Annotated in this window: 47 protein-coding genes, 1 tRNA gene, 1 other RNA gene and 1 riboswitch (1 of these 50 running past the window's edge); of the genes, 29 read left to right on the top strand and 20 right to left on the bottom strand. The window is 73.4% G+C overall.

From position 1 onward, the window contains the following. The first annotated feature begins 94 nt into the window (after window positions 1-94). Entirely contained in the window at window positions 95-778 is a 684-nt protein-coding gene (locus G6R13_RS06040) for a response regulator transcription factor (RefSeq protein WP_100056586.1), read from the top strand. An 11-nt stretch (window positions 779-789) separates the two neighbouring features. Here the strand turns inward: G6R13_RS06040 and G6R13_RS06035 are convergent, their stop codons facing one another. From G6R13_RS06035 to gcvP, 3 genes are all read right to left on the bottom strand, one after another. Continuing rightward, a complete protein-coding gene (locus tag G6R13_RS06035; protein WP_134415958.1) occupies window positions 790-1623 on the bottom strand; it encodes a nuclease in 834 nt (277 codons plus the stop codon). A 117-nt stretch (window positions 1624-1740) separates the two neighbouring features. After that, entirely contained in the window at window positions 1741-2907 is a 1167-nt protein-coding gene (gene gcvT, locus G6R13_RS06030; RefSeq protein WP_049146723.1) for a glycine cleavage system aminomethyltransferase GcvT, read from the bottom strand. Window positions 2908-2919: 12 nt separating this feature from the next. After that, window positions 2920-5856, bottom strand: coding sequence for an aminomethyl-transferring glycine dehydrogenase (gcvP, locus tag G6R13_RS06025; RefSeq protein WP_144826212.1), 2937 nt, complete (start codon window positions 5854-5856; stop codon window positions 2920-2922). Between the two features lie 162 nt (window positions 5857-6018). Continuing rightward, window positions 6019-6135: riboswitch (glycine riboswitch) on the bottom strand. 201 nt (window positions 6136-6336) lie between these two features. Between gcvP and G6R13_RS06020 the strand changes: the two genes are divergently transcribed. Next, window positions 6337-6708, top strand: coding sequence for an ectoine synthase (locus G6R13_RS06020; RefSeq protein WP_020624813.1), 372 nt, complete (start codon window positions 6337-6339; stop codon window positions 6706-6708). Between the two features lie 83 nt (window positions 6709-6791). Then, complete coding sequence (locus tag G6R13_RS06015) at window positions 6792-7532, top strand: YoaK family protein (protein WP_036338795.1); 741 nt, start codon at window positions 6792-6794, stop codon at window positions 7530-7532. On the opposite strand, the gene G6R13_RS06010 is transcribed toward G6R13_RS06015, so the two are convergent. Further along, the gene (locus G6R13_RS06010) at window positions 7507-8715 is read right to left on the bottom strand and encodes an acyl-CoA dehydrogenase family protein (RefSeq protein WP_061867538.1); all 1209 of its coding nucleotides are present in this window, start codon (window positions 8713-8715) and stop codon (window positions 7507-7509) included. The genes G6R13_RS06015 and G6R13_RS06010 overlap by 26 nt on opposite strands. A 150-nt stretch (window positions 8716-8865) precedes the next feature. Here G6R13_RS06010 and G6R13_RS06005 point away from each other — a divergent pair, with 150 nt between their 5' ends. After that, window positions 8866-10647, top strand: a complete 1782-nt coding sequence (locus tag G6R13_RS06005; protein ID WP_119217562.1) for an AMP-binding protein — start codon at window positions 8866-8868, stop codon at window positions 10645-10647. Window positions 10648-10725: 78 nt separating this feature from the next. Further along, window positions 10726-11283 (top strand): MarR family transcriptional regulator, encoded by a 558-nt coding sequence (locus tag G6R13_RS06000; RefSeq protein ID WP_036316148.1) that lies wholly within the window; start codon window positions 10726-10728, stop codon window positions 11281-11283. A gap of 29 nt (window positions 11284-11312) precedes the next feature. Here the strand turns inward: G6R13_RS06000 and G6R13_RS05995 are convergent, their stop codons facing one another. Further along, on the bottom strand, window positions 11313-12086 hold the full coding sequence (locus tag G6R13_RS05995; RefSeq protein WP_044658710.1) for an SDR family NAD(P)-dependent oxidoreductase: 774 nt from the start codon (window positions 12084-12086) through the stop codon (window positions 11313-11315). A gap of 178 nt (window positions 12087-12264) precedes the next feature. On the opposite strand from G6R13_RS05995, the gene G6R13_RS05990 reads away from it, so the two are divergent. Genes G6R13_RS05990 through G6R13_RS05975 form a run of 4 tightly spaced genes read left to right on the top strand, consistent with a single transcriptional unit; the run spans window position 12265 to window position 16721 of the window. Further along, on the top strand, window positions 12265-13791 hold the full coding sequence (locus G6R13_RS05990) for a CoA-acylating methylmalonate-semialdehyde dehydrogenase (protein ID WP_044658709.1): 1527 nt from the start codon (window positions 12265-12267) through the stop codon (window positions 13789-13791). A 34-nt stretch (window positions 13792-13825) separates the two neighbouring features. Beyond that, window positions 13826-14743: a 3-hydroxyisobutyrate dehydrogenase gene (gene mmsB / locus G6R13_RS05985; protein WP_044658708.1), complete on the top strand. Its 918-nt coding sequence runs from the start codon at window positions 13826-13828 to the stop codon at window positions 14741-14743. Further along, window positions 14740-15537, top strand: a complete 798-nt coding sequence (locus tag G6R13_RS05980) for an enoyl-CoA hydratase (RefSeq protein ID WP_061867543.1) — start codon at window positions 14740-14742, stop codon at window positions 15535-15537. Before mmsB ends, G6R13_RS05980 begins: the two co-directional genes overlap by 4 nt. Then, window positions 15534-16721, top strand: a complete 1188-nt coding sequence (locus tag G6R13_RS05975) for an enoyl-CoA hydratase/isomerase family protein (RefSeq protein WP_061867544.1) — start codon at window positions 15534-15536, stop codon at window positions 16719-16721. Before G6R13_RS05980 ends, G6R13_RS05975 begins: the two co-directional genes overlap by 4 nt. An 88-nt stretch (window positions 16722-16809) precedes the next feature. Here the strand turns inward: G6R13_RS05975 and G6R13_RS05970 are convergent, their stop codons facing one another. Continuing rightward, complete coding sequence (locus G6R13_RS05970) at window positions 16810-17943, bottom strand: acyl-CoA dehydrogenase family protein (RefSeq protein WP_163721212.1); 1134 nt, start codon at window positions 17941-17943, stop codon at window positions 16810-16812. A 165-nt stretch (window positions 17944-18108) separates the two neighbouring features. Here G6R13_RS05970 and G6R13_RS05965 point away from each other — a divergent pair, with 165 nt between their 5' ends. Beyond that, entirely contained in the window at window positions 18109-19053 is a 945-nt protein-coding gene (locus G6R13_RS05965; protein WP_061873266.1) for an acyl-CoA thioesterase domain-containing protein, read from the top strand. Between the two features lie 136 nt (window positions 19054-19189). Here the strand turns inward: G6R13_RS05965 and G6R13_RS05960 are convergent, their stop codons facing one another. Genes G6R13_RS05960 through G6R13_RS05950 form a run of 3 tightly spaced genes read right to left on the bottom strand, consistent with a single transcriptional unit; the run spans window position 19190 to window position 22735 of the window. Continuing rightward, complete coding sequence (locus G6R13_RS05960) at window positions 19190-20866, bottom strand: cytochrome b/b6 domain-containing protein (protein ID WP_240335710.1); 1677 nt, start codon at window positions 20864-20866, stop codon at window positions 19190-19192. 52 nt (window positions 20867-20918) lie between these two features. Then, complete coding sequence (locus tag G6R13_RS05955; protein ID WP_236557188.1) at window positions 20919-21929, bottom strand: electron transfer flavoprotein subunit alpha/FixB family protein; 1011 nt, start codon at window positions 21927-21929, stop codon at window positions 20919-20921. A 23-nt stretch (window positions 21930-21952) separates the two neighbouring features. Continuing rightward, complete coding sequence (locus G6R13_RS05950; RefSeq protein ID WP_144879293.1) at window positions 21953-22735, bottom strand: electron transfer flavoprotein subunit beta/FixA family protein; 783 nt, start codon at window positions 22733-22735, stop codon at window positions 21953-21955. 179 nt (window positions 22736-22914) lie between these two features. Between G6R13_RS05950 and G6R13_RS05945 the strand changes: the two genes are divergently transcribed. The 3 genes from G6R13_RS05945 to G6R13_RS05935 all read left to right on the top strand — a co-directional run bounded on the left by G6R13_RS05945 (window position 22915) and on the right by G6R13_RS05935 (window position 26637). Beyond that, window positions 22915-23829: an NUDIX hydrolase gene (locus G6R13_RS05945; RefSeq protein ID WP_144879296.1), complete on the top strand. Its 915-nt coding sequence runs from the start codon at window positions 22915-22917 to the stop codon at window positions 23827-23829. 184 nt (window positions 23830-24013) lie between these two features. Next, window positions 24014-25432, top strand: coding sequence for an L-serine ammonia-lyase (locus G6R13_RS05940; protein WP_061867550.1), 1419 nt, complete (start codon window positions 24014-24016; stop codon window positions 25430-25432). Window positions 25433-25539: 107 nt separating this feature from the next. Then, window positions 25540-26637, top strand: coding sequence for a YihY/virulence factor BrkB family protein (locus G6R13_RS05935; protein ID WP_227717929.1), 1098 nt, complete (start codon window positions 25540-25542; stop codon window positions 26635-26637). 93 nt (window positions 26638-26730) lie between these two features. Here the strand turns inward: G6R13_RS05935 and G6R13_RS05930 are convergent, their stop codons facing one another. Then, on the bottom strand, window positions 26731-27711 hold the full coding sequence (locus G6R13_RS05930; RefSeq protein WP_061867551.1) for a thermonuclease family protein: 981 nt from the start codon (window positions 27709-27711) through the stop codon (window positions 26731-26733). 150 nt (window positions 27712-27861) lie between these two features. Then, complete coding sequence (locus G6R13_RS05925) at window positions 27862-28794, bottom strand: TspO/MBR family protein (RefSeq protein WP_041102773.1); 933 nt, start codon at window positions 28792-28794, stop codon at window positions 27862-27864. Window positions 28795-28908: 114 nt separating this feature from the next. On the opposite strand from G6R13_RS05925, the gene G6R13_RS05920 reads away from it, so the two are divergent. After that, window positions 28909-29805, top strand: coding sequence for a haloacid dehalogenase (locus tag G6R13_RS05920; RefSeq protein WP_049146689.1), 897 nt, complete (start codon window positions 28909-28911; stop codon window positions 29803-29805). A gap of 130 nt (window positions 29806-29935) precedes the next feature. Next, entirely contained in the window at window positions 29936-31651 is a 1716-nt protein-coding gene (gene poxB / locus G6R13_RS05915) for a ubiquinone-dependent pyruvate dehydrogenase (RefSeq protein WP_049146688.1), read from the top strand. Between the two features lie 87 nt (window positions 31652-31738). On the opposite strand, the gene G6R13_RS05910 is transcribed toward poxB, so the two are convergent. Both G6R13_RS05910 and G6R13_RS05905 read right to left on the bottom strand, forming a co-directional pair. Further along, window positions 31739-33301, bottom strand: coding sequence for an alanine/glycine:cation symporter family protein (locus tag G6R13_RS05910; RefSeq protein ID WP_061867552.1), 1563 nt, complete (start codon window positions 33299-33301; stop codon window positions 31739-31741). A 217-nt stretch (window positions 33302-33518) separates the two neighbouring features. Then, window positions 33519-33604, bottom strand: a tRNA-Ser gene (locus G6R13_RS05905). 155 nt (window positions 33605-33759) lie between these two features. Between G6R13_RS05905 and ffs the strand changes: the two genes are divergently transcribed. Together ffs and gluQRS are read left to right on the top strand one after the other, a co-directional pair. Then, window positions 33760-33856, top strand: an RNA gene (gene ffs / locus G6R13_RS05900) — signal recognition particle sRNA small type. 16 nt (window positions 33857-33872) lie between these two features. After that, on the top strand, window positions 33873-34859 hold the full coding sequence (gene gluQRS / locus G6R13_RS05895) for a tRNA glutamyl-Q(34) synthetase GluQRS (protein WP_061867553.1): 987 nt from the start codon (window positions 33873-33875) through the stop codon (window positions 34857-34859). 39 nt (window positions 34860-34898) lie between these two features. Here gluQRS and G6R13_RS05890 read toward each other — a convergent pair whose 3' ends face one another. Next, complete coding sequence (locus G6R13_RS05890; RefSeq protein WP_049146682.1) at window positions 34899-35564, bottom strand: malonic semialdehyde reductase; 666 nt, start codon at window positions 35562-35564, stop codon at window positions 34899-34901. Window positions 35565-35642: 78 nt separating this feature from the next. Between G6R13_RS05890 and G6R13_RS05885 the strand changes: the two genes are divergently transcribed. Together G6R13_RS05885 and recR are read left to right on the top strand one after the other, a co-directional pair. Continuing rightward, window positions 35643-39110, top strand: coding sequence for a DNA polymerase III subunit gamma and tau (locus G6R13_RS05885; protein WP_061867554.1), 3468 nt, complete (start codon window positions 35643-35645; stop codon window positions 39108-39110). Window positions 39111-39225: 115 nt separating this feature from the next. Beyond that, window positions 39226-39825 carry a recombination mediator RecR gene (recR, locus tag G6R13_RS05880; RefSeq protein WP_041102761.1) on the top strand — a complete coding sequence of 200 codons (600 nt, stop codon included), beginning with the start codon at window positions 39226-39228 and terminating at the stop codon, window positions 39823-39825. Window positions 39826-39868: 43 nt separating this feature from the next. Here recR and G6R13_RS05875 read toward each other — a convergent pair whose 3' ends face one another. Beyond that, on the bottom strand, window positions 39869-41125 hold the full coding sequence (locus tag G6R13_RS05875) for an ABC transporter permease subunit (RefSeq protein WP_002856658.1): 1257 nt from the start codon (window positions 41123-41125) through the stop codon (window positions 39869-39871). Next, complete coding sequence (locus tag G6R13_RS05870) at window positions 41122-42135, bottom strand: ABC transporter ATP-binding protein (RefSeq protein WP_002856656.1); 1014 nt, start codon at window positions 42133-42135, stop codon at window positions 41122-41124. Before G6R13_RS05870 ends, G6R13_RS05875 begins: the two co-directional genes overlap by 4 nt. 227 nt (window positions 42136-42362) lie before the next feature. On the opposite strand from G6R13_RS05870, the gene G6R13_RS05865 reads away from it, so the two are divergent. Then, entirely contained in the window at window positions 42363-43649 is a 1287-nt protein-coding gene (locus tag G6R13_RS05865) for an aspartate kinase (protein ID WP_002856654.1), read from the top strand. Between the two features lie 125 nt (window positions 43650-43774). Here the strand turns inward: G6R13_RS05865 and G6R13_RS05860 are convergent, their stop codons facing one another. After that, complete coding sequence (locus G6R13_RS05860; protein ID WP_002856649.1) at window positions 43775-46759, bottom strand: S8 family serine peptidase; 2985 nt, start codon at window positions 46757-46759, stop codon at window positions 43775-43777. A gap of 266 nt (window positions 46760-47025) precedes the next feature. Here G6R13_RS05860 and G6R13_RS05855 point away from each other — a divergent pair, with 266 nt between their 5' ends. From G6R13_RS05855 to G6R13_RS05845, 3 genes are all read left to right on the top strand, one after another. Continuing rightward, a complete protein-coding gene (locus tag G6R13_RS05855; protein ID WP_002856647.1) occupies window positions 47026-48096 on the top strand; it encodes a hypothetical protein in 1071 nt (356 codons plus the stop codon). A 95-nt stretch (window positions 48097-48191) separates the two neighbouring features. Continuing rightward, window positions 48192-50057: an alpha/beta hydrolase gene (locus G6R13_RS05850; protein WP_002856645.1), complete on the top strand. Its 1866-nt coding sequence runs from the start codon at window positions 48192-48194 to the stop codon at window positions 50055-50057. A gap of 202 nt (window positions 50058-50259) precedes the next feature. Continuing rightward, window positions 50260-51252: a GNAT family N-acetyltransferase gene (locus G6R13_RS05845; protein ID WP_159833660.1), complete on the top strand. Its 993-nt coding sequence runs from the start codon at window positions 50260-50262 to the stop codon at window positions 51250-51252. 221 nt (window positions 51253-51473) lie between these two features. On the opposite strand, the gene G6R13_RS05840 is transcribed toward G6R13_RS05845, so the two are convergent. After that, window positions 51474-51836, bottom strand: a complete 363-nt coding sequence (locus G6R13_RS05840) for a VOC family protein (protein ID WP_020621445.1) — start codon at window positions 51834-51836, stop codon at window positions 51474-51476. 615 nt (window positions 51837-52451) lie between these two features. On the opposite strand from G6R13_RS05840, the gene G6R13_RS05835 reads away from it, so the two are divergent. From G6R13_RS05835 to G6R13_RS12220, 3 genes are all read left to right on the top strand, one after another. Next, a complete protein-coding gene (locus G6R13_RS05835; protein ID WP_233569922.1) occupies window positions 52452-52958 on the top strand; it encodes a hypothetical protein in 507 nt (168 codons plus the stop codon). Between the two features lie 3 nt (window positions 52959-52961). Beyond that, the gene (locus G6R13_RS05830; protein WP_002856639.1) at window positions 52962-53165 is read left to right on the top strand and encodes a helix-turn-helix transcriptional regulator; all 204 of its coding nucleotides are present in this window, start codon (window positions 52962-52964) and stop codon (window positions 53163-53165) included. Window positions 53166-53251: 86 nt separating this feature from the next. Next, the gene (locus G6R13_RS12220; RefSeq protein ID WP_010079551.1) at window positions 53252-53407 is read left to right on the top strand and encodes a hypothetical protein; all 156 of its coding nucleotides are present in this window, start codon (window positions 53252-53254) and stop codon (window positions 53405-53407) included. 33 nt (window positions 53408-53440) lie between these two features. Here the strand turns inward: G6R13_RS12220 and G6R13_RS05825 are convergent, their stop codons facing one another. Continuing rightward, the gene (locus G6R13_RS05825; protein ID WP_163721210.1) at window positions 53441-53887 is read right to left on the bottom strand and encodes a YchJ family metal-binding protein; all 447 of its coding nucleotides are present in this window, start codon (window positions 53885-53887) and stop codon (window positions 53441-53443) included. Next, on the bottom strand, window positions 53884-54048 hold the full coding sequence (locus G6R13_RS05820; RefSeq protein WP_155643109.1) for a hypothetical protein: 165 nt from the start codon (window positions 54046-54048) through the stop codon (window positions 53884-53886). The genes G6R13_RS05825 and G6R13_RS05820 overlap by 4 nt, the downstream gene beginning before the upstream one ends. 175 nt (window positions 54049-54223) lie before the next feature. On the opposite strand from G6R13_RS05820, the gene purS reads away from it, so the two are divergent. The 3 genes in view from purS to purL are tightly spaced (each overlapping or abutting the next) and all read left to right on the top strand, a layout consistent with a single transcriptional unit that may run on beyond the window. After that, the gene (purS, locus tag G6R13_RS05815) at window positions 54224-54490 is read left to right on the top strand and encodes a phosphoribosylformylglycinamidine synthase subunit PurS (protein ID WP_002856633.1); all 267 of its coding nucleotides are present in this window, start codon (window positions 54224-54226) and stop codon (window positions 54488-54490) included. Further along, entirely contained in the window at window positions 54487-55281 is a 795-nt protein-coding gene (gene purQ / locus G6R13_RS05810; protein WP_020621441.1) for a phosphoribosylformylglycinamidine synthase subunit PurQ, read from the top strand. Before purS ends, purQ begins: the two co-directional genes overlap by 4 nt. Further along, window positions 55278-56369: the start of a phosphoribosylformylglycinamidine synthase subunit PurL gene (gene purL, locus G6R13_RS05805; protein ID WP_020621440.1), read on the top strand. 1215 nt of this gene lie beyond the right edge of the window; the window shows 1092 of its 2307 coding nt (coding positions 1-1092); it begins with the start codon at window positions 55278-55280; the stop codon falls past the right edge of the window. The genes purQ and purL overlap by 4 nt, the downstream gene beginning before the upstream one ends.

The following is a 56369-nucleotide window of genomic DNA, read 5'->3' as shown; positions in this document are numbered from 1 at the left end:
GCGGCATGGCGCAGATGACGGCCGGCGGGCACCCCGGCCTCGCCCCGACGCCGACAAGGTGGCATGCGCCACAGCACCGGTTACGCTGACCTGCGTGTCCGAAGAGCTGCGCATCCTGATCGCCGACGACCAGCCGCTCATGAGCGGCGCGCTCCGCGTGCTCGTCGACTCTGCCCCCGGCATGACCTGCGTGGGTGTGGTCGCCAACGGCGTCGAAGCCGTGGAGGCGTGCGCCGCCATCGAGCCGGACGTGGTCCTGATGGACATGCAGATGCCCCTGATGGACGGGGTGGAGGCCACACGCCGGATCAAGGAGACCCACCCCGCGATCCGGGTCCTGGCGATCACCACGTTCACGTCCGAGGACTATCTCGTGCCGGCCCTGCGCGCCGGAGCGGGCGGCTACCTCCTCAAGGACGCGGAGCCGCCGGCCATCCTGGGCGCCATTCAGGCCGTCCATCGCGGCGAGTCCGTGCTCTCCCCCGCCGTGGCGACCAAGCTGCTCGCCTCGATCGAGCGGGACCGGCCGACGGTGGGCCCCACCTCGGTGCAGCCCGGCAGCCCCGACGGCTCCGACCTCACCGAGCGGGAGCTGGGCGTGCTGCGGCTGCTGGCCAGGGGTCAGTCGAACCCGGAGATCGCCGCGAACCTCTTCGTCTCCGAGTCCACGGTCAAGGCCAACCTCACGCGGATCATGGCCAAGCTGGAGGTCCGCGACCGCGTCCAGCTGATCATCCGGGCGGCCCAGCTCGGGCTCGTCACCCTCGCCCTGGACTGAGCGCGGCGGGGTCAGCCACGGGCCGCGATCTCGTTGCGCCGCGTGTTGAGGTCCTTCAGGACTTGCATCCCGTGCTCCACCACCGGGTCCGCCTCGGCCAGGAGCGACTCCTTGGCCGGCCCGTAGGCGAGGTCGGCGAACGTGCCGTTCTCCGGGTCGAGGGCCCGGATCTCCTGCTGCACCAGGCGCACCTGGTCCAGGCCGGCCGCGTACTCCACCGCTCGCTCGTCGATCTTCGTCAGGGACGCCTCCGCGTCCTCCGGGATCTGCTCCAGGGCGAACTGGGCCTCGTAGAGCCGGTTCTGGTACGTGCAGGGCTCCTCGATGTCGTAGAGCCCCACGCCGCGACCCACGGCCTCCTGATTGGCCTGGGCGATCTCCTCCGCCAGGCGCTTGCCGACGGCGACATCCGTGGGGGCGGCCATGCCGGCCTCCGCCATGGCCACGTTGACGGTGCCGCCGCCGATCGAGATGACCGCGCTCTCCATCCCTTCGGGCGCGCCCTCGTCCGAGGTGGTCATGCTCGCGGTCGCCCCCTGCGGGAGCCGATCACGCAGCCAGGAGTAGGACTCCTCCCCCATGCAGAGGTTGGGGCCGACCTTGAGGCCCTCCGGGTTGCGGCCCGCGCTCGTGACGCCGGCGAGGACCACGGTCCGCTCGGTGCCGCCTTGGTTCACCACCACGGTGTTGCCGTCCAGCACGGTGACGATGTCCACGCGGGCGGCGTCGGCGGCCACGCCGCGGAGGACGGTGACGATGCCCAGCAGGAGCAGGACGGCGGCGACGGCGAGGAAGACCAGCAGCCCCTTCAGGGGGACCCGGGCACGGGCGGCGACGTGAGTCATGCGGACTTCCTGCAGGTGGACGGCGGGACGGGGGGCCGCGACGACGGCCCGGAGCCCGAGTCTAGCGAAGGGCCCCGGGACCGCCGAGCGGCGGGCCGAGGGACGGCTGCGTCGGGCTCAGCGCTCCCGGCGGTAGAACGGCGTGGCCACCACGGTGAACGGCTCGCCGCGGCCGCGCAGGTCCACCTGCAGGGACGTGCCCTCGGCGGCCACGTCGCGGCGGACACGGGCCAGGGCGATGGGGTGTCCGAGGGTCGGGCTGGGGGCGCCCGAGGTCACCTCGCCCACCCGCTCGCCGGACTCGTCCAGCACGGCGTAACCGTGCCGGGCGGCACGCCGACCCGCGCCCTGCAGCCCCACGAGGACCTCCTCGACGTCGTCCCTGCCGACCAGCGCGGATCGTCCGACGAAGTCGGCCTCCTTGCTCGCGGGCACCGCGAAGCCGACGCCAGAGGCGTGCGGCTGGTGCCCGGTGTCCAACTCGTTGCCGTAGAGCGGCATGCCCGCCTCGAGGCGCAGCGAGTCCCGCGAGGCGAGCCCGCACAGCGTCAGCTCCACGCCCGCCTCGTCCGCGGCCGAGAGCATCGTGTTCCACACGGCGGAGCCGCGGTCGCCGGCCTCGGCGGTGGAGGCGGCGGGCAGGAACAGCTCGAAGCCGTCCTCACCGGTGTAGCCGGTGCGGGCGACGACGGCGATGACGTCACCGGCGTCCGTGGGCACGGTCAGGGTCAGGTGGCCGTAGTACTTCAGCTCGGACAGCTGCGCCGCGGCCTCCGGCATGGCCCGGGCGAGGATCCTCTCGGCCTGCGGGCCCTGCACGGCCACGAGGGCGGTGGTCGAGGACTCGTCCTCGACGACGGCGTCCCAGCCCGACGCCCGCTGGTTCAGGGCGGTGTGGACCGCGGCGATGTTGCCAGCGTTGGGCACCACCAGGTAGTCGGGCTCGGAGCCGGCCTCGCCGTCGTCCATCCGGTAGACGATCGTGTCGTCCAGGATGGTGCCGGCGTCCGTCAGGCACAGGGCGTACTTGGCGCGGCCGGGCTTCAACGTGGAGAGCACGCTCGAGAGGGCGTGGTCCAGCATGGCCCCGGCCTCCGGGCCGGTGACCCGGATCTCGCCCATGTGGGAGAGATCGAACAGGCCGGCGGAGGTGCGCACGGCCTTGTGCTCGGCCAGCTCGGAGCCGTACTTCAGGGGCATGTTCCAGCCGCCGAAGTCCGTGAACGTGGCGCCCGCGGCCTCGTGGACCGGGTGCAGCGGGGAGTTGCGCGTCGAATCGCTCATGGGGTGATCCTCTCAGTCCTCGTCGGCGGTGTCGGCCACGGCGTCCTCGAACGCCTCGGGCGGCGGGCACGAGCACACGAGGTTGCGATCGCCGTAAGCGCCGTCGATGCGGCCCACCGGCGGCAGGTACTTGTCCAGACGCAGGCTCGGCACCGGCGTGCCCGCCTGGGCGCGCGAGTAGGGGCGATCCCACTCGTCGGCCATCAGGACGTTGAGGGTGTGCGGGGCGCGACGCAGGACGGAGTCCGCCACGGTCTCCGGGGTGACGGCGGTGATCTCGGCGTGGATGGCCTCCATCGCCTCGATGAACCGCTCGATCTCCTCGAGGTCCTCGGACTCGGTGGGCTCCACCATGAGCGTGCCGGCCACGGGGAACGCCAGGGTGGGGGCGTGGAACCCGTAGTCGATGAGGCGCTTGCACACGTCCTCGGCGGTCACGCCCGTGCGGGCCGTGAGCTCGCGCAGGTCGAGGATGCACTCGTGCGCCACGAGGCCGTCGTTGCCCGTGTACAGCGTCGGGTAGAGGGGCGCGAGGCGGCGGGAGATGTAGTTGGCGCCCAGCAGCGCGTGCGCGGTGGCGGAGCGCAGGCCCTCGGCGCCCATCAGGTGGATGTAGGCCCAGGAGATGGGCAGCACGCCGGCCGAGCCGTGCGGGGCCGCGGTCATCAGGGCCTCGCGGGAGGGCAGGTACGGCACCAGGTGCTCGCCCACCGCCACGGGGCCCACGCCCGGGCCCCCGCCGCCGTGCGGGATGCAGAACGTCTTGTGCAGGTTCAGGTGGGAGACGTCTCCGCCGAACTCGCCCGGCTGGGCCAGGCCCACGAGCGCGTTGAGGTTGGCGCCGTCGATGTACACCTGGCCGCCCGCGGCGTGCACCGTGGCGCAGACCTCCTTGACGTCGGCGTCGTAGACGCCGTGCGTGGAGGGGTAGGTGATCATGATGGCCGCGATGCGGCCCTCGTTCGCCGCGATCTTGGCGTCCAGGTCGGCGGCGTCGATCGTGCCGTCGTCGGCGGTGGCGACGACGACGACCTTCAGCCCCGCCAGCACGGCCGAGGCCGCGTTGGTGCCGTGGGCGGAGGCCGGGATCAGGCAGATGTCCCGCTCACCCTCACCGCGGGCCAGGTGGTACTGGCGGATGGCCCACAGGCCCGCGAACTCGCCCTGCGAGCCGGCGTTCGGGGCCACCGAGACGCCCGCGTAGCCGGTGATCTCGGCGAGCTTGGCCTCCAGATCCGCGATCAGGAACCGCCAGCCCTCGGTCTGGTGGTCGGGCGCGAACGGGTGGATGGAGCAGAACTCGGGCCAGGAGATGGCCTCCATCTCCGCGGTGGCATTGAGCTTCATGGTGCACGAGCCCAGCGGGATCATGGTGCGGTCCAGCGCCAGGTCGTAGCCGGAGAGGCGGCGCAGGTAGCGCAGCATCTTCGTCTCCGAGTGGTGGGTGTTGAACACCGGGTGCATCATGAACGCGGAGGAGCGGCGCAGCGACTCCGGCACGGCCGGGGTGGCCACGGCGCCCTCGTGCGCAGAGGCCGGCAGGGAGCCCGCGTCCAGGCCGAACGCCGTCAGGACGGCCACGAGGTCGGCGTCGACGGTGGTCTCATCGGCTGCGATCCGCAGGGTGTCCGCGTCCACCAGGCGCAGGTTCACGCCGTTCTCCTCGGCGGCCTGCAGGACCTGCTCGGCCCGGCCGGGCACGCGGACGGTGATCGTGTCGAAGAAGTGCTCCTCGGCGACCTCGACGCCACCGGCCCGCAGCGCCTCCGCCAGGCGGACGGCCTGGGCGTGGGCGTGGCGGGCGATGCGGGCGATGCCCTGGGGGCCGTGGTAGACGGCGTACATCGAGGCGACGATCGCGAGCAGCGCCTGGGCGGTGCAGATGTTGGAGGTGGCCTTCTCGCGCCGGATGTGCTGTTCGCGCGTCTGGAGGGCGAGGCGGTAGGCGGGCTTGCCGGCGTCGTCGTGGGAGACGCCCACGAGGCGGCCCGGCATGCTGCGCTGCAGGCCCTCCTTCACGGCCATGTAGGCGGCGTGGGGGCCGCCGAAGAACAGGGGCACGCCGAAGCGCTGCGTGGAGCCGACGGCGATGTCCGCGCCCTGTTCCCCGGGCGGGGTGATCAGGGCGAGGGAGAGGATGTCCGCCGCGACGGTCACGAGGGCGCCGGCCTCCTTGGCCTGCGCGATGACGGCGGCGTGGTCGTGGATGCGGCCGGAGTCGCCGGGCTGCTGCAGCACGACGCCGCACAGGCCCTTCTCCTCGACCTCGGCGCGGACGTCCTCCGGGATGCCTGCGGAGAGGTCGGCCACGCGCACGTCGATGCCCACGGCCTCGGCACGCAGGCGCACCACGGAGAGGGTCTGCGGGAAGAGGTCCGCGTCGAGGAGGGTGACGCCGTCGGTCCTGCGACGGTTGGCGCGGTGCATGAGGAGCACGGCCTCGGCGGCGGCGGAGGCCTCGTCCAGCAGAGAGGCGTTGGCGATGTCCAGGCCGGTGAGGTCCTGGACCATCGTCTGGTAGTTCAGGAGGGCTTCGAGGCGGCCCTGGGAGATCTCCGGCTGGTACGGCGTGTAGGCCGTGTACCAGGCCGGGTTCTCCAGCACCTTGCGGAGGATGACGCCCGGGGTGACGGTGTCCGAGAAGCCCTGCCCGATCATCTGGGTCTTCATGACGTTGCGGCCGGCGATCTCGCGCAGCTGCTCCAGGACCGCGGACTCGGTCAGCGGGGCGGGCAGCTCGAGGGGCTTCGGCTGGCGGATGCCGGCGGGGACGGCGGTGTCCACGAGGGCCTCGAGCGAGTCGTAGCCCAGGGTCTGCAGCATGTGCTCGACGTCCGCGGGGCGCGGGCCGATGTGGCGGGCCACGAAGGGGGCCGAGGCGGTGTCCTTGGGCTCGACGCGCTCGTGGGGCAGCGCGGTCGTGCTCTCGGTGGTCTGGGGGCTGGTCACGGGGTACCTCCGGGGGGATCCTGCCGTGGTCACGGCGTGGCTCTGCTCCTCCCCGCTCTGTCATGGACCTGAGAGTTTCCGACGCCCGGGTGGGCGGCTTGCACCGTCGGTGGTCTCGGTCCGGACGCGGGCGCGGCGGAGTGAGACGCTTTCCAGAGCGCCTGACCCCACGCGGTACGGATGCCTGAGAGATTCCCGGGGAGGGTTTGCTCCTTCGGCGGCCTGCTCACGCGGCCGGCCGGGGCAGGACGCGCGCCGACGCTCTCCCGCGCGGGGCATGCGGCGTGCCGCCAGTATCCCACACGTGTACGCCGCGTCACAGGGCCGCCGGGAGGGGCCGGACGGGGCGTGTCGAAGGCTTTCGTTGATGAAACGGGCGCCCGGGAGGGGTTGAGTCGCCCCACGCGCCCGTGCCTACCGTGGCGAGGACGGGCGGGCGTGTTCCTCCGCCCCGGAGCCGACCGAGGGAGCGATCCACCCATGTACACCCGCAGCCGGAACGACGTCGAGAAGGTCGAGTGGGGCGGAGGCACCTCCGAACGCCTCATCACCGCGAAGGACGAGATGGGCTTCGCCGTCGCCCACACGATCGTGCGCGCCGGATCGTCCTCGAAGCTCCAGTACCGCAACCACCAGGAGGCCTGTTACTGCATCGCGGGCAACGGCTCCGTGGTGGAGCCGGACGGCACCGTCCACGAGATCACGCCGGGTGTCATCTACGTCCTGCCGGACCACGAGCCGCACGACCTGCGCGGCGGCACCGAGGACATGCACCTGATCTCGGTGTTCAACCCCGCCATCACCGGCGACGAGAAGCACACCCTGTCGGAGGACGGCTACTCCAGCTACTGAGCCCGGGCACGGTGACGGGAGGCGTCGACGACGGCGCCTCCCGCGTCGGCGCCGACGGCGGCGTCCGGTCGTAGGGTGGCGGGGTGCTCAACCTGTGCGCCCCCGAGCGCACCGTGCGCCGCAACACCCACCTGGCGCTGGTGCTGACCGCGATCGCGGGGATCCTCAACTCCGTGGGCTTCGTCGCCGTGGCCACGTACACGTCCCACATGACGGGGATCGTGGCGTCCATGGCGGACGCGGCGGTCCTCCACGCCCCGGGTCTGGTCGGCACGGGCCTGCTCGCGCTGGCCATGTTCATCCTGGGCGCGGTCGTCTGCGCGCTGGTGTTCAACTGGGGCCGGGTCAACGGCCTCCGGTCGCGGTACGCCAACATCCTCCTGCTCGAGGGCGTCGGCATGCTGGTGTTCGGCCTGCTCGCCGAGCACGTCCGCGATGCGCACCGGCCGCTGGTCGTGGTGGCCGTGCTGTGCTTCACCATGGGCCTGCAGAACGCCTTGATCACCCGCATCGGGGCGTGGCCGATCCGCACCACGCACGTGACGGGCATGGTCACGGACATCGGCGTCGAGCTCGGCAAGATCCTGTACCGCAACGGCCCCGGGGCCGCGGCCCCCGTCGTCGGGGAACCGCGGCGCGTGGGACTGCTGGCGCTGCTCGTGGCCCTGTTCTTCCTGGGCGGGGTGGCGGGCGCGGCCGGCTACCTCTGGCTGGGCTTCGAGGTGGTCATCCCGGTGGCCGGCGTGCTGCTGCTCATCGCCCACCGCCCGCTGATCCAGGACCTGCAGGACGCGTGGCTCACACGAAAGCCGAGACGCCGGTGAGGGCCCGTCCCACGATCAGGGTGTTCATGCCGTAGGAGCCCTCGTAGGAGTAGATGGCCTCCACGTCCCCCATGATCTTGGCGATCTCGTGCTCCGTGAGCAGGCCGTTGCCGCCGAGGGCGTCGCGGGCGAGCGCCGCCGAGGACCGGGCCAGCCGGGTCGAGGTGGCCTTGGCCATCGCCGCGTGCATCATCTCCATCCGCCCCTCCTGCCGCAGGGCGTCCACCTGGAGCATCATCCCGGCGGAGGCGGCCAGGTTGCCGGCGACCTCGGCGATCTGGGCCTGGATCAGCTGGAACGCGGCCAGTGGGCGGCCGAACTGCTCCCGCCGCAGCGCGTAGGAGCGCAGCACGTCCAGCACGCCCATCTGCGCGCCGACGCCCTGCCAGCCGACCCACATGCGCGAGTCGCGCAGCAGGGCGCGGGTGGCGGCGAAGGTGGTGGCGCCGGGCAGGATCGCGTCCGCGGGCAGACGCACGTCCAGGGTGATGTCCGCGTTCTGCATGATCCGCAGGCCCATCTTCCCGCTGATCTTCGTGGCCTCGTAGCCGGGGGTGTCGGTGGGCACCACGAAGCCCTTGATCTCGCCGTCGGCGGTGTCGCGCGCCCAGACGAGCGCGACGTCGGCGATCGTGCCGGCCCCGATCCAGCGCTTGGCGCCGCGGATGACCCACTCGTCGCCGTCGCGGGTGGCGGTGGTGGCGAGGCCGCCGGCGATGTCCGAGCCGTGGTCCGGTTCGGTGAGGCAGAACGCGCCCAGGGCGTCGAAGGATTCGAGGCGCCCCTGCCACGTGGCCTTCTGACGCTCTGAGCCCAGGCCGGCGATCATGCCGAGGTTGAGCTCGTTGTGGATGCCCACGAGGGCGGACAGGGACAGGTCCACACGGGCGATCTCCGCGTGCACGAGCTGCTGGAACAGCGAGGACGAGCCGTCCAGGACGAGGCGCCCCAGACCCAGCTCGGCCAGGCCCGGCAGCAGGTCGAACGCGAACTCCTCGGCGTCCCAGTAGCGGGTCAGGTGTGGCCGCACGCGGGTCTGCAGGTGGTCCTCGATCGCGTCGAGCCGGGCACGCTCGACCGGTTCGAGGCGGTCCCGCAGGCGCAGCAGGTCCACGTGGGGCAGGCCGGGGGGGACGGCGGGCGCGCCGGTGGCGGGGAGGGGGCGGTCGGCGAGGGCGGTCATGGCTCTCCTTCGGGGGCGGTCCGACGACGGCGGGCGGTTTCGCCGCGAATCCGACTGTAGGACTTCCAACTATCCAGGTCTGCCAGTAGTGTTCCAGATCACAGACCCCCGGCCAAGGATCCGTTCAGCAGCCATCCCGAGGAGGGACCCATGACCGTCCAGGACCCCACCGCCGTCGCCGCCCCGTCGCCGACGGAGGTGTTCCGCGCGGCCCGCGACCTGCTGGTCGAGTGCCAGACCGACTATGAGCGCGCCCGCGCCGAGTTCGAGTGGCCCCGCTTCGAGCACTTCAACTTCGGCTTCGACTGGTTCGACCGCCTGGCCCAGGACCCGGCCCGCGCGGACGTGCCGGCGCTGATCATCGCCGAGGACGACGGGCGCAGCACCGAACGCACCTTCGCCGAGCTCTCCGCGGCCTCCAGCCGGGTGGCGAACTGGCTCTCCGCGCAGGGCCTGCGCCGCGGCGACCGCCTCATCCTGATGCTGAACAACCAGGTGGAGCTGTGGGAGTTCATGCTCGCCTGCATCAAGCTGCGGGTGGTCATGGTGCCCACCACCACGCAGATGACCTCCGGGGACCTCGAGGACCGCGTGACGCGCGCCGGCGCCGCGTGGGCCGTGGCCGGCGCCGAGGACCTGGCCAAGTTCGCCGGAGTCGGCGAGGACCTGCACCTGGTGCACGTGCCGGGCGTCTTCGCGGAGGGCCCGGCGCGCCGCGCCCCCGAGGTCGCCGGCCACACCGTGCTCTCCTACGACGACGCCGACGACGCCGCCACCGAGCTGACCCCGGCCGAGCCGACCCCCGCCGACGAGACGCTGCTCTTCTACTTCACCTCGGGCACCACCTCGAAGCCGAAGCTCGTGGAGCACACCCACACCTCGTACCCGGTCGGCCACCTCACGACGCTCTACTGGATCGGTCTGGAGCCGGGCGACGTGCACCTCAACGTGGCCTCCCCGGGCTGGGCCAAGCACGCGTGGTCCAACTTCTTCGCCCCGTGGATCGCGGAGGCCACGATCTTCGTGCACAACGCCCGCAAGTTCGACCCCGCGGCCCTGATGGCCAACATGGAGCGCTACGGCGTCACGAGCTTCTGCGCCCCGCCCACCGTGTGGCGCATGCTCATCAAGGCGGACCTGGCGCAGCTGACGACCCCGCCGACCAAGACCATCTCCGCGGGCGAGCCGCTCAACGCCGAGGTGATCGACCAGGTGCACAAGGCGTGGGGAACCACGATCCGCGACGGCTTCGGGATGACCGAGACCACCCTGCAGATCGCCAACACCCCGGGCCAGAAGGTCGTCATCGGCTCCATGGGCCGCCCGCTGCCCGGCATGGACGTCACCCTGCTCGACCCGCTCACGGGCCAGGAGGCCGAGGAGGGCGAGATCTGCCTGCGCCTGGACCCGCGTCCGGTGGGCCTGCTGAAGTCCTACTACGGCAATCAGGAGAAGACGGACGAGGTGTTCCGCGACGGCGTGTTCCACACCGGTGACATCGCCCGCCGCGACGAGAACGGCGTGCTGACCTATGTGGGCCGCGCGGACGACGTCTTCAAGTCCTCGGACTACAAGGTGTCCCCGTTCGAGCTGGAGTCGGTGCTGGTCAAGCACCCGGCCGTGATGGAGGGCGCGATCGTCCCCACCCCGGACGAGCTGCGACTGGCCGTGCCGAAGGCCTTCGTCACCCTCGCCCCGGGCCATGAGCCCACCGCGGAGACCGCCCGGGCGATCCTGCAGTTCACGCTCACCCAGCTGCCCCCGTACAAGCGCATCCGCCGCATCGAGTTCCTCGAGCTGCCGAAGACCATCTCGGGCAAGATCCGCCGCGTGGAGCTGCGCAAGGCCGAGGTCGAGCGCGCCCAGACGGGCGCCGCCCCGGACGGCTACGGCACCGAGTTCCGGGAGGAGGACCTGGACCTGCAGCGCTGACCGGCCGTTCCCCGCCACCGCCCCGTCCGTGTCCGGCGGTGGCGGGGGACCCCCGGTGCGCCGCTAGTCTGGAGCGCCATGAAGAAGCCACCCCTCGCCCAGGACCCCATCCGGGAGGCCGCCCGGAACTGGGAGCGTCACGGATGGGGTGACGTCGCCCGCCCGATGGCCGCCATCACCTCGATCATGCGGGCCCAGCAGATCCTGCTGGGTCGGGCGCAGGCCGCGCTCAAGCCCTACGGGCTCACCTTCGCGCGGTACGAGCTGCTGGCGCTGCTGAACTTCTCGCGCGAGAAGCGGATGCGGATGTCCAAGGCGTCCGCGCTCCTGCAGGTCCACCCCACCTCGGTGACCAATGCGGTGGACCGGCTCGAGGCCGCCGGGCTGGTGGAGCGCACCCCCCACGAGTCGGACCGCCGCGCGCTCGTGCTCGCCCTCACGGACGAGGGCCGGCGCGTCGCCGTCGCCGCCACGGAGACGCTCAACGCCGAGGTCTTCGGCCGTTCCGGCTTCGGTCCGGCGGACGTGGACACCCTCATCGACGTCCTCGGCCGGTTCCGCGCCGAGGCCGGCGACTTCCAGGCCGACGGCCCCGACGCCGGCGCGCCCGCGACGGCGGAGCACACCTCCTCCTGACGCGCCCTCCGGCCTCCGGACCGTCCGACTCAGCGGGGCTCGAGGCGCACGGCGCCGTCGAGCCGGATGACCTCGCCGTTCAGGAACGGGTTGGACACGATCTGCTCGACGAGCAGCGCGTAGTCCTCGGGCCGGCCGAGGCGGGCCGGATGCGGGGTCTTGGTGGACAGCGCCTCGCGGGCGGCCTCGGGCAGGCCGGCCATCATGGGCGTCTCCATCAGACCGGGGGCGATCGTGACCACGCGGATCTGCGAGGAGGCGAGCTCGCGGGCCGCGGGCAGGGTCAGCGCGACCACGGCGCCCTTGGAGGCGGAGTACGCGATCTGGCCGATCTGCCCGTCGTAGGCCGCCACGGAGGCGGTGTTCACGATGACGCCGCGGTCCTCGCCGAGCGGCTCCTGCGCCTTCATCGCGGCGGCGGCCTGGGCCATCATCGACACGGTGCCGACCGTGTTGATCGCCAGGACCCGACTGAGCACCTCGGCGGACAGCGGCCCGTCGCGACCCACGAGCTTGCCCGGCGTCGCCACGCCGGCGCAGTTGACCAGCACCCGCAGCGGCCCGGCCTCCAGCGCGGCGGCCACGGCCTCCCGGGCGGTGTCCTCGGCGGTGACGTCGCCCGTCACGAAGCGTGCGCGGGGCCCGAGGGCGGCCACGGCGTCCGCGCGGACGGTCTCACCCTCGCGGTCCGGCAGGTCCACCACCACGACGGCGGCACCCGCGTCCGCCAGGCGGCGGGCGGTGGCGTGGCCGAGGCCCGAGGCCCCGCCGGTGACGATCGCGCTCTGGTTCGACAGGTCCATGGACGGACCCTCCCTTCCTCCTCGGGATACCCCCGAGTTCGATAGTTGCATGTCCTACGTTCTCATCCTAGATTAGCGGAAGAGTAACCCAGATCACACACACAGCCGGGCCCGTCACGCCCGCCGTGGGCGGCGCCGCCCGGCGTCCGCCTTCCGCCTGGACCCGCGAGGAGCCCCCATGTCCCAGAAGACCGCGCCCACCGAGACCGCCCCCGTGATCCCCCACTTCGTGCACGGCGAGCAGCGCGAGGGCGCCTCCGGCCGGCACAGCGACGTCTACCACCCGGCCACGGGCAGCGTGGCGGGCCGCGTGCCGCTGGCCTCCGCCGAGGAGATCGACGCCGCCCTGGCCTCCGCCGAGGAGGGCTTCGCCGCGTGGTCGACGCTGAATCCGCAGCGCCGCGGCCGCATCCTGCTGCGCTGGGTCGACCTGATCAACGAGAACATGGACGAGCTGGCCACCGTGCTCGCCCAGGAGCACGGCAAGACCGTCCCGGACGCCAAGGGCGACATCCAGCGCGGCATCGAGGTCGTGGAGTTCGCCGCGGGCGCCCCGCACCTGCTCAAGGGTGAGTTCACCGCCGACGCGGGCACCGGCATCGACGTGCACTCCATCCGCCAGCCGCTCGGCGTGGCCGTGGGCATCACGCCCTTCAACTTCCCGGCGATGATCCCGCTGTGGAAGGCCGGCATCGCCCTGGCAGCGGGCAACGCCTTCGTCCTCAAGCCCTCCGAGCGCGACCCCTCCGTGCCGGTTCGCCTGGCCGAGCTGGCCCTCGAGGCCGGCATGCCCGCCGGCGCCCTCAACGTGGTGCACGGCGACAAGACCGCCGTGGACGCGCTCATCGAGGACCCGCGCGTCAAGGCCGTCGGGTTCGTCGGCTCCACCCCGATCGCGCAGTCCATCTACGCGCACGCCGCCCGCATGGGCAAGCGCGCCCAGTGCTTCGGCGGGGCCAAGAACCACGCCGTGATCATGCCGGACGCGGACCTCGAGATGGCCGCCGACGCCCTGGTCGGCGCCGCCTTCGGCTCCGCCGGCGAGCGCTGCATGGCGATCTCCGTGGCCGTCCCGGTCGGCGAGGAGACCGCCGACCGCCTGATCGCGCTGCTCCGCGAGCGCGTGAAGGACCTCAGGGTCGGCCCGTCGCTCGAGGCGTCCTCGGACTTCGGCCCCGTCGTCTCGAAGGACGCGAAGGAGCGCATCGAGGGCTACATCGCGGCCGGCGTCGAGGCGGGCGCCGACCTGGTCGAGGACGGCCGGGGCGTCGTCGTCGAGGGCCACGAGGACGGCTTCTACGTGGGCGCCACCCTGTTCGACCGCGTCACCCCGGAGATGAGCATCTACCGCGAGGAGATCTTCGGCCCGGTGCTCTCCGTGGTCCGCGCGAAGGACTACGAGGAGGCGCTCACGCTCGTGAACGAGCACGAGTTCGGCAACGGCGTGGCCATCTTCACCCGCGACGGCGACGCCGCCCGCGACTTCTCCACCCGCGTGGACACCGGCATGGTCGGCGTGAACGTGCCGATCCCCGTGCCGATCGCCTACTACACCTTCGGCGGCTGGAAGGCCTCCGGCTTCGGCGACCTGAACCAGCACGGCACGGACGGGCTGAAGTTCTACACCAAGACGAAGACCGTCACCACGCGCTGGCCCTCCGGCGTGCGCGAGGGCGCCAGCTTCGTGATGCCGGCCGGCTCGTGACCGCCCCGCAGCCCGTCCCGACCAGGAGGACCCCATGACCACCGTTCTGTTCCTCGGCCTCGGCCACATGGGCGGCCCCATGGCCGCCAACCTCGCCGCCGCGGGCCACCGCGTGCTCGGCTTCGACCTCGTCCCCGAGGCCCTCGAGAAGGCCCGTGCGGCCGGCGTCGAGACCGTCACGGACACGGCCGCGGCGGCCGCGGAGGCCGACGTCGTGCTGACCATGCTCCCCCACGGACGCCTGGTGCTGGACGTCTACCGAGGGGAGGACGGCGACGGCGGCCTGCTCGCCGCCGCCCGCCCCGGCACCGTGTTCCTGGACTGCTCGACCATCGACGTCGCCGAGGCCCGCGAGGCGGCCGCGGCGGCGGAGGCGGCGGGCATGCGGGCGGCCGACGCGCCGGTCTCGGGCGGCCAGGTGGGCGCCGAGGCCGGCACCCTCGCCTTCATGGTGGGCGCCTCGGACGAGGTGTACACCGAGGTGCTGCCGCTGCTCGAGGTCATGGGCGCCCGGATCGTGCACTGCGGGGGCGCCGGGCTGGGCCAGGCCGCGAAGATCTGCAACAACATGGTGCTGGGGGTCACGCAGATCGCCGTCGCCGAGGCCTTCGTCCTGGGCGAGCGCCTGGGCCTGCAGCACCAGGCCCTGTACGACGTGATGAGCAAGGCCTCCGGGCAGTGCTGGTCCCTGACCACCAACTGCCCGGTGCCCGGCCCTGTCCCCGGCTCCCCCGCGAACCGGGACTTCCAGCCCGGCTTCGCCGGCGCCCTGATGGCCAAGGACCTCGGGCTCGCGCTCGCGGCCCTGGACGAGCAGGGCGTGGCGGCCGACCTGGGCCGCCTCGCGCAGGCCAAATACGCCGAGTACGCCGCCGGAGAAGGCGCCGCCCGCGACTTTTCCGGCATCATCGAGGACATCCGAGCATCACACACGGACAGGAGCGAGGCATGAGCGAGCAGACCACCCCGGACGGCGCCGAGTCGCCGATCATCGTGGAGCGGCAGGGCCGGGTCGGCCATATCCGCCTGAACCGGCCGAAGGCCCTGAATGCGCTGAACGAGGCGACGATGCGTGCCGTCGTCGCGGCGGTGCAGGAGCTGGACACCGACCTGGAGATCGGGGCGATCCTGCTCTCCGGCTCCCCCAAGGCGTTCGCCGCTGGCGCGGACATCAAGGAGATGGCCACCAAGGAGTTCTCCGAGATGTACGCGGCCGACTGGTTCGCCGGCTGGGACGGGCTCACCCGTGCCCGCACCCCCATCGTGGCGTGCGTGACCGGCTACGCCCTCGGGGGCGGCTGCGAGCTGGCCATGATGGCCGATGTGCTCGTGGCCGGCGAGGGCGCGAAGTTCGGCCAGCCCGAGATCAACCTCGGCGTCATCCCCGGCATGGGCGGCTCCCAGCGCCTGACCCGCGCCGTGGGCAAGGCGAAGGCCATGGACATGATCCTCACCGGCCGCATGATCGGGGCGGAGGAGGCCGAGCGCATCGGACTCGTCTCCCGCGTGGTGGCCGACGAGAATGCCCTCGAGGAGGCGCTGGAGGTGGCCGCGACCATCGCGTCCAAGTCCAAGCCGGCCTCCTGGATGGCCAAGGAGGCCGTCAACGCCGCGTTCGAGACCACGCTCGCCCAGGGCATCGCCTTCGAGCGCCGCGTGTTCCACGCCGCGTTCGCCACGGCGGACCAGAAGGAGGGCATGGACGCGTTCGCGGCGAAGCGCGAGGCGGGGTGGCAGCACCGATGAGCGACGCGCAGACCACCGCGACGACGGCCCCCGCGGCCGGGCAGGACGGCGCGGCGGACGAGGTGCTCCTCGAGGTCCGCGACGGCCTCGGCCGCATCACGCTGAACCGTCCGCGCGCCCTGAACGCGCTGACGCAGGACATGGTCCGGGCGATCGACGCGGCCCTGACCGACTGGGCCGCGGACCCCGCCGTGCGCGGCGTGCTGATCCGCGGCGCCGGGGAGAAGGGACTGTGCGCCGGCGGCGACGTCGTCTCCCTGCGCTCCTCGCTCCTGGCCGGGCGGTTCGCGGAGGCCGAGGAGTTCTTCCGCGACGAGTACGCGATGAACGAGCGCATCGCCACCTACCCCAAGCCGTACGTGGCCTTCATGGACGGCGTCGTCCTGGGCGGCGGCATGGGCGTGTCCGTGCACGGCTCGCACCGCGTGGCCACCGAGCGGACCCGCGCCGGCATGCCCGAGACGGCGATCGGGTTCACCCCCGACGTCGGCGGCTCCTTCCACCTCGCCCGCGCACCCTTCCAGGCGGGCCGGCACCTGGCCGCGACCTCGGCGCATGCCTCCGGGTCCGACGCGGTGGCCCTGGGCCTGGCGGACGTCTTCGTGGAGTCCGCCCGGCTGGACGAGCTCGAGCAGGCCCTCGCCGCGGCGTTCGGCGCCCTCGGCTCGGCCGCGGACGCGGGCGCGCGCGACGAGGCCGCCTTCGCCGCCGCCGACGAGGTGCTGGCCCGGTTCGCGGTGGCCGAGGACGCACAGCCCGCCTCCGCGCTGGTGGCCGGCCGGGAGTGGATCGAGGACGTCTACGACCGGGAGACGGCCGCCGAGGTCCTCGCCGCCCTGGACGAGCGCGCCGCCGCGGGCGGGGAGCACGCCGAGGCCGCGGGGCAGGCCGCCGAGGCCATCCGCACCAAGTCCCCGACCGCCGTCGCCGTGGCCCACGAGGCCCAGCGCCGGCTGGCCGCGCGCGGAGCGGACCTGACCGTGGCCGACGCACTGCGCCAGGAGTTCACGATCGCCACCCACCTGATGCGCGAGCCGGACATGGCCGAGGGCATCCGCGCGCTGCTCGTGGACAAGGACAAGGATCCGACGTGGAGCCCGGCCCGGCTCGAGGACGTCTCGACCGAGGACGTGGCCGGGCACTTCGAGCCCGTGTCCGGGGTGGACCCGCTGCAGCTCGGCTGAGCCCGCCCCGACGGACCGCGCCCCGTGGTCCCGTGTGGGGACCGCGGGGCGCCGTGCTGGGTGGGGCGACCGGGTGGGGCCCCGGACGTCAGGCGATCAGGCCGCGACCCACGATCATGCGCATGATCTCGTTGGAGCCCTCGAGGATCCGGTGCACGCGCAGGTCCCGGACGAGCTTCTCCACGCCGTACTCGTGCAGGTAGCCGTAGCCGCCGTGCAGCTGCAGGGCGGTGTCGGCGGCCTCGTAGCCGTGTTCGGTGGCCACGAGCTTGGCCATGGCGCACAGGCGCACGGTGTCCGGGTCGTTGCGGTCCAGGGCGTCCGCGGCGCGCATGAGCATCGTGTGGGCGGTCTCCAGCTTCACGGACATGTCCGCGAGCTCGAAGACGAGGGCCTGCTTGGTGGTGAGCGGCTCGCCGAACGCGCTGCGCGCCTTGAGGTAGCGGGTGGCCTTGTCCAGGGCGGCCAGGCCGCCGCCGATCGAGCAGGCGCCGATGTTCAGGCGGCCGCCGTTGAGGCCCTTCATGGCGATGCGGAAGCCGTCGCCCTCCTCGCCGAGGCGGTCGGCCACGGGCACGCGGACGTCCTCGAAGATCACCTGGCGCGTGGGCTGGGTGTGCCAGCCCATCTTCTTCTCGTTGGGGCCGAAGGACAGGCCGGGGGTGTCCTTGTGGACCACGACGGCGGAGATCCCCCGGGCGCCCGTGTCCGCGGTGCGGCACATCACCACGTAGCAGTCGGACGCGCCGGCGCCGGAGATGAACTGCTTGACGCCGTTGAGGACGTAGTGGTCGCCGTCGCGGACGGCGCGAGTCTTCAGCGCGGCCGCGTCCGAGCCGGCGCCGGGCTCGGTGAGGCAGTAGCTGGCCAGGTGCTCCATGCCCGCGAGGTCGGGGATCCAGCGGGCGCGCTGCTCGTCGCTGCCGAAGGAGTCGATCATCCAGGCGACCATGTTGTGGATGGAGATGTAGGCGGCGAAGGCCGGGTCCGCCTTGGCGAGCTCCTCGAAGATCAGGATCGCGTCCGTGCGCTCCAGGCCGGTGCCGCCGTGCTCCTCCCCCACGTAGATGCCGCCCAGGCCGAGCTCGCCCGCCTCGGCGAGGACGTCCACCGGGAAGTGCTTCTCGGCGTCCCAGTCGAGGGCGTGCGGGGCGACGCGCTGCTCGGCGAAGTCGCGGACGGCGTCGACCAGGGCCTTCTGGTCGTCGGTGATGGGGAACATGGGTTCGTCCTCCTGGGGCTCGGGCCGGCCGCGCGGGCGGTCCACGACGGGGTGGTGCGGGGGTGACACCGCGGGCGGCGACAGGGTGTGACTGTCGTCACCACGATAATAGGACATCCAATGATCAGCCGTGTCGCCGCCGGGCCGTGGGCTAGCGTGCTCCCCGTGCAGACCACCACCAGCCCCACCGCGGACTCGCCCACCGGCCCCCGCTCCCACCCCTCCGGCCGCACGGAACAGCTGTTCGGCATCCGCCGCCATGCGCTGATGACCGAGCGGAACGGCGCCCTCAACCCGGCCGCGTTCGAGGTCGGCCCGTGGTGCCTCGACCTGGACGGCCGGCCCACCGGCGCGGCGGCCACCGTGATCATGGACAACGCCACCGCGGTGGCCGTGCACCACGCGGCCCGAGACATCGAGACCGTGGTCACCACCGAGCTGCAGGTCAACGTGCTCGGCCCGCTGCCCGCCTTCGACGCGGCGGTCGCGGCCGGGGACGAGGACGGCCCGCTGCTGGAGTGCTGGACCCGCCCGCTGGCCTGGGATGCCGCCGGCGGCGTGGCCCGCGCGTGGCTCGAGGACGCGGACGGGCGTCGCGTGGTCGAGGCGACCGGCTGGTTCCAGTCGGTGCCGGCCGGAGCGCCGGAGCGGATGGCCGCGTTCGTCGCGGCCGGGCGGCTGCCCCGCAGGGCCGAGACCCGCGTGCCCATGCCGGGGCTGCTGGCCGCCCGCCCCGAGTCGCTGCCGACGGCCGATCCGGACGTGCGCCCCGCCGTCGCTGCCGCGGCGAGCGCGGGCGCCCGCTTCGCCCCGAAGCCGGAGCTGGCCAACCCGTCGGGCGCGGTCCACGGCGGGGCCATGACGCTGCGGGCGGTCACCGCCGCGCAGGCGGCCATGCCGGACCGCGAGCGCTACGACGTCCAGGCCGTGCGCGTGGTGTTCGTGCGCCCGGGCCACGGCGAGATGGTCGCCCTCACGCGGGTGCGGCACGCGGGCCGGTCCCTGCGCCTCGTGGACGTGGACCTCGTGCCGGTCGGCGCCGACGGCGTCCCCGTGGCCGACAAGCCGATGGTCCAGGTGCAGGTCACCTTCCGAGCTGCCCGGAGCTGACGCCCCGCACGCCCGAGCACCCGAGCGCTTTCGAACGTGAGAAAGGGCCTATCTCACGTTCGAAAGCGCTCATTCCCCCGAGATCACGTTCGAAAGTCCCGGGTGGAGGAGGAGGGGCCGTCGTCGTGCGGCCGGCTCAGCGGCCCACGGTGCCGAACCGGGAGGCCACGGGGGCCGTGAAGGCGGGCTTCAGGAAGAACCACGCGGCGGCGGTGACCGCCACGCTCACGAGGAACACCACGAGGCCCCACGCGTCGGTGGCACCGCCCCGCGAGGTGTACATGTGGTTCAAGTTCGTCAGCAGGCCCGTGAAGGCCACGAGGAACACGTGCACCACGATGAACGCCACGAAGAAGACCATCACCGGGAAGTGCACCTTGCGGGCCACCTCCATGGGGAACGCCTTGTTCAGTCCCTTGGCCTCCGTGGGGAACCACGAGGACATGCGCCAGCCCGTGAGGGCGGCGAGCGGGGCGGCCACGAACACCACCAGCGCGTAGGAGAGCATCTGCAACGCGTTGTAGTGCACCCAGCCGTTCTCCGTGGGCCAGTCCAGGGACAGGTACTGGATGCCGGCGGACAGGGCGTGCTGGAACACGTGCGGGTCCGTGGGCACGATCCGCGCCCAGTGGCCGGTGACGATCAGCAGCACCACGAAGATCACGCCGTTGAGCAGCCACAGCGCGTCGAGGGCCTGGTGCGTCCAGATGGTGAGCGAGAACTTCTTCGGGGTGTTGCCCCGCGCGGAGAACAGGCCGTCCTTCGTCGGAGTGAAGTTGGCCGGCGGCCGCGTCTCGTGACGGATCTGCAGGCCCGTCCGGATGATCAGCACCATCAGGAACATGTTCAGGAAGTGCTGCCAGCCCATCCACCAGGGCATCCCCTCGGGGGTGCCCTCGGGCAGGACCGGGTGCCCGTCGTAGGTCGCGATGAAGTCCGCCACCGGGTCGAGGCTCCGCAGCCAGCGTCCGGCCAGCACTGCGAGCAGCGCCAGCACGACGACGCCGGCCACCGCCGGCAGCGCCTTGCGCAGGCGGGACGGGGCGGCGGATTCGGCGGCGTCCGTCTCCGCGGCCCGAGCGGGCGTGCCGGTGGCGGCCCCGGGGGCGGCCCGGGGCGGCTGCGCGGTGGAGGCCGGCGGGGCCGAACGGGTGTCCGGCGCGGTGGGAGCCGGCTCCGCAGCCGGCGCCGCGGCCACGGGGGCGGCGACGGCCGGTTCCGCATCGGCCGGCTCCGCGGCGGCGGGCTCGGCGGTGGCCTGCTCCGGTGCGTCGACCTCCTGCGCCACCGTCTCCGGCGCGGTGGGGGCGCCCACGGCGGCCAGCTCGGTGAACCACTCCCCCTCCCGGGCGAACGGCACGTACCCGGCCATGCGTCGCCGCTCCGCGAGCGGCACGAGGTCGGACTCCACGGGCGCGCCCACCCCGGACGCGGCGGGCGCACCGGCCGCGGCGGCCGCGACGGCGGCCGCCACGTCCGGCACGACGGGCTCGGTCTCCGCGGGTGCGGGGGCCCGCGTCGGGGACGCTGAGGCGGCAATCGGCTCGGGGGCGGCGGCCGGGGTCGATCCCACGGCCGGGGCGGGGGCGCCGCCGAGCCACTCGGCCTCGCGGGCGAACGGGACGTACCCGGCCATGCGGCGTCGCGCGGACAGGGGCGTCGGGGCCGACGCCGGCGCGGACGGCGCCACCGGCACGGCGGGCGCGACCACCGGGGCCGCCGTCGTGGTGTCCTGCGCCGGGGCGGGGGCGGGCTCGTTCTCGGCCGGGGCGCCCCTCAGGGGGACGTAGCCGGCCATTCGCTGCTTGGGCATGCTTCTCCTCGTCCGAGGGGCGCGGTCCGCTGCGGACCGCGCCCGCACCGGTTCAGCCGCGGCGGGTGCGCAGCTGCTCGATGACCTGCGGGACCACCTGGAAGATGTCCCCGACCACGCCGAAGTCGGCGTGCTCGAAGATCTCGGCGTCCTCGTTCTTGTCGATCGCCACGATGGTCTTGGCGGTCTTCATGCCGGCCAGGTGCTGGATGGCGCCGGAGATGCCCAGGGCGATGTACAGGTTCGGGGACACGATCACGCCGGTCTGGCCCACCTGGCGCTCGGCCGCGGTGTAGCCGGAGTCGACGGCGGCACGCGAGGCGCCCACGGCGGCGCCGAGCTCGTCGGCGAGCTGCTCGACGATCGCGAAGCCCTCCTCGGAGCCCACGCCGCGTCCGCCGGCGACGACGGTCTTGGCGCCGCGCAACGGCGGACGGGCGGAGTTCTGCGTGCGGGCGTTCACCTCGAGCACCCGGGCGCCGGCGGTCACCGGGCCCAGCTCGGCGGCGGCCAGCTCCACGACCTCGGGCGCCTCGACGGCCGGAGCCCGATCCGCGACGGCGCCGGGGCGCACGGTGATGATCCGGGGGCCGCCCTCGCCGGTGGACTCGCTGAGGTAGTCGCCGCCGAACACGGAGTGGCGGGCGATGACCTCGTCGTCAGCCCAGCGCAGCCCCACGGCATCCGCGCAGACGGGGCCGCGGGCGCGGACGGACAGGCGGCCGGCCACCGCGCGGGACTCGGGGCTGCTGGAGATCAGCACGGCCACGGGCGCGGTGCGGGCGGCCGCGGCGGCGAGGGCCTGCACGGCGGCGTCGCCGAGGGTGGTGGCGGCGTCGTCGGCCACGAGGACGTGGACGCGCGTGGCGCCGTACTCCCCCAGACGGGCTACGGCGGCGTCCCTGCCCTCCGCGCCGGTCACGAGGACGGCCTCGGGCACGCCCACGGTTGCGGCGGCGCCGAGCAGCTCGGCCACGACCGGGCGGAGCGCGCCGTCCGCGCCGATCTCGGCGTGCACCAGCACGGTCTGACCGCTGTTCGCGGCGTCGGTCTGCGTCGTCATCTCGGTCTCCTCCACGTTCGCGCTCACACGAGCCCCCGACCCGCGAGGAACTCCACCAGCCGCTCGGCGGCGGTGCCGTCGTCGGTGATCTTCTCGCCCGCGGCACGCTCGGGACGCGTGTCCGCCGAGACCATCACGGAGCGGTAGGCGGCCTCGGCCGGGCCCGCGGCGATGCCGAGGTCGGCCAGGGACAGCACGGTGAGCGGCTTCTTCTTGGCCGCCATGATGTTCTTGAAGTTCGGGAACCGCGGCTCCGCGGTCTTCTCCGTCAGGCTCGCCACGGCGGGCAGGGCGACGGCGGCGCGCACGTCCGCGTCCGAGGTCGCCACGGTGCCGGTCAGCTCGCCGTCGGCCAGCTCGGGTGCCTCGGCGTGCGGCAGGTAGGGCCGGTCCAGGAGCTCGGCGACCATGGCCGGCACCACGCCGGTGCCACCGTCCGTGGACAGCGTGCCGGCGAGCACGAGGTCGGCGCCCTCCTTCTCGACGGCCGCGGCGATCACGCGGGCCGTCTCCACGGCGTCCGAGCCGACGAGCGCGTCGTCGGTGATCTGCACGGCGGAGTCCGCGCCCATGGCCAGCATCTTGCGCAGGGTCTTCGAGGAGTCCTCGGGGCCCACCGTCAGGGCCACGACCTCGACGTCCGCGCCGGCGTCCCGCCAGCCCAGGGCGACCTCCATGACGCGCTCGCTGATCTCGTCCGGCACGGGCTCGGCCGCGCCGTCGCGCACCACCCAGCCGGTCTCCAGGCTCAGCTCACGCTCCTGCCACGTGTCCGGCACCTGCTTGGCCAGCACCAGGATCTTCACGGCCTCTCCTCCTTGGGTCGCGGTCTCGCCCCGGGGCCTCCGCCCCGAGCACGGTGACTTACGCTACAGACTACGGGTCCGCGCACGTCCGGGCCGCATGACCCCCGCGCGGGAGCGGCCGGGGCCGCCGTCGTCGGCCCGTGCGTCCGGACCATGATCGCCCGAACCGAGGAGGCACCGTGAGCCCCGCCGCCCCGCCCGCCGAGCCGCCGGCCGCCGAGGACCGGCCCCGGGTCCCGGCGGTGCCCGCCTCCTCCCTCGTGCTGGTCCGGCCCGGGGCCGGCGGCGAGATCTCGGTGTTCACCGTCCGCCGCGCCGGGACCATGGCCTTCAGCGCCCACGCCACGGCCTTCCCCGGCGGCCGCGTGGACCCCGCGGACGACCTGCCGGACCGGCTGTGGGAGGGCACGGATCTGGCCGACTGGGGCCGGCGCCTGGGGCTGCCGCGCGAACCCGTGGACGCCCACGGCACCCTCACGGAGCTCGACCCCGCCGAGGGCGCCGGCCGCGTGCTGGCCGCCGCCGTCCGCGAGACGTTCGAGGAGACCGGAGTGCTCCTGGCCCGGGACGCCGTCACCGGCACCCCCGTGGACCCGGCCCGGGTGGCCGCGTTCCCCGACGAGCTGCGCGACGCCGTCGAGCGCCACGAGGTGGACTTCGGGGAGCTGCTCGACCGCGAGGGGCTGCGCCCCGACGCCGGCGCGCTCGTGCCGTGGTCCCGGTGGATCACCCCGCACGGGGGCCCGCGCCGCTACGACACGTTCTTCTTCGCCGTCCACCTGCCGCAGGGCCAGTCCCCCGAGCGGATGTCCTCCGAGGCGGCCAGCCACGGCTGGGCGTCCCCCGCCGAGCTGCTGCGCCGCTTCCGGGCCGGCAAGGTCAACCTGATGGCCCCCACGTGGTGGCAGCTGCGCACCCTGGTCGACGCCGGCGAGGACATCCACGCGGGCCGCTCCCGGTTCGAGCCCCTCGAGGGGGTCATGCTCGTGGCCGGGCAGGGGCCCGTGTTCCCCCACGCGGACGAGTATCTGCGTGACCTGACGGCGTTCCGTGCGGCCGCGCAGGTGGAGGAGTCCAAGGACAACATCCTCTGAGCGCTCCCGTCTCCGGTCCGTGCGGTGGGCGACGGGCCGGAGAGCAGCGCGGACCACGAGCCGCGACCCCATGGCCTGCCGGGCCCCGTGCCCCTAGTCTGGTCTGCACCGGATCACCCGGCTCCGCGCGTCCGGCCCCCACCCCCGGCCACCGCGCGTCCCGCTCGCACCCTAGGAGCACTGCATGGCGCTCAGCGTCCTCGACCTGTTCTCGATCGGCATCGGCCCGTCCTCGTCCCACACCGTGGGACCCATGCGCGCCGCCCGCCGCTTCACGGACAGCATGGGCCAGCACGGCGTCCTCGAGCGCACGGCCCGCGTGCACGCCGAGCTGTTCGGCTCGCTGGCGGCCACCGGAGTGGGCCACGGCTCGGACACCGCGGTGCTGCTCGGCCTGGCCGGCCAGGACCCCGAGACCATCGACCCGGACGCCTGCACCGGGCTCGTGGCGGAGATCGTCACGGGCGGTCGGCTGCCCCTGGACGGGCGCCACGAGATCGCCTTCGACCGGCAGGCGGACCTGACGCTGCACATGCGCGAGTCCCTGCCCGGGCATCCGAACGGCATGCGCCTGACCGCCTACGACGACGCCGGCGAACAGCTCCACACCCGCGACTACTACTCGGTGGGCGGCGGCTTCGTGGTCACCTCGGACGAGCTCGAGGCCGAGCTGGACGCCACCAAGGACGTCAACCGCACCGACGACGGCGACACCGGCGAACCGTACCCCTTCTCCACGGGCGCCGAGCTCGCCGCCCGCTGCCGCGAGGCCGGCCTGAGCATCGCGGAGCTCATGCTCGCCAACGAGGCCACCCGCCACGACCTCGACGAGCTGCGCACCCAGCTGCTGGCCATCTGGGCCGTCATGGAGGAATGCGTCCACAACGGCGTGACCCGCACCGAGCCGATCCTGCCCGGCGGACTGCAGGTCCGCCGTCGGGCCCCCGCGCTGCGGGAGCACCTGCTCCAGACCACCGACCGCACCGACCCCATGTGGGCCATGGAGTGGGTCAACCTCTTCGCGCTCGCGGTGAACGAGGAGAACGCCTCGGGCGGGCGCATCGTCACCGCGCCCACGAACGGCGCCGCGGGCATCATCCCGGCCGTCATGCTCTACTACATGCGCTTCGTGCTCCCCGAGGGCGCCACGCAGCAGGAGCGGGACGACAAGGTGGTCGAGTTCCTGCTCACCGCGGCGGCGATCGGCATCCTGTACAAGCGCAACGCCTCCATCTCCGGCGCCGAGGTCGGCTGCCAGGGCGAGGTCGGCTCGGCCTGCTCCATGGCGGCGGGCGCCCTGTGCGCCGTGCTCGGCGGCACCGTGGACCAGGTGGAGAACGCGGCCGAGATCGGGATCGAGCACAACCTCGGGCTGACGTGCGACCCCGTGGGCGGCCTCGTCCAGGTGCCGTGCATCGAACGCAACGCGATCGCGTCGGTGAAGGCCATCAACGCGGCCCGGCTGGCGCTGCTGGGGGACGGCTCGCACCGGGTGACCCTGGACCAGGCCATCACGACCATGCGCGACACCGGCGCGGACATGAAGTCCAAGTACAAGGAGACCTCGCGCGGCGGCCTGGCCGTGAACGTCATCGAGTGCTGATCGCCCGGGTCCGCGGCCCAGCGCCGCTCCGGTCGGGACGGACGGGGCACCCGTCCGCTACCGTGGGGCCCGACCCGCACCCTGCCCCCGAGCGCGAGAGGACCGACGTGGCCATTCATCCTGTGGACGCGACCCTGGAGGCCGCGAAGATCGATCCCGACCAGCGTGCCGAGAGGCTCAAGGGCGTGAAGCTCGACGGCGCCGGCTGGAAGTACGCGCTCACACGCGCGCTCAAGGAGTTCGGCAACGACGGCGGCACCGACCTGGCCGCGAAGCTCACCTACTACCTGGTGCTCTCGCTGGCTCCTTCCCTGCTGGCCGTGTTCTCCATCCTGTCCCTCGTGCTCGCCTCCAACCGCGGGGCCATCGACGATCTGCTGGGGGAGCTGACCGGCCTGGTCCCGAGCGACTACCAGCCGCTCGTCACGAACCTGGTGACCACCATGAGCGACTCGGCCGGCTCAGGCGGCGGGATCATCGCCCTCATCATCGGCATCGCGACCGCCCTGTGGTCCGCCTCCGCGTACGTGAAGGCGTTCAACCGCTCGGCCAACACGGTGTACGGCTACGAGGAGGGCCGCGGCCTGGTGAAGCTGACGCTGACCAACCTGCTCACCACGCTCATCCTGATCGTGGGCATCGTGGTCGTGCTGCTCTCGCTGGCGCTGAACCGCTCGCTCGTGGACGGCTTCCTCCAGCCGATCGCCGGGCCGCTCGGCATGACCGGCGTGGTGAACTTCCTCTCGGACACGTTCCTGCCGGTGTGGGCGTGGGCGAAGTGGCCTGTCGTCGTCGTGATCCTGCTGGTGCTGATCGCGACCCTGTACTACACCACCCCGAACGTCCAGAAGCCGCGCTTCCACCTCTTCGGCCCCGGCAACATCGTGGCGCTGGTGGGCATGGTGCTGGCCGCGGTGGCCCTGTCCGTGTACTTCACGCAGTTCGCCGGCTACTCGGCGTACGGTGCGATCGGCACGGTCATGGCGCTGCTGTTCGCCCTGTGGATCTTCAACATCGTGCTGCTGCTCGGCCTGGAGGTCGACGCCGAGGTGGAGCGTGCCCGCCAGCTCGAGGCCGGCCTGCCCGCCGAGGCTCGGGTGCAGCTGCCCCCGAAGGACGTGGCCGGGGTGGAGAAGCGCGCCGAGAAGCAGACGGCCGTGGAGGAGCGCGGCTACGAACTGCGGGCGGTCCACGAGGGCCGCTGACCGCGCCCGGCGCGGCGCCGAGCGCACGTTCCGCACCGACAACGACGGCCGCTCACCTGGCGAGGTGGGCGGCCGTCGTCGTGCGCGGGGCCCTCAGCGCCGGGCCGCGCGGTAGCCGCCCGCCTGCGCCGCGGAGGCGGAGGCGTAGCAGTGGCGCGCGTTGGTCTTGCCGTAGTGCTGCTGACCGGGCATGTGGTAGATGCCCGAGTTGTCGTTGGCCTTGACCGGGTGGGAGTCCGGGCACACGGAGTCGGCTCCGCTCACCGGCCCCGCGTCGCCGGCCGCGGGGGCCGCCTCCGGGGCGGGGGCCGGGGCCGCCTCCGGGATGGGCTCGGCCGCGGTGCCGCACTCCCCGGAGAACCTGCCGACGCCGTTCGCCCGGGCCTCCTCCCACGCCGCCTCGACCTCGGGCAGGAAACGGTCGTTGCCGTCGAAGACCGCCGGCTCGCCGTAGCCCAGGCGGGCCATCTCGGCGTTGAGCAGGACGCCGTCGGCGTACACGCCGGCGAGGAGGCGGTCGTAGCGGTCGTAGAGCCGGCGATCGTACCGCAGCACCACCGTGTCGCCGGGGCTGATCATCGACTTCAGCGCCGCCGTCGCCTCCGGTCCCATGCACTCGACCGGCTTCGAGGGGTGGTGGGTCTCGGGGGTGTCGATGTTGAGCAGGCGCACCCGCGTGGACACCTCGCCGAGGGTCACGCGGAGCGTGTCGCCGTCCGAGATCGACTCGACCGTGACCACGTCTCCCTCGACGTCGGCCGGGGCGGCGGGCGCCGCCGGCTCGGCACTGCGGGAGCCCTCAGCGGCACGCGACTCGGCGGCCCCGCTCGAGGACGACGCTGCGGCGCGCGAGCTCTGCGCGGCGGAGGAGGCGGCCAGCGACGACGCAGCGGCACGGCTCGTCGCAGCCGCGTCGACGGAGGGGGTGGGCGTCGTCGGCATCGTGCTGACCGACGCGGAGGTGTCGGCATCGCTCGCCGGGGTGACGCCGTCGTCGGTGGCGGTGCAGCCGGTGAGCAGGAGCAGGGACAGTGCGGCCGCGGGGAGCGCCGCGCGCAGACGGGCAAGGGGCACGAGGATCCTGGAGGGGAAGGGACGGGGACATGACGAAGGCCCCGCCGTGAGGCGGGGCCTTCGGATCACCACATCATCGCATGTGGGAGGCACAGGTGTTGCCGCACGTCACGACAGCATCGGTCCCCGTTCCGTCAATGACGACGGGGGTCAGCGACGGCCGTCGATGGGGTCGCCGCCGCCGTCGAGTGCGTCGAGGACGAGGTCGCGGGCCTCGCCCGTCGCGGACCGGCGGGAGAGCAGCAGCGCGGCCAGCCAGCACAGCAGGACGATCGCCGCGCCGCCCCACGCCAGGAGGGCGAGGCTGCCCGAGAGCAGCCCCGTGCCGTCCGCGCGGCCGACGCCGATCCACACCAGACCCCACGCGAGCGCGAACGCCGGAGCCGGGCGGCCGCCGTTGTACACGGCCGTGAACGCGCCGATCAGCACGGCCACCACGAGCATCACCTTCGCCCAGAGGGACGACTGCCCCGGATCGCCGACGACGCCGGTCGAGGCCAGCCACGCGGCCAGGTTCGCCACGGCGGCGATCGAGACCCAGCCCAGATGCAGGCCCTGCACCCCGTCCAGGAGGATCCGCTCCCCCCAGCTGTGCGCGCGGACGGATTCGAGGAGCACCAGGATCCACGCCAGGCACGTCAGCAGCAGCGCGATCACCACGACGCTCAGCCCCAGCAGCCCGGCCTGCACCGTCCAGATCCACGCGGCGTTGAGCAGCACCGAGACCAGGATCCACGGTCGCAGGCGGTCGTGACGGGCGGACTGGGCCGAGGCGAGGAACTGCCACACGGCGTACGCCAGCAGCCCCGCGTAGATCACGGACCAGATGCCGAACGCGGGGGTCGCCGGGGAGACCCAGGTGGCGTCCGGGCCGAGCCAGCCGCCCGCGGCCTCGGCCACGGGGGTCAGGCCGCCGACGACGCCGGAGCCCAGGAACGCGGCCACGACCGCGAGGATCACGACCACGAGCATGGCCACCCGGCCGCCCGTCGAGGACAGCCCCGTCCCCGAGCTGGGGACGCGCGCCGCGGCGTCGGGGCCGAAGGGGCTGCGGGACGGGCCGAGGTCGGTGGCGGTGCTCATGGGTGCTCCCGTGGGGTGATCGTCGGGGGTGTGCCCCGGGCGGGGCGGGTCTCAGGGTCAGCGTAGCCGCCGGGCCCATCGCGGGCACGGGCCACCGCGGCCTAGGGTGGGGGCATGCGCACTTCCTCCCCGATAGGACTCCTGCTGGACGTGGACGCCCCCGTGGCCTCCACCGAGACCCGGACCGTGCCGGAGGGGATCATCGACGTGCTCGTCCGCCTCGCGAGGCGCGGGGTGCCGGTCGGCTTCAACACGGGCCGCTCCACGGACTTCCTCCTGCACAACCTGATCGCCCCGCTGCGCGACGCGGGCCTCCCGGACGACGCTCCCTTCCACGCGATCTGCGAGAAGGGCGCCGTGTGGTTCCCGTTCTCCGCGGTGCCCTCCGGGGACCTGCCCGACGTCACCGTGGACGGCACCGCCCCGGACTGGCTCCGCACCGACCCGGACATGGCCATCGACGCGGACACCCGTGACGCGATCTGGGCCCTCAACGATGAGCGCGCCGGGGACCTGCAGTTCACCGACCGCACCAAGCTGGCCATGGTCTCCCTCGAGAAGACGGTCGGCGCGGACCAGACGGAGTACGAGCGGGTGCGCGACGACGTCGCCGCGGGCGTCGAGGATCTGCTCGCCGAGCGCGGACTCGCCGAGGAGGTGCGCGTGGCCCCCTCGGTGATCTCGGTGGACGTCGAGCACCGCTCCTCCGGCAAGGACCTGGGCGTCGAGCGCTGCTTCGACCTGCTGGCGGAGGCGGGCACCCCGGTGCCCGAACGCTGGCTCACCGCGGGCGACTCGCGCAGCGACTACGCCATGGCCGACCGGCTGCACGAGCGCGGACTCGCCGTGGAGCACATGGACGTGCGGCCCGCCGACGGCGTCCCCGAGAAGCCCTACGGCGTGGTGACGGCGGCGATCCTCGCCGAACGCGGCATCGGCGACGCCGACGACGTCCACGAGCGGGCGGGCGAGTCCCTGCTGCGCTGGGTGGAGCGCGACCTGCTGCGCTGACCAGGCCGGACGCCCCCTCTGCGGACGGCCGACCCTCCCCGGGCCTGGACCTCGACCCCTAGCGTGGAAGGGAATGCCGCGCCCCTGCCGAACCGGCCCGGGCGCCTCCCGACCAGAGAGAGGTTCCACCGTGGCCACCGTCGCCCAGAACATCGTCGAGACCCTCCACGCCTCGGGCGTGCGCCGCATGTACGGCGTGCCCGGGGACTCCCTCAACGGGCTGACCGAGGCCCTGCGCTCCCACGGCGGCATCCAGTGGGTGCACACCCGGCACGAGGAGACCGCGGCCTTCGCCGCCTCCGCCGAGTCCCAGCTCACGGACGAGCTCGCGGTCTGCGTGGGCTCGTGCGGTCCGGGCAACCTCCACCTGATCAATGGCCTGTTCGACGCGCAGCGCTCCCGCACCCCGGTGCTCGCGATCGCCGCGCACATCCCGTCGGAGGAGATCGGCTCGGGCTACTTCCAGGAGACCCACCCGCAGGACCTGTTCCGCGAGTGCTCCGTCTACGTGGAGCACGTCTCCTCGGCGGACCAGATGCCCCGTATGCTGCGCACCGCGATGCGGGCCGCCGTCGAGCAGCGGGGCGTGGCCGTGCTCGTGATCCCGGGCGACGTGGCCCTCACCGAGCTCTCCGCGAAGCCCGAGGTGATCCGTCACACGCCGTCCCGCGTCATCCCGGCCGACTCCGTGCTGCGCGAGGCCGCCGAGGCCCTGGACTCGTCCAAGCGGATCACCATCCTGGCCGGCGCGGGTGCGGCCGGCGCCCACGACGAGGTCGTGGCCCTGGCGGAGCGCCTGCAGGCCCCGATCGTCCACGCGCTGCGCGGCAAGGACCGGATCGAGTACGACAACCCGTATGACGTCGGCTTGACCGGCCTGCTCGGCTTCGCCTCCGGCTACCACGCGCTCAAGGAGGCCGAGACGCTGCTGATCCTCGGCTCCTCCCTGCCGTACCGGCAGTTCTACCCCGAGGACGCCACGGTCATCCAGGTGGACGTGCGCGGCGAGCAGATCGGCCGACGGGTGGCCGTGGACGTGCCGCTCGTGGGCGGCGTGAAGGAGACGGCCCAGGCCCTGCTGCCGCTGCTACGCGGGAACTCGTCGTCGGCGTTCCTGGACAAGGCGCTCAAGCACTACGCCAAGACCCGCAAGGACCTCGACCAGCTGGCCACCCCGGGCCGTGGACGCGTGCACCCGCAGTATGTGGCCCGCCTCCTCGACGAGCTGGCCGACGACGACGTGGTGTTCCTGCCCGACGTCGGCTCCCCGGTGGTCTGGGCCTCCCGGTACCTGACGATGAACGGGCGCCGCCGGATCATCGGCTCCCTGTCCCACGGCTCCATGGCCAACGCGGTTACCCAGGCGGTCGGCGCCCAGGCGGTCGACCCCACCCGCCAGGTGGTGGCGATGGCCGGCGACGGCGGGCTGGCCATGATGCTCGGCGAGCTGATGTCGTTCGTGCAGAACGGCCTGCCCGTGAAGACGCTCGTGTTCGACAACGACTCGCTGAACTTCGTGGAGCTCGAGATGATGGCCGCCGGGTTCGTCCCCTACGGGACGAGCCTGGAGAACCCGGACTTCGCGGCGATCGCGGAGGCGATCGGCATCAAGGGCTTCCGCGCGGACCACACGACGGACCTGCCCGCGGTGATGCGCGAGTTCCTCGCCCACGACGGGCCGGCGCTGCTGGTGGTCAAGACCGAGCGTCAGGAGCTGACGATCCCGCCGAGCATCGAGTTCGAGCAAGCCAAGGGCTTCGCGCTCTACGCCATGCGCACCGTCCTGGACGGCAAGGGCACCAAGCTGCTCGACCTCGCGAAGGCGAACCTGCGCCAGCTCTTCTGACCTGCCGCGCACGACGACGGCCCGGACGCTGGCGGCGTCCGGGCCGTCGTCGTGGTGGGGCGGGGAGAGCCCAGCCCCGCCGGTAGGTCAGGCGCGGTGGGCGCCGCCCTCGGCGACGATCGGGTGCTCGGCCGTGCCGGCGACGCCCTGGGTGATCAGGCCGTCGGCGCGGTGCTCCCAGAAGTCCGCGTTGCGGATGCCGAGCGGGCGCGGGTCGAACTGCGGGTCGAGACCCTGGCGCTTCTGTGCGCGGTAGTCCTTGAGGGCCTTGAGGGCCGGGCCCTGCAGCACCAGGATGCCGAGGATGTTCAGCCAGGCCATGGAGCCCACGCCGATGTCGCCGAGGCCCCAGGCCGCACCCGTGGTGGCGACGGCGCCGTAGGCCACCGACACGAGGATCAGGGCCTGCAGGAAGCGCAGCGCGACGCGGCGGACCATGCCGTTGCGCAGGTTGCGCGTGAGAAACACGATGTTGACCTCGGCCATGTAGTAGTACGCCACGATCGTGGTGAAGGCGAAGAACGCCAGCGCCACGGCCACGAACGTGGGGCCGAAGCCGGAGAACATGGCGTCGAAGCCGGTCTGGACGAAGGCCGGGCCCTCGGAGGCCGTCGGCGAGACGATGCCCTCGAACAGCAGGCCGGAGCCGGACCCGTCCGAGTACACCCGGTAGGCGCCCGTGGAGATGATGATGAACGCGGTGGCCGAGCAGACGAAGAGCGTGTCGATGTACACGGCGAACGCCTGCACGAAGCCCTGCTTGGCTGGGTGCGAGACCTCGGCGGCCGCGGCGGCGTGCGGGCCCGTGCCCTGGCCGGCCTCGTTGGAGTAGACGCCGCGCTTCACGCCCCACTGGATGGCGAGGCCGAGGATCGCGCCGAACACGGCGTGCACGCCGAACGCGCTGGCGAAGATGGAGCCGAAGACCTCGGGGATCTGGTCGAAGTTCAGGAACAGCACGATCAGCGCGAGGATGATGTACAGCACGGCCATCACGGGCACCACGTAGACGGCGAACGTCGCGATGCGCTTCACGCCGCCCAGGACGATGAAGGCCAGCAGGATGACCATGGCCAGGGCCACGACCCAGGCGGGCACGGCCCACGCCTCGCCCACGGCCGCGGCCACGCCGTTGGCCTGCACGCCCGGCAGGAAGTAGCTGGTGGCGAAGACGGTGACGACGGCGAACAGGATCGCGTACGCCTTGAAGGCGGGGGCGGCGGCCGTGTGCTTGTAGGCCTTCTCGAAGTAGTACGCCGGGCCGCCGCGGTACTCGCCGGTGTCCGGGTCGCGCTCCTTGTAGATCTGGCCGAGCGTGGACTCGATGAAGGATGTGGCGGCGCCGAGCAGGGCCATGACCCACATCCAGAACACGGCGCCGGGGCCGCCGAACGCGATGGCCGTGGCGACGCCGCCGATGTTGCCCATGCCGACGCGGCCGGCGAGCGACATCATGAGGGACTGGAGGGACGAGGTGCCGTCCGCGGAGTCCTGGCCCTCGCGGAGCTGCTTCACCATGTCCGGGATGTTCACGAACTGCAGGAACAGGGTCCGGATGGTGAAGTAGAGGCCGACGATCAGGCAGAGCCAGATCAGGGCCGGGGACCAGATGACGTCGTTCACGGCGGTGATGAGATCTGCGAAGGACATGGGGTCTCCAGATCGGGGTGGGGATGGCCGGTGCGGTGCGAGCTCCGAGCGGCGGCCGCCGGCGGTCCCGGACGACTGGGGAGAAGGATACGCGCAAATGTGACCCGCGTCTCGCATCCAGCGTGGCGGATCGGGAGTCCGGGCGCGCGGCCCGCGACGACAGCGGCCCCGGACATGCGAAAAGCCCCGGAACCACTGGGGTCCCGGGGCTTGCCCGCGGAGGATGGGGGATTTGAACCCCCGAGGGCTGTTAACCCAACACGCGTTCCAGGCGTGCGCCATAGGCCGCTAGGCGAATCCTCCTTGGTGCGCCCCCATGCGGCGGACCGCGCGAGGGCAGGTTCCATCATAACCAGATCGTCCTGGGCCGCGCCAATCCTCCGCGGGAGGCGCGAGCTCGGCCCGAGCCTCCCCGCGGCCCGAATCGCCGCGCCCGCCGCCACCCTGCTAGACTCTTCGACGGCCCCTCACGTGGTGTCATCTCGCTGAACTCCCCCAGGACCGGAAGGTAGCAAGGGTAGGTGGGCTCTGGCAGGTGCGTGAGGGGTCTTCACTTTCCCCAGGAGATCCCATGCCCGCCGGACGCTACGCCCCCTCCCCCACGGGAAGCCTGCACCTGGGCAACCTGCGCACCGCGCTCGTCGCGTGGCTCGCGGCGCGCGCCACGGACCGTGCCTTCCTGCTGCGGGTCGAGGACCTGGACCGCGTCCGCTCCGGGGCCGAGGCTGACCAGCGGGCGGACCTGGCCGCCGTCGGGCTGGACTGGGACGCCGAGCCGGTGCGCCAGTCCGAGCGCACCGCCCTGTACGACGCCGCCGTGGCCGCCCTGCGCGCCGCGCACGGCACGGACGCGGTCTACGAGTGCTTCTGCTCCCGCAAGGACATCGCCGAGGCGACGTCGGCCCCGCACCCGAGGCCCGACGACGGTGCCCCCGCCTCCGGCGGCACCGTGCCGCTGCGTCCGCCCGGCTTCTATCCGGGCACCTGCCGCGGCCTGACCGAGGCCGAGCGGGCCGAGCGACGGCGGGTGCGCCCCGCCGCCCTGCGGATCGATGCGGCGAAGGTCGCGGGCCTGCCGGCGGGCGAGACCCCGCGCGCCACCGCCGTGGACGTGCTGCACGGCGAGGTCACGGGCCTGGTCGACGACCTGGTGCTGCGCCGGAACGACGGGGCGTACGCGTACAACCTGGCCGTCGTCGTGGACGACCTGGCGCAGGGCGTGGACCAGGTGGTCCGCGGCGACGACCTGCTCGACTCGGCCCCGCGCCAGCGCTGGCTGGCCGAGGCGCTGTGCGCCGCGCGCGGGGAGCCGACGCCCGCGGTGGAGTACCTGCACGTGCCGCTCGTGCTGAACGCGGAGGGGCGGCGGCTGGCCAAGCGGGACGGCGCCGTGACCCTCGAGGACCTCTCCGCGCAGGACCCGGCGTGGACCCCCGAGCGGGTGCGGGACCGGCTGCTGGAGTCCCTCGGCCTGCCCGCGGGACCGCTGGCGGCCGCCGTGCCCGCGTTCGACCCGGCCGCCCTGCCGCGTGATCCGTGGGTGTTCACCGGGCTCTGAGCGGGCCGGCGCCCTGGTCCGCCGCAGGCCCGGCCCCGGTCAGAGGACCTGGGCGGCCTGGTCGAAGTCGAGGCGGCCCTGGCGGGGCTGCTGCGCCTTCTCGTCGTCTGCGGCGGCGTGGCCCACGTTGATCACCAGGAGGGACTTCCAGGCACGGTCCGCATGGAACTCGGCGTCCACGGCGGCGGCGTCGAACCCGGCCATGGGGCCGACCTCGAGCCCGTGGGCGCGCAAGGCCACGAGCAGGTAGCCCACCTGGATGAGCGCGTTCGTGCGGCCCATCCCCTCGCGCATGCCCGGCTTGCCCTCGGCATCCTCCTCGAAGCCCTCCCGGAACGGGGCGAGGTGGCCCATGTGGCGGTGCCAGTCGAGGTCGTAGGAGGCGATCAGCGTGAGCGGGGCGCGCTCCGTCTTCTCCCGGTTGAACTCGATCATCAGCGGAGCCAGGCGGGCGCGGGCCTCGGGGCTGTCCACGACGTCGAGCCGCAGCGGCTGGTTGTTCATGGCGGTCGGCGCCCAGCGGAGGTCCGCGTAGGCCCGCTCGATCAGCGCGAGGTCGACGGGCTCGTCCGAGAAGAGCTGCGTCGTGTGGCGGTCCGCGAAGAGGCGGTCGATCTCGGCCTGACTCAGCGGTCCCGCGTCCGGGGCCGGCTGCGTGGGGTGGATCGTGTCCTCGGCGTCGGTGTGCATGTGCGTGGTGGTCATGGGCCAGGGAACGGGCCGGCGGGCGTGCGCATTCCCCGGCTCCCTTAGCCCGTCCGCCCGCCGGATAGGCTTTCGAGGGTGAGCACCGCCCTGTATCGCCGCTACCGCCCGGACCGTTTCGAGGACGTGATCGGGCAGGACCATGTCACGGTCCCGCTGCGCACCGCACTGGCGAAGGACCGCGTGAACCACGCCTACCTCTTCTCCGGCCCGCGAGGCTGCGGCAAGACCACGTCCGCCCGCATCCTCGCGCGCTGCCTGAACTGCGCCCAGGGCCCCACGCCCACGCCGTGCGGCGAGTGCGACTCGTGCCGGGACCTGGCCACCGGCGGGCCGGGCTCGCTGGACGTGCTGGAGATCGACGCGGCCTCGCACGGCGGTGTGGAGGACGCCCGCGGCCTGCGCGAGCGGGCCACGTTCGCCCCGGTCCGGGACCGCTACAAGATCCTCATCATCGACGAGGCGCACATGGTCACCGCGGCGGGGTTCAACGCGCTGCTCAAGATCGTGGAGGAGCCGCCGGAGCACCTGAAGTTCATCTTCGCCACCACGGAGCCGGAGAAGGTCATCGGGACCATCCGCTCCCGCACCCACCACTACCCGTTCCGGCTCGTGCCGCCGGAGCCGCTCATCGCCTACCTCGAGCAGCTGTGCGCGGAGGAGGGCGTGTCCGTGGAGAAGGGCGTGCTGCCGCTCGTGGTGCGCGCCGGCACGGGCTCGGTGCGTGACACGCTCTCCGTGCTGGACCAGCTGATCGCGGGCGCCCAGGAGGGCCAGGTCTCGTACGAGCTCGCGGTGAGCCTGCTCGGCTTCACCCCGGAAGCCCTGCTGGACGACGTGATCGACGCCGTCGCCGCGGACGACACCCCCACCGTGTTCCGCGTGGTGGACCGCGTGGTGCAGTCCGGCCAGGACCCGCGCCGCTTCGTCGAGGACCTGCTGGACCGCTTCCGCGACCTCGTGATCGCCCGTGCCCTGCCGGAGGAGGCCGGGGCGATCCTGCACGGCATGCCGGAGGACCAGGTGCGGCGTCTGTCGGCGCAGGCCGCGCAGCTCTCCCGCGCGGAGCTCTCCCGCCTCGCGGACATCACCAACCTCGCGCTGACGGACATGGTGGGGGCCACCAGTCCCCGCCTGCACCTCGAGCTGCTCATGGCGCGCCTGCTGCTGCCTGCCTCGGACGAGACGCACCGCGGCCTGGCCGCCCGCCTCGAGGCCCTCGAACGGCGCCTCGAGCTCGGTGGCGCCGCGCCCATCGAGGACGGCGCCTCCGAGGGCACGACGACGCCGGCCCGGTCCGGCACGCCCGCCGCGGACGGCGGCGGATCGGCCGAGAACGCGGAGGGCTCCGGCACTCTGACCGGTGCCGCGCTCGCCCGGGCCGCCATGCGGCGGCCGGAGGAGCCCGCGCCGACCGCGTCCACCGCCCCGCCGGAGCGCTGGACGCCGCCTGCCCCGCAGTCCGTGGCAGAGGCGCCGGAGGGGGACGCCGCCGCCGGGGCCACGGGGTCCGAGCGTCCGCAGCAGGCGCCGCAGCCCAAGCGGCCCGAACCGGCTGAGGTCGGGGCCCCTTCCGGGGACACGCGCCGCCCGGAGGCCGGGAGCCGCCCCGAGCCTGAGGGCCGGCCCGAGCCTGAGGGCCGGTCCCATGCCCAGGAGCGCACCGGTGCCGCGCCGGCCCCCGCCCACGGGCCGGAGGAGACGGCCGCGCCGTCGAGCCCCACGCCCGCCCCGGCGGCGAGCCAGGTGGAGATGATCCGCCGGGCCTGGCCGGACATCCTCACGGCCCTCGAGGACGCCTCACGCCTGGTGTGGATGCTGGTGAAGGACAACGCGAGCGTCGCGGGCTACGACGGCTCGTTGCTGACGATCGGCTTCCAGCAGGACGGGCCCCGCCAGTCGCTGCTCGGCCGGGGCGGTGACCGCGTGCTCGGCGAGGCCGTCCACCAGGTGCTCGGCATCCGCCCGCGGCTCGATCTGATCCTCGGTGGGGACGCGCCGACCGGGGACGCCCGCGCACAGTCCGGCGCTCGCCCGGCCGGCCCGGCGCGGACGGACCGGCCTGAGCGTCCGGCCCCGCAGCAGGGCCGGCCCGACCGACCGACGGCGCAGCCGAACCGGCCCGCTCCGGCACCGGGGCAGGCCCCACGCGAGCCGGAGTCCTCCCGCCCCACCCCGCCGCGCTCCGCCGCACCCTCCACCGCGGAGGACGATCCGGCGCCGCCGGCCGCTCCGCCCCGGGCCACGCAGCAGCGTCAGACGCCGGAGCCGTCCCCCGCCTGGACGCCCGCGGCTCCCGCCACCTCCTGGGGGCCGGCGCCGACGTCGTCGACGACGCCCGCCCCCGCCCCGCCGGCGGACGGCTGGGGCGGCCCGGACGAGGAGCCGCCCGCCTGGGACGACGCTCCCCCGCCCGAGGAGGACCCGTGGGACTCGCTGCCCGCGTTCGACCCGGACGCGGAGCAGGACGACTCGGACGGCCCCGAGGGCTGGACCCCGCCGGCCCGGGACGCCGAGGAGCGGCCCGTCGGCGCCGCCGGCTGGGACGGCCCCGTGCCGTCGGTCGAGGACTGGGGCGCGCCGCCGCAGGCCGCACCGGCCCCCGGCGGCGCCGCGCCGGACGCCGGCCAGGACTCCCCGGTCCAGCCCGACGCCCCGACCCCCGGCGAGAGCGAGCCGAGCGCCGAGGAGGTCCGTCGGGCCTACGACCCGGGGCCGCTGGTCCGCGAGGAGGAGCACTCGATCCCCGTGTTCGCCCGTCCGGAGGCGGAGCTGCGCGCCGAGTTCGCGAAGCGCTTCGGCGCGACCCGTCCCGCCGGCTTCGACGACGGCGCGGGCGCGGCCGCGGACGGTGACTCCGCCCGGCCTGCCACGCCGTCGCCCGCCCCGGACGACGACGCAGCGGCCACGGAGCGACGCGATCTCCACCCGGCCGCCTCGGGCGCCGGCCCGTCCTCGGACGAGGAGCGGCGCCCCACGGGCTCGCCCACGGCCGACGCGACCCCTGACCCGGGCGTGCCCGCCGACGACGCAGACGCCGCGCCGCGCGCGGCTGCCGGCCCGACCGGTTCGGACTTCCCGGGTTCGGGCCATCCGGCGAGCATGTACCCGCGGCTCATGGAGCGGCTGCGGGCCGGTGGGCCCCTCGAGCCTCCGGTGAACGCGGGCTCGAGCGGCGGCCCCGGCGCTCCCGGTGGCCCCGACCCGGACGCCTCGCCGGGCTCCCCCGCCGGGGGCCGGCCGAGCGCGGCCTCGCTCGGGGCGCGCCCCGCCGACGTCGAGCCCGCCGGGGGAGCCTCGGCGCCGCCCTCGTTGGACGCGCGGGCCGCGGCCATCCACGCCGCCCGCGAGGCCGCCCAGGGCCGCGGCCCGACCCGGCCCGCCGACACCGGCCCCGCCGCCCCGGCGACGTCCGGTGTGGGGTGGGAGGACGAGGTCGCCAGCGACGACGACGTCCCGCTCGAGGACTCGGGCCTCGTGGGCCGGGCCGTCGTCGAACGGGTGCTCGGCGGCCGTCTGCTCGAGGAACGCCCCAACGACGCCTGAGGCGAACGCGCCCGTACGCCGTCCGGGGCCGCGGGCATGATGGACGCGGCGCCGGACCACGGCGCCGCGTCGGGGCGCACGCCCCACGAGACGCACCATCGGACGAGGGGGACGGATGTACCAGGGCGCGGTGCAGGACCTGATCGACGAGCTCGGCCGCCTGCCGGGCATCGGGCCGAAGTCCGCCCAGCGCATCGCCTTCCACATGCTGGAGGCGGACCGGGAGGACATGCTGCGGCTCGCGGACGCCATCCGCACGGTCAAGGACAGGGTGCGGCTGTGCTCGGTCTGCTTCAACGTCTCCGAGGACGAGGTGTGCTCGCTCTGCCGGGATGAACGCCGGGACCGCTCCCAGATCTGCGTCGTCGAGGAGTCGCAGGACGTCATGGCCATGGAGCGCACCCGCGCCTTCCGGGGCCGCTACCACGTGCTCGGCGGGGCCATCAATCCGATCGCCGGCATCGGCCCCGAGCAGCTGCACGTCCGCGAGCTGCTCACCCGGCTGCAGGACGAGGCCGTGCAGGAGGTCATCCTCGCCACGGATCCCAACCTCGAGGGCGAGGCCACGGCCACCTACCTCGGCCGCCTCCTCGGCGCCACGGGCATCCGCGTCACGCGCCTGGCCTCCGGTCTGCCCGTCGGCGGGGACCTCGAGTACGCGGACGAGGTCACCCTCGGCCGCGCCTTCGAGGGACGTCGTCTGATCAGCGGCTGACACCGGCCGGCGTCGAGCAGGCCCCGCCCGACGCCGGCCCGGCTCAGGCCACGCGCGTGCCGGCGGGCAGCCGCCCGGCCGGGGTGTCCAGGCGACGGTGGCCCCACCAGCCCAGCCCGGCCACCAGCACACCCTGCATCGCCAGGCCGAGCGGCCACACCGGCCAGGTGCCCTGCCGGTCCGGCACGCCGCTCTGGTCGAGACCGCGCAGCTCGCCGTCGAGGCACTCGACGTCCCGGACGGGGTCTCGCTGGGTCCAGCGCAGCCCCACGGACAGCAGGTTGAGCGGCCCGGGATCCACCCGGGTCCCGTCCTCGAGGAGGCCTGCCTCCCAGGGGGAGGCGTCCGCGAGGACGGCGTAGGGGTTCGCGGCGAGCAGCCATCCGCTGCGCCGCGGGTCGGGGATCGTCCGGGTGGTCACCGGGCCGACGCAGCGGTCGGCGATCCCGTCGAACAGCTCCGGGTTCGCCGCCTCGTACTCGGCCCAGGCCTGCTCCGCCTCCTCCGGGGTCATCTGCTCGAGCTCCGCCTCGGTGAACGGCTCCGCCGTCATCGAGCCGTACTCGGCGTCGTTGGCCCGCACCTCGGTCTGCAGGAACTGCAGGGACAGCCCGAAGGCCACCAGGGTGCCGATCGTCAGCGCCGCCACGATCAGGTACGTCACCACGACGGCGAACAGCGTGCGCCCGGCGATCGCCGAGACGGCCACGCCGATCCCCGCGATCATGCCGAACTCCACGAGGATCATCACGAGCCCCACCAGCACGGCCCACGGGGACACGCGCCCCACCACGGCCGCGACCGCCAGCCACGGCAACGCGGCCGCGAGGAACGCGGCGGAGGCGATCCACGCGGCCAGCCACTTGCCCGCCATCAGGTGACCGGTCCGCAGCAGGGTGACCTGGGTGATGGCCAGGGTGCCGCCGGCACGGTCGCCCGAGATCGCGTTGGCCGCCAGGGCGGGCGAGACCAGCAGCGAGAGGGTGAGGACGAAGAGCAGGACGCCGTCGAAGAGCGTCCGCCCCAGGGCGCGCATCTGCTGCTCCGCCAGCTCCGGCTCCAGGCCGGACGCCTCCATCTCCGCCACGCCCAGGCCGCGTAGCCCGAGGGCGCCGAGGGTCACCGCCCCCACCACCACGAAGAAGACGCCCAACAGCACGTACCAGCCGCGCGAGCGCAGCCGCTGACGCAGTTCCATGCCCACCACGGTGGCCACGGCCTGGGCCGCGCCGAGGCGTCCCCCCGGCTGCGGCTGCGGCGGGCGGCGGTCGTGGATCGAGGTCGCGACGGCGGTGCTCACGGCCGGTCTCCTTCGGTGCGGGGGCCCTCCAGATGGAGGCCCAGGTAGGCGTTCTCGAGGCGGGAGCCCTCCGGGGCGAAGTGGCTGACGAGCACACCCTCGCGCACGAGGTCCGCGAGCAGCGCGGCCGCGGCGGCCTCCCCCCGCAGCTGCACCACGACGCCGTCCCGGCGCTGGCCTGCGCCGGCGCCGGTGGCCGCGGTCGCGGTCAGGCCGCGGGCCTCGAGGGCGCGGACGAGCGTGTCCCGGGCCGTCGGGTCGGGTCCGGCGATCCGGTAGGGGCGGGCGAGGTCGTCGGCGGCGCGGAACTCCTGGGTGGCCACCGTGGCGCCCTCACGGAGGAACACGGCGCGGTCGGACATCTCCTCGAGCTCGGCGAGCACGTGGGAGGAGACGAGCACGGCGGTGCCGGCTGCGGCCATGGCGCGCAGGTCGTCCCGCAGCCGGATGCGGGCGGCCGGGTCGAGGCCGTTGGCGGGTTCGTCCAGGAGCAGGACGGAGGGCCGGTGCACGGTGGCCCGAGCCAGGGACAGGCGCTGCTGCTGGCCGCGGGAGAGCACGCGGGCGGGCCGGTGGGCGAACTCCGTGAGTTCGACCCACTCGAGCTGCTCGTCCGCGCGCGCCGACGCCTCCGCCTTCCCCATGCCGTAGAGCCGTCCCAGGCTGGCGAGGATGTCGTGGCAGGTCAGCTCCTCCCACACGCCCAGGGTGTCGGGCATCCAGCCGAGCCGCCGCCGGGCCTCGACGGGCTCGCGCACCGCGTCCACCCCGGCCACGGACACGGCGCCGGCGTCCGGGCGCAGCAGGGTGGCCAGGATCAGCAGGAGCGTGGTCTTGCCCGAGCCGTTCGGGCCGACGAGGGCCGTCACGGAGCCGGCGGGCACGGTGAGGGAGACGTCCCGCACCGCATGGACGGCGCCGAACGAGCGGGCGAGGCCGTGAGCCACGATCCCGTCGTGGGCGGCCACCCCCAGGACGGGTGAGGCGGGCGGGGGCGCTGGAGCGGTCATGGCCCCATCCTTGCCGCGCCGGGCACGGACGCGGATCCACCCGGGGGATGATCCCGGCGCCATCCCAGCCCGACCGGGGTCGCAGGCGGGGCCGCGGGCGCCGTCGTGCTGGCCTGCCGCGGGCGCCGGGTCCAGCATCCGGAACAGGGGTTCACCTGGCGGACCCGCGCGAGAGTGCGCCCCTAGACTTGGCCCGAACCGACCCTCGACCCCGTCCGGAGCGACCCATGAGTCTCATCGTCCAGAAGTTCGGCGGCTCCTCCGTGGCCGACGCCGCCGGCATCCAGCGCGTGGCCCGCCGCATCGCGGACACGGTGCGCGCCGGGAACCGCGTGTGCGTGGTCGTCTCGGCCATGGGGGACACCACGGACGAGCTGCTCGACCTCGCCGCCGAGCTCACGCAGGACGCGCCCGCACGCGAGATGGACATCCTGCTCTCGGCCGGCGAGCGCATCTCCATGTCCCTGCTGGCGATGGCGATCCATGCCGAGGGCCTCGAGGCCCGCTCCTACACCGGCTCCCAGGCCGGCATGCTGACGGATACCTCCTACGGCCGGGCCCGGATCGTCAAAGTCAACCCCCACCGCGTGCAGGAGGCCCTCGACGCCGGCCGCGTGGCCATCGTGGCCGGGTTCCAGGGCATGAGCCCCGAGTCCAAGGACATCACCACCATGGGCCGCGGCGGCTCGGACACCACCGCCGTCGCCCTCGCCGCCGCGCTCGGCGCGGACGTGTGCGAGATCTACACGGACGTGGACGGCGTCTACTCGGCCGACCCGCGCGTCGTGCCGACCGCCCGCAAGCTCACCGAGCTCTCCTCCGAGGAGACCCTCGAGATGGCGGCCTCCGGATCCAAGGTGCTGCACCTGCGCTCCGTGGAGTACGCGCGCCGCTTCGGCGTGCCGCTGCACGTGCGCTCCTCCTTCTCCGACCACGAGGGCACCTGGATCCTGCCCGACCCGAACGACACCATCACCCTTCAGGAAGGCGCTCCCATGGAACAGCCCATCGTCTCCGGCGTCGCCCACGACCGCTCCGAGGGCAAGGTCACGATCGTCGGCGTCCCCGACGTGCCCGGCAAGGCCGCCGAGATCTTCCGCGTGATCGCCGAGTCCAACGTGAACATCGACATGATCGTGCAGAACATCTCCCGCGAGGGCTCGGGCCGCACGGACATCTCCTTCACCCTGCCGATCGTGGAGGGCAAGGACGCCATGGCCGCCCTGCGCGCCGCCCAGGACCGGATCGGCTTCCAGGACATCGTCTCGGACCCGGAGATCGGCAAGCTCTCGCTGATCGGCGCGGGCATGCGCTCCAACCCGGGCGTCTCCGCGACCTTCTTCAAGGCCCTCGCCGACGCCGGCGTGAACGTGGACCTCATCTCCACCTCGGAGATCCGCATCTCCGTGGTCACCGCCGAGAGCAAGCTCGACGACGCCGTCCGCGCCGTGCACGCCGCCTTCGGCCTCGACGCCGAGGAGGAGGCCACGGTCTACGGCGGCACCGGCCGCTGACGCCGCACCCGCCGCTGCCCCACCCATCACGACGCCGGCCCCGCACCTTCAGCGTGAAGGTGCGGGGCCGGCGTCGTGCGGGCGGTTCCTCCCGTTCCGTCAGCGAGGACGGAGGGGGTCGGCGGTCACGGGACCTGGACGGTCACGTCGGTCGTGATGCCCGCGTCCCAGGTGACGAGGCCCTTCCAGGTGCCCGAGGTCAGGCCGGACCAGGAGAGGGTCGCCTCGGTGGCCTTGCCCGAGGTCACGGGGACCGGGTTCGGGGAGACGGTGAGGTTGCCCGCGTCCTCGCGCAGCTTGAGCGTCTCGAGGGTGCCGGTGTCCTTGCCGCCGTTGGCCGCGTACAGGTGGCCGACCACGGTGTAGGCGCCCGGGGTGGGGTTCGCGATCGTCAGCGTCTCGGACTCCTCCGCGGTCGCCCGGGAGAGCTGCTTGCCCTCGGGGGTGATCACGTACAGGTCCCAGTCGGCGCCGGCGGCGCCCGCGTTGATCGAGGCCACCAGGGACTTGGTGCCCTCCTCCACGGTCACCGTGGACACGGCCAGCGCGCTGGACACGAGCGAGTTGCTCGCGGTCGCGGTGGCCACGGTGGAGTCCACCTTGCCCAGGCCCAGGACCTGCGGGGTCAGCTCACCGGTCACGCCGGGGGTGATCTCCACGTCGGCGGAGCCGGTGGCACCGGAGCCCTCGACGGCGGAGGTGACGGTCGCGGACTTCGCCTTGACGGTGACCGGGGAGGTCACCTCCGGGACGGCCTTGCCCTTGGCGGTGGTCCAGGACATGGAGCCGTGGGTCCAGGTGTTCACCGCGGCGTCGGTGCGGGTGACGGTCAGCTCGACGTCGGCGGACTGGCCGGCCTTCAGGTCCAGCACGGCCGGGGAGGCGGTCATCTCGAAGCCGGGCACGTTCGCGGAGAACTGCCAGCGGCCGTTCTCCAGGGCGGTCACGGTGCGGGTCACGGTGGCCGAGCCGACGACGTCGGGGATCGCCAGGGACGGGACGTTCACGTCACGACCGGCGATGTCGCCGCGCAGCAGCGCGTCCCACTGCTCCTTGCCGGACTCGTAGACCAGGCCCGGACGGGCGGCGGCGGCCGGATCGGCGGAGCCGGCGCCCGTGGCGAAGTTGTCCGTGTTCACGGTGCCGTCGGCGTTGTACACGTCGCCGGCGGTGGTCATGAGCGCGGACTTCACGGCCATCGGGGACCAGGCCGGGTACTTGCCGATCAGCAGCGTGGCCATGCCGGCCAGGTTCGGCGAGGCCATGGACGTGCCGGACATCAGGCCGAACGTGTTGCCGTGGTAGTCGGGGTCCAGCGGGGAGACGCCGGCGATCACGTTCACGCCGGGGGCGGCGAGGTCGGGCTTCAGGAGCTCCTGGTTCACGGCGTTGGCCGGGCCGCGGGAGGAGAAGCCGGCGATCTGGGGCAGCGGGTCCTCCGGCAGGCCGGTGGTGTCGCCCGGGACGATCGTGGCGGTGAGGTCGGAGGACTTCACCTTCTCGATCACGCCGTTGTCGTTCATGTGCACGGTCGGCACCGCGTGGATGTCCGCGTCCAGCGAGCCGGACGGGGTGTTCACGAGGATCATGCCGACGCCGCCGGCCTCCTCCACCACCTGCGACTTCTCGGTGCGGGCGTTCACGCCGCGCTCGCAGAGCACGATCTTGCCGGCGGCCTCGTCGGTGAGCCCGCCGGGCAGGCAGAGACGCGCGGCCTCGGCGTCGCCGGCGGCGACCTCGGACGCGTGGATGACCTCGGCCGGACCCACGCCGGTGCGGGCCGAGGAGGCGCCGCGGAGCTGCGTGCCGTCGGAGAACTGCACGGTGGCGGTGAGCTCGTTGGAGAACGTCTCCGCGGCCACGGTGGTCAGCCACGGGGAGCCGTGGTTCACGGTGTTCGGGCCGGGGCCGGAGTTGCCGCCGGAGGCGGCCACGAAGATGCCGGCCTCGGCGGCGGACTTGAAGGCCATGGCCACCGGGTCCACGATCGAGGTGTTGGAGCCGGAGATCGAGTAGTTCAGCACGTCCACGTTGTTCTCGATGGCCTGCTCGACGGCGGCCACGGAGGCGGAGGTGTAGCAGCCGCCGGTGTTCGGATCGGTGTCCTCCCAGCAGATCTTGTAGGAGATCAGGTGGGCGGCCGGGGCCACGCCCGCGCCCTCGCCGAAGGAGTCGCCGTCGATGGTCTGCTCCACCCCGGTGTTGCCGAGGATGGTGGTGGCCACGTGGGTGCCGTGGGAGAACACGCCCAGCGGGGAGATGCGCTCCTCCGGGGCCCGCTCATCCACCGGGACGAAGCGCTCGAAGTCCTCCGAGAAGGCGTAGGCACCGATCAGCTTGGAGTCGCACGACGACGCCGGGAAGTCCGGGCCGGTCTCGCACTCGGCCGTGGCGGTGGTGCCGTCCGCCTTGAGCACGGCGATCTGGCCGTCCGCGGTGCGGTAGGGCACGCCGACCTTGGCCTTGCCCTTGAGCGGCTGGACGGGCTGACCGTCGATGAACGGGTTGTCCGGGTGGATGCCGGAGTCGATGACGCCGACCACCACGCCCTTGCCCGCGTTCTCGGCCTTGCCGTACACGGACTTCCAGGTGCCCTTCTTGCCGGGCAGGCCGAGGAACTCGGTGGAGCTGTAGTCCGGGGCCACCTGCTCGTCCGGCGCGACGCCGAGCACGGCCGGGTCCTTCGCGATCTCCTGGGCCTCCTCGGCGGTCAGCTCGGCTACGAACGCGTTCACGGCGCGCTGGAAGGAGATCTCGGCCTTCGCGCCGTGGGTCTTCGCGACCTTCTCCTGCTGGCGCTGGAGCTTGGCCTCGTAGTTCTTCACGCGCGGGTGCGAGGGGTCGAACTTCGCCTTCGGGGCGGCGCCCGGAACGGCGCCGGCCTCGGGGGCGGTCACCGACGGCTGGTCCTTCAGGACCACGAAGTAGCGGCCGTCCTCGAACTGCTGCTGGACCTGCACCTCGCCCTGCGGGCTGGAGACGGTGCTGCCGTCGGGCAGTTCGACGGCGGTGGCCGACACCGCGAGCGCGGGAGCGGCCACGAGGCTCGCGCCGGCGACGGCCGCGGCCAGGGCCCGACGGCGCCGGGCAGGGGTGGGGTTCTGAGGCATTGCCTCCGCCTTTCTCATCAAGGTCCGCCCAGCTCTCGCCCGTGGCACACCGGCGGGGATGGCGCCGGGGGACGGGGAGATCGGCACCCATGTGATGGGCACCACAGCGAGACAGGTGAAATCTACCGTCCGGTAGGGCGTTTGACCAGACCTTTGCCAGGCAACGTCCAGGACCGTCGAATAAGAGCCGCCGGAGCGCGCTCCCCGCGTCGGCGCCGCAGGCCCGCTCGCCCTTGAGGAGCGCCACGGGGGAGGATGGTGGGGTCATGCCCGAGCCACGCACCGCCCCCGTGTCCCCGCCGACCGCCGTCGTCGCCCTGCCCGCCGACGTGTGGCGGGCCCACGCGCGGGCGCACCGCGCGCGCATCGCCCGACGCACGGACCCGCTGGTGGCCCTGCGGATGCGGGGCGAGAAGCACCCGGTGCAGGACTTCCTCTTCGGCTACTACACGCACTCCCCCGCCGCACTGCAGCGCTGGCACCCCGGGCCGGGGGTCCTCCTCGCGGACGACGACGGCGCCGCGGCCCGTGCCGAGGCGACCGAGCTGGGCACAACCCCGCGGGGCGAGTGGAAGCACTACCGGCGCGTCGAGGCCGGCGAGGTGGCGGGCGCCGTCGTCGACGGCCACCCGGTGGGCGGCTGGCTGGTGGACGTGGCGGCGGTGCTGGCCGACCGCGCGTCGGGGGTGGCGTTCACGCGGGAACTGCTCGCGCGCACGGCGGCGCGGGCGCCGCGCCTGGGCTGCTTCGGGCTGCACGAGTGGGCGATGGCGTACCGCTCGGACGTGCACGGGGTGCGGCACTCCCAGCTGCCGCTGCGACTCGGGGCCGAGGGGACGGACGCGGTGGTGGAGGGCTCGCGGATCCGGTGCACGCACTTCGACGCGTTCCGGTTCTTCGCGCCCGAGGCCCGCGACCGCAACGAGGGCGACGACGGCGTCCTGCCCACGCGCGCCGGGATGCGGGCGATGGAACAGCCCGGCTGCCTGCACGCGGGGATGGACCTGTACAAGTGGGCGTACAAGCTGGTGCCGGTGGTCGACTCGGACCTGCTCGCGGACTGCTTCGACCTCGCGTGGGACATCCGCCGGTTGGACATGGAGGCCTCGCCGTACGACCTGACCGGGGTGGGCGACCTCTCCGACGGGCGCGGCGGCTACGCGGCCGTGCAGATCGAGGAGCCGGCCGGGCGTGCCGAGTACGCGCGGCGACAGCGCGAGTTCGCCGAGCGGGGGCAGGCGCTACGGGCGCGGCTGTTGGCGGTGCTGGACGAGGCCGTGGGGGCGGCCCCCGGGGCCCGGCCGGACGCCGAGTGGACTTCCAGCGCGCGTCCATGATTACGATGGCTGCCATACAGGCTGTGAGGCGCGTCACTCGCGTCATCCGGTGAGCGCCCCGGCCCTCTCCGCACCGAACGACTCGAGGACCTGACGTGACCAGAACCGTTCCAGCTCGCCGCCGCACCACGTTCGCCGCCGCCGTCGCGGCCGTCTCACTCGCCATCACGGCCGCCGCCCCCGCGCTCTCCGCGCCCGGCAACGGCAACGGCAAGGGGTCCGCATCGCAGGGCCAGGCCCGCTCCAACGACCTCTCCACCACGCGCGGCAACAAGGTCAACGACGCCGCCGCGCTCGCGCCGCACCTCGTGGGCCAGACGCTGGACTGGGAGGCCTGCGACTTCGGCAGCGAGAGCCTCAACGCCCGGTTCAACGCGATCCCCGGCACCGCGTGCTCCGACGTCACGGTGCCGCGGGACTGGAAGAACCCCGAGGACGGCCGCACCATCACCCTGCGCGTGGCCAAGACGGAGACCTCGAAGGGCAACCCCGACCGCCAGGGCATCGCGCTGGTCAACCCCGGCGGCCCGGGCGGCTCCGGCCTGCCCTGGGGCCCCGCCATGGCCGAGCGCGCCCCGGAGCTCGCGGAACAGTACGACTTCATCGGCTTCGACCCCCGCGGCGTGGGTCAGTCCACCGCCCTGGAGTGCACCTACACGCCGAACGCCGAGCACGACGTGTGGCAGGACACGAAGGCCCAGGTCGACGCCTGCCTCGAGAACGAGCTCACCCCGTACATCACCACCGAGCAGACCGTGTACGACATGGACTTCATCCGCGCCGTCCTGGGCGAGGAGAAGACCTCCTACATCGGCTACTCGTACGGCACATGGCTGGGCAGCTGGTACCAGCGCGTCTTCCCCCAACACGCGCACCGGTTCCTGCTGGACTCCGCCGTGGACATCTCCCGCGACGGGCTCCAGACCACCTGGGACCTGCAGCCGCGCTCCCGCGACCGTCAGTTCCAGGACGCGATGCTCCCCTACGTGGCCCGGCACGACGAGATCTTCGGCCTCGGCGACGACCCGATGCAGATCCGGCAGCGCTGGGAGGACGGCGGCGGCACCCGCACGCAGCTCGGCATGATCGTCGCCGGCTCGTTCCTGCTGCCCGCCATGTACGACACGTCCCAGTACCTCAGCGCCGGGTCCGTCATCGCCGCCTACATCCGCATCATGGAGTCCGAGGCCGCAGCCACGGACCCCGCGGGGCAGCGCGCCCAGATCGAGCGCATCCTGGCCGAGGCCCGTGCGTCGCTGCCGGCCGAGGAGCGCGACTCCTTCGACCGCTTCGCCGCCCGCGGCCTGGAGACCGTGGGCGAGCGCGAGCAGCTCGTCGCCGCCACCCAGGCCGGTGACGCCGTCACCTTCGAGGGCGCGTTCTCGGCGATCCGCTGCCAGGACGGCCAGTGGAACACCTCGCAGGGCTACTGGACCTCGTGGGTGGACGACCTCGGCCGCAAGGCCCCGTGGATCGGTGTGCTGATGGGCCCGTCGGAGTGCATGTACTGGCCCGCCCAGACCTCCATGCCCGCCCAGCCCGGCGGCAAGGGCGCCCCGAACACCGTGATCGTGCAGTCCGAGCTGGACGCGGCGACCCCGTACGAGGGCGGCCACCGTGCCGCAGGCGTGCTGCGCAACACGTCCCTCATCTCCGTGGACAACGAGGGCACCCACGGCCTGTTCCCGTACGGCACCGAGTGCGTGGACGCGCCCATCCGTGACTACTTCCTGACCGGCGCCCAGCCGGCCGAGAAGTCACTGTGCGACGCCGTCCCGCTGCCGCTCGAGACTCAGCCGGTCCAGGTGGCCGGGACCCCGACGCACAAGGGCGACATCAAGATCTCGATGCGCACCGATGCTGTGCGCGAGGCCAACCGCATCACCCACGACGCGATCGAGCGTCAGCTGATCGACTCCCGCGCGGTGACCCCGGACGTCGAGGCCTTCCTGGAGGACTGACGGCCCGGGCACCCGGAACCCGGTCCGCCCCCGACGGCCCGGCGACTCCCCCGCGGAGACGCCGGGCCGTCGTCGCGCCCGGGGAGGGCCTGCAACGCGGGTTGAGTTGTCGCGGGTCCGGGCGCCCAGCACCCCCGATAACTCAACCCGCGATGGGCAGCCGGAGGGGTGGCGTCGACGCCGGGGCCGATAGCCTCGCGCCGTGATCCTGCACATCACCCTCCCGGAGGACTGGGCCGCCGCGCGGCGCATCGGCCGCTACACGGCGTCGACGCGCGGCGCCTCGATCGACGACGTCGGCTTCCTCCACGCCTCCGACGACGCCGCCCAGGTGGGCGTGGTCGGCGCGGCGATCTACCCGGACCGGCCAGACGCGTTCGTCGTCGGCCTGGACGAGGACGAACTGGCGGGGGCCGGCCTGCGGGTGCGGCGCGAGCCGGGAGACCCCTCCGATCCCCACTCGGCCGAGTTCCCGCACGTCTATCCGGGCGAGGCCGTCTCCGGGCACATCCCGTGGTCGATGCTCACCCCCGTGACCGACCCACGGGCGGAAGCCCGCGTGCACCGCGAAGACTCGGCCGAGGCCGCCGCGCTGCTCGATGCCGGGTGGAGCATACGCTCCCGCTCCTGGGGCGCGCGCCTCCACCTCGACGACGACGCCGACCTGGCGTCCTACCGTGGCCACGTCGCGGCGGCCGAAGCGCGGGGAATCGAGGTGCGGAGACTGACCGCCGTCGACCTGCCTGCCCTGCGCGCCCTCGACGAGGAAGCGGCTCCCCGATTCCCGCACACCGACGGCTCCCGTCACGAGCCGCTGCCGGACGACCTCGAGGCCCGACTGTCCACCCCAGAGGGGCTCGCCGTGGGGGCCTTCGAGGGAGGCGTGCTCATCGGATTCACCCTGACGTTCCGCTCCCCTGCCCGGTGGGAGGTCGACCGCACCGCGGTCGCGGCCGAGCACGAGAACCGTGGCGTGGCGAAGGCCGTCAAGGCGGCGACCGTCCTGGCGACCCATGCCCGCGGTGGGCGCGAGTGGGGAACCGGCGGCGCCGAGTCCAACGCGGCGTCCCTGCGGATGAACGCGGCCCTCGGGTTCCGTCTCGAGCCTGCCTGGCTCGGGCTGACCCCGCCCACGACGTGGGAGGAGTTCGCGCGGGCCCCGGCGTCAAGCTCCCTTGACGACAAGGTCACTTGACTGTCAAGCTTGCTTCACAACGTCCGGTCGGACGGCCCCCACAGAGCCTCCGAGGCGGGCCGGGCCACCGGCCCAGGGCATCGACCACAGGAGGGCCCCATGACCACGAACCACTCCCGCCACACCACCGCCGCCGCGGACGGCCCGGGCACCCGGTACCCGGTCCGCCCCGACGGCCCGGCGACTCCCCCGCGGAGACGCCGGGCCGTCGTGGGGTCGGCTCAGCCGTCGAGGATGCAGAACTCGTTGCCCTCGGGGTCGGCGAGGACGGCCCAGCCGAGGTCGACGCGGCGGTCGTCGACCATCGCGGCGCCGAGGGCGAGCGCCCGCTCGATCTCGGCGTCGCGCGTCGAGCCGGCGGCCGCGCGCAGGTCCATGTGGGCGCGGTTCTTCACGCGCTTGGCGTCCGGGACGCGGAAGAAGAGGACGACCTGCCCGTCAGGGCCGACGAGTGAGCACTCGTCCGACCCCGGGCGGTAGAGGTGAGGCTCGTCGACCTCCCAGCCGAGCAGCGCGCGCCAGAACTCGGCGATGGCGTGGGGGTCCAGCGCGTCCCACGTGGTGTGAGAGAGACGGAGGGACATGGCGGCTCCTCAGGAACGGGCCGGGGCGGGCGGGGACGACTCCACGCGAGCCAAGGGCGCGGCACCCCGGGCAAGGCGGGTTGACTTGTCACGGGTATTCACCGCCCAGACCCGCGACAAGTCAACCCGCGTTGGCCGGACGGGCGGACGGACGGCGGAGGGCCGGGTCACCCGCGGATGTGTCGCATCACGAGCCGCGGGATCGCGCTGCGCGGGCTGATGCTGCACCACGCGACGGGCTCGCCGTCCGAGTACCGACGACGCCGGGCGCAGGCTCCCCCGCAGCGAGCGCCCGCATGGTGTCCTCGCGGGGGTCGCCGGGCGCGTGCCTCTGCGGCGCTGAGAGCCGGGGGGACAGGCACCAGCAGTGCGTGGCGCGGCGGTTCGGGTTGACGACGTGCGCGAAGTCGTCGAAGCGGTCGGCGGTGAGCGGGTGCACCTCGAAGGCCATGCGGCCAGCATCGTGGGCGGCGGTGGAGGCGTCCACGGCGAGGCCCAGCTCCGCCGCCGCCCTGTCGGGCCACCGTCAAGCAGACTTGACGTCAAACTCTCTTTACTGTCAAGCTTGCTTCACACGACGGGGACAAACCCCGGCCCCGCCCCGGAGGGACCGCCATGGCCACCACGCCGCACACCACCACCGACCTCGCCCGCGACCGCCGCCCCCGCTGGGGCCGCTCCGCCCGTCTGGGCGGCGGGTCCGGGCGACTGATCCTCGTCAGCCTCGTGGCCGGCGTCGTCATCGCCCTGCTGATCGGGGCCGCGTCCTACGGTCTGGCCTCGAGCCAGGGCGACGCCGGTCCCCGCTTCCCGGCGGTCACGGGCGCGGTCATGGCGGCGTCGGCGCTCCCGGTCGGCGCAGCCCTCGCCTGGCTGTTCCTCGTGGACCGCACCACCCTGCGCGGCGCCGTCCGGGACACCGAGGAGACCATCGAAGGCCGGTGGCTCGAGAAGGCGCAGTCCGGCGCGTTTGGCGACCTGCTCGTGGTGCTGGGCCTGGGCACGTTCGTCGTCGCCCTGGCGGGGTGGCAGCCCAGCCTCCCCCTCGTGGGCGCCGGGCTGCTCCTCTTCGCGGGCGCCTCGGTGGCCGTCCGCTACGAGCTCCAGAAGCGCCGGGGCTGAGCCGTGGAGAACACCATCCCCGACGAGCGTGCCCGCCTCGGCTGGTCGCAGCAGCGGCTCGCCGACGAGCTCGGCGTCTCCCGGCAGACCGTCATCTCCCTCGAGAAGGGCCGCTACGACCCCTCGCTCCCGCTCGCCTTCCGCCTCGCGGCCGTGTTCGGGCGGCGGATCGAGGACCTGTTCACCCCGGACGGCAACGCGGGTTGAGTTCTCGCGGGTCCAGGCGCCCAGCACCCGTGACAAGTCAACCCGCGTTGGGCCCGGGGCGGCGTGGGGCGTGAGAGGCTGGGGCCATGGATCGAGAGCTGCGCACCCCTCCGGAGCTGGAGGGCGTGGACTGGCACGACGACGCCCCGCGTCGCCCCCGCCCGATCGTCACCCTGGTGGCGTGGATCGCCATCCTGGGCCTGGTCCTCAGCGTGGGCGCCGGGATCTTCTCCGCCTTCTGACGCGTCACCGCCGGCCGACGCGCCGCCCCGGCCTCAGCGCACGTCGCCGTTAACGTAGCGCCAGATCCCGTCCTCACGGCGGAACCGGCTGACCTCATGGAGTCGGAACCGCCCCTCGGCCCCCGTGCCGACGGCCACGAACTCCACGGTCCCGGCGTCCTGGAACGGCCCGCCGTCCCGCACGTCCAGCACCGCCAGGCGGGTGAACCGCGGCGCCTGTTCCCCCGCGGCCGGCAGCAGCTCGGCCGCGGTGGGTCGATGCTCGGGGGCCCAGGTCGCGGCGAGGTAGTCGGCCATCGCCCGGACCTCTGCCGGCCCGGCCTCGCCCAGCCGCGCGAACGCCGTGTACCGGGAGCGCATGAGCGCCTCGGCGGTGGGCGCGGTCAGGGCGCCGTCCTGGGCGAAACGCGCCTGCAGGCGACCGCAGCACGCCGCGAGCCCGGCTCCGGACCCGCAGGGGCAGGGCTCGGGACGGGTCACCGACGCGGGCGTCCGGTCGCGCGACGCCGGGCGGAGCGGGCCGTGATGCGGCGCACTCCCGTCAGCACGACGCCGGCCGCCGCGGCGAGCAGCGCGGGGCCGAGCGGGCTGATCGGCCGGCGTCGGCCGAGCGGGGACACACGGGTCTGCTGAGGTCTCATGCCGCCAGGCTACGCCGGGCCGGCTGCCGCGTGCCGCCCCCATCACACCCACGATTCCGCGTCCGGGCGGCCGAGTAGACTGGACGGGCAAGCACGCGGAGCGCCCCGGGCCGGGCGTGAGACGGCATCACACCCTCCTGCTCCGCGGCATCGTCCCGCACCCAGGAGCGTGTTCATGCCCATCATCGTCGTCGACGTCATGCCCAAGCCCGAGATCCTCGATCCGCAGGGCAAGGCGATCAACGGGGCCCTGCCCCGCCTCGGCTTCACCGAGTTCAGCCAGGTCCGCCAGGGCAAGCGCTTCGAGCTCACCGTGGAGGGCGAGGTCACCGACGAGATCCTCGCCCAGGCGCGCACGGCCGCCGAGGAGATGCTGTCCAACCCCGTCATCGAGGACGTCGTGAACGTGGCCGTCCTGGACGAGGCCGAGGGCGCCCGATGACCGAGCTCCCCCTCATCGGCGACTACTCGACGCCGACGACGCCGCTCAGCGGCGCGCGCATCGGCGTCATCACCTTCCCCGGCACCCTGGACGACGTGGACGCGCTGCGCGCCGTCCGCCTCGCCGGCGCCGAGCCCGTCTCCCTGTGGCACGCCGACGCGGACCCGCAGCGGACGCTCGCCGGCGTGGACGCCGTCGTGATCCCGGGCGGCTTCTCCTACGGCGACTACCTGCGCGCCGGCGCGATCGCGCGCTTCGCCCCCATGATGGACGCGGTGGCGACGGCGGCCGGCGGCCCCGAGGGCGACGCGGACGGCCTGCCGGTGCTCGGCATCTGCAACGGCTTCCAGATCCTCACCGAGTCGCATCTGCTGCCGGGTTCGATGGTCAAGAACGACCACCTGCACTTCATCTGCCGCGACCAGGAGCTGGTCGTGGAGAGCACGGACACCGTGTGGACCCGCGACTTCGAGCAGGGCCAGACCATCACCGTGCCCCTGAAGAACCAGGACGGCCAGTACGTGGCGGACGAGACGACCCTCGACGCCCTCGAGGCCGAGGGCCGCGTGGTGTTCCGCTATCAGGGCTGGAACCCGAACGGCTCGCGCCGGGACATCGCGGGCATCGCGAACCCGGCCGGCAACGTCGTCGGTCTGATGCCGCACCCGGAGCACGCCGTGGAGCCGGGCTTCGGCCCGGACACCGCCGCCGGCCCCCGCTCCGGCGTGGACGGCCTCGGCTTCTTCACCTCCGTCCTGACCACCCTCGCCAGCCGTGGAGGCCATGCATGAGCCAGCAGTTCAACATCGAGACGGTCGCGGACGCCCAGGCGACGCCGGACGTCGAGCAGCCCTGGGCCGAGCTGGGCCTGAAGGAGAACGAGTACGCCGAGATCAAGAAGATCCTCGGCCGCCGACCCACCGCCGCCGAGCTGGCCATGTACTCGGTCATGTGGTCCGAGCACTGCTCGTACAAGTCCTCGAAGGTGCACCTGCGCCAGTTCGGCGAGAAGCTCACCGACGAGATGAAGCAGCACATGATGGTGGGCATCGGCGAGAACGCCGGCGTGACCGACCTCGGTGACGGCTGGGCCGTGACGTTCAAGGTCGAGTCCCACAACTCGCCCTCCTACGTGGAGCCCTATCAGGGCGCGGCCACGGGCATCGGCGGCATCGTGCGCGACATCATCTCCATGGGCGCCCGCCCGGTGGCCGTGATGGACCCGCTGCGCTTCGGCGCGATCGACCACCCGGACACCGCCCGCGTGTTCCACGGCGTGGTGGCCGGCATCGGCGGCTACGGCAACTCCCTGGGCCTGCCGAACATCGGCGGCGAGACCCGCTTCGACCCGATCTACCAGGGCAACCCGCTCGTCAACGCCCTCGCCGTGGGCGTGCTCAAGCACGAGGACCTGCGTCTGGCCAACGCCTCCGGCGTGGGCAACAAGGTGGTTCTGTTCGGCGCCCGCACCGGCGGTGACGGAATCGGCGGCGCCTCCGTGCTGGCCTCCGAGTCCTTCGACGGCGACGGCAAGCCCGCCAAGCGCCCCTCGGTGCAGGTCGGGGACCCCTTCTCCGAGAAGGTGCTCATCGAGTGCTGCCTCGAGCTGTTCCGCGACTCCCTCGTCGAAGGCATCCAGGACCTCGGCGCCGCCGGCATCTCCTGCGCCACCTCCGAGCTCGCCTCCAACGGCGAGGGCGGCATGCGCGTGGAGCTGACCGACGTGCTGCTGCGCGACTCCACGCTGACCCCGGGCGAGATCCTCATGTCCGAGTCGCAGGAGCGCATGATGGCCGTGGTGACGCCGGAGAACGTCGCCGCGTTCGAGGCCGTCATGGCCAAGTGGGACGTCGAGTACTCCTGGCTGGGCGAGGTCACC

This window comes from Micrococcus sp. Alg238-R198, assembly GCF_900537135.1.
GTDB classification, from domain to species: Bacteria; Actinomycetota; Actinomycetes; order Actinomycetales; family Micrococcaceae; genus Micrococcus; species Micrococcus luteus.
Note: the sequence above shows the minus strand (reverse complement) of the source record. Positions and strands in the feature narration are given on the sequence as shown.

Bases quoted from the DNA above. Each gene is read 5' to 3' on its own strand.
- gluQRS (WP_061867553.1), top strand. From the start codon at position 33,873: ATGCCCGCCGGACGCTACGCCCCCTCCCCCACGGGAAGCCTGCACCTG.
- G6R13_RS06005 (WP_119217562.1), top strand. From the start codon at position 8,866: ATGACCGTCCAGGACCCCACCGCCGTCGCCGCCCCGTCGCCGACGGAG.
- G6R13_RS05980 (WP_061867543.1), top strand. From the start codon at position 14,740: ATGAGCGAGCAGACCACCCCGGACGGCGCCGAGTCGCCGATCATCGTG.
- G6R13_RS05970 (WP_163721212.1), bottom strand. From the start codon at position 17,943: ATGTTCCCCATCACCGACGACCAGAAGGCCCTGGTCGACGCCGTCCGC.
- G6R13_RS05960 (WP_240335710.1), bottom strand. From the start codon at position 20,866: ATGCCCAAGCAGCGAATGGCCGGCTACGTCCCCCTGAGGGGCGCCCCG.
- purQ (WP_020621441.1), top strand. From the start codon at position 54,487: ATGACCGAGCTCCCCCTCATCGGCGACTACTCGACGCCGACGACGCCG.
- G6R13_RS05955 (WP_236557188.1), bottom strand. From the start codon at position 21,929: ATGACGACGCAGACCGACGCCGCGAACAGCGGTCAGACCGTGCTGGTG.
- G6R13_RS05855 (WP_002856647.1), top strand. From the start codon at position 47,026: ATGCCCGAGCCACGCACCGCCCCCGTGTCCCCGCCGACCGCCGTCGTC.
- mmsB (WP_044658708.1), top strand. From the start codon at position 13,826: ATGACCACCGTTCTGTTCCTCGGCCTCGGCCACATGGGCGGCCCCATG.
- G6R13_RS05990 (WP_044658709.1), top strand. From the start codon at position 12,265: ATGTCCCAGAAGACCGCGCCCACCGAGACCGCCCCCGTGATCCCCCAC.
- gcvT (WP_049146723.1), bottom strand. From the start codon at position 2,907: ATGAGCGATTCGACGCGCAACTCCCCGCTGCACCCGGTCCACGAGGCC.
- G6R13_RS06010 (WP_061867538.1), bottom strand. From the start codon at position 8,715: ATGACCGCCCTCGCCGACCGCCCCCTCCCCGCCACCGGCGCGCCCGCC.
- G6R13_RS05820 (WP_155643109.1), bottom strand. From the start codon at position 54,048: ATGAGACCTCAGCAGACCCGTGTGTCCCCGCTCGGCCGACGCCGGCCG.
- G6R13_RS05995 (WP_044658710.1), bottom strand. From the start codon at position 12,086: ATGGACCTGTCGAACCAGAGCGCGATCGTCACCGGCGGGGCCTCGGGC.
- G6R13_RS05925 (WP_041102773.1), bottom strand. From the start codon at position 28,794: ATGAGCACCGCCACCGACCTCGGCCCGTCCCGCAGCCCCTTCGGCCCC.
- G6R13_RS12220 (WP_010079551.1), top strand. From the start codon at position 53,252: ATGGATCGAGAGCTGCGCACCCCTCCGGAGCTGGAGGGCGTGGACTGG.
- G6R13_RS06020 (WP_020624813.1), top strand. From the start codon at position 6,337: ATGTACACCCGCAGCCGGAACGACGTCGAGAAGGTCGAGTGGGGCGGA.
- G6R13_RS05840 (WP_020621445.1), bottom strand. From the start codon at position 51,836: ATGTCCCTCCGTCTCTCTCACACCACGTGGGACGCGCTGGACCCCCAC.
- G6R13_RS05910 (WP_061867552.1), bottom strand. From the start codon at position 33,301: ATGTCCTTCGCAGATCTCATCACCGCCGTGAACGACGTCATCTGGTCC.
- purS (WP_002856633.1), top strand. From the start codon at position 54,224: ATGCCCATCATCGTCGTCGACGTCATGCCCAAGCCCGAGATCCTCGAT.
- G6R13_RS05940 (WP_061867550.1), top strand. From the start codon at position 24,014: ATGGCGCTCAGCGTCCTCGACCTGTTCTCGATCGGCATCGGCCCGTCC.
- G6R13_RS05860 (WP_002856649.1), bottom strand. From the start codon at position 46,759: ATGCCTCAGAACCCCACCCCTGCCCGGCGCCGTCGGGCCCTGGCCGCG.
- G6R13_RS05920 (WP_049146689.1), top strand. From the start codon at position 28,909: ATGCGCACTTCCTCCCCGATAGGACTCCTGCTGGACGTGGACGCCCCC.
- G6R13_RS06035 (WP_134415958.1), bottom strand. From the start codon at position 1,623: ATGACTCACGTCGCCGCCCGTGCCCGGGTCCCCCTGAAGGGGCTGCTG.
- G6R13_RS05870 (WP_002856656.1), bottom strand. From the start codon at position 42,135: ATGACCGCTCCAGCGCCCCCGCCCGCCTCACCCGTCCTGGGGGTGGCC.
- G6R13_RS05890 (WP_049146682.1), bottom strand. From the start codon at position 35,564: ATGACCACCACGCACATGCACACCGACGCCGAGGACACGATCCACCCC.
- G6R13_RS05835 (WP_233569922.1), top strand. From the start codon at position 52,452: ATGGCCACCACGCCGCACACCACCACCGACCTCGCCCGCGACCGCCGC.
- recR (WP_041102761.1), top strand. From the start codon at position 39,226: ATGTACCAGGGCGCGGTGCAGGACCTGATCGACGAGCTCGGCCGCCTG.
- G6R13_RS05975 (WP_061867544.1), top strand. From the start codon at position 15,534: ATGAGCGACGCGCAGACCACCGCGACGACGGCCCCCGCGGCCGGGCAG.
- G6R13_RS05865 (WP_002856654.1), top strand. From the start codon at position 42,363: ATGAGTCTCATCGTCCAGAAGTTCGGCGGCTCCTCCGTGGCCGACGCC.
- G6R13_RS06000 (WP_036316148.1), top strand. From the start codon at position 10,726: ATGAAGAAGCCACCCCTCGCCCAGGACCCCATCCGGGAGGCCGCCCGG.